General features: G+C 56.7%; 58 protein-coding genes and 1 other RNA gene (2 of these 59 running past the window's edge). 26 read left to right on the top strand and 33 right to left on the bottom strand.

The annotated features are described in order from the left end of the window. The 3 genes in view from ABU178_RS14230 to uxaC are tightly spaced (at most 4 nt apart) and all read right to left on the bottom strand, a layout consistent with a single transcriptional unit that may run on beyond the window. A protein-coding gene (locus tag ABU178_RS14230) for a UxaA family hydrolase (RefSeq protein ID WP_397216031.1) crosses the window boundary here: on the bottom strand, window positions 1-22 show its 5' end (the start). 1,469 nt of this gene lie to the left of the window's left edge; the window shows 22 of its 1,491 coding nt (coding positions 1-22); it begins with the start codon at window positions 20-22; its stop codon lies beyond the left edge, outside the window. Window positions 23-26: 4 nt separating this feature from the next. Continuing rightward, on the bottom strand, window positions 27-1,475 hold the full coding sequence (locus tag ABU178_RS14225; protein WP_397216029.1) for a tagaturonate reductase: 1,449 nt from the start codon (window positions 1,473-1,475) through the stop codon (window positions 27-29). A 1-nt stretch (window position 1,476) separates the two neighbouring features. Further along, window positions 1,477-2,892, bottom strand: a complete 1,416-nt coding sequence (uxaC, locus tag ABU178_RS14220; protein WP_397216027.1) for a glucuronate isomerase — start codon at window positions 2,890-2,892, stop codon at window positions 1,477-1,479. 396 nt (window positions 2,893-3,288) lie between these two features. Between uxaC and ABU178_RS14215 the strand changes: the two genes are divergently transcribed. From ABU178_RS14215 to ABU178_RS14170, 10 genes are all read left to right on the top strand, one after another. Then, window positions 3,289-4,593, top strand: coding sequence for an MFS transporter (locus ABU178_RS14215; RefSeq protein WP_397216025.1), 1,305 nt, complete (start codon window positions 3,289-3,291; stop codon window positions 4,591-4,593). 92 nt (window positions 4,594-4,685) lie between these two features. Beyond that, entirely contained in the window at window positions 4,686-5,459 is a 774-nt protein-coding gene (gene exuR / locus ABU178_RS14210; protein ID WP_397216023.1) for a transcriptional regulator ExuR, read from the top strand. A gap of 324 nt (window positions 5,460-5,783) precedes the next feature. Then, window positions 5,784-6,458 (top strand): DedA family protein, encoded by a 675-nt coding sequence (locus tag ABU178_RS14205; protein WP_397216021.1) that lies wholly within the window; start codon window positions 5,784-5,786, stop codon window positions 6,456-6,458. Further along, a complete protein-coding gene (mzrA, locus tag ABU178_RS14200) occupies window positions 6,458-6,838 on the top strand; it encodes an EnvZ/OmpR regulon moderator MzrA (protein ID WP_397216020.1) in 381 nt (126 codons plus the stop codon). The genes ABU178_RS14205 and mzrA overlap by 1 nt, the downstream gene beginning before the upstream one ends. 171 nt (window positions 6,839-7,009) lie before the next feature. Further along, entirely contained in the window at window positions 7,010-7,393 is a 384-nt protein-coding gene (locus ABU178_RS14195; RefSeq protein ID WP_397216018.1) for a DUF1090 domain-containing protein, read from the top strand. A gap of 37 nt (window positions 7,394-7,430) precedes the next feature. Further along, on the top strand, window positions 7,431-7,736 hold the full coding sequence (locus tag ABU178_RS14190) for a YqjD family protein (RefSeq protein WP_397216016.1): 306 nt from the start codon (window positions 7,431-7,433) through the stop codon (window positions 7,734-7,736). Window positions 7,737-7,738: 2 nt separating this feature from the next. Next, window positions 7,739-8,137 carry a phage holin family protein gene (locus ABU178_RS14185; protein WP_397216014.1) on the top strand — a complete coding sequence of 133 codons (399 nt, stop codon included), beginning with the start codon at window positions 7,739-7,741 and terminating at the stop codon, window positions 8,135-8,137. Then, window positions 8,134-8,418: a YqjK-like family protein gene (locus tag ABU178_RS14180; protein ID WP_397216012.1), complete on the top strand. Its 285-nt coding sequence runs from the start codon at window positions 8,134-8,136 to the stop codon at window positions 8,416-8,418. Before ABU178_RS14185 ends, ABU178_RS14180 begins: the two co-directional genes overlap by 4 nt. A gap of 206 nt (window positions 8,419-8,624) precedes the next feature. Next, window positions 8,625-9,038, top strand: coding sequence for a DoxX family protein (locus ABU178_RS14175; protein ID WP_397216010.1), 414 nt, complete (start codon window positions 8,625-8,627; stop codon window positions 9,036-9,038). Between the two features lie 94 nt (window positions 9,039-9,132). After that, window positions 9,133-10,119, top strand: coding sequence for a glutathione S-transferase family protein (locus ABU178_RS14170; RefSeq protein ID WP_397216009.1), 987 nt, complete (start codon window positions 9,133-9,135; stop codon window positions 10,117-10,119). Between the two features lie 61 nt (window positions 10,120-10,180). Here the strand turns inward: ABU178_RS14170 and rnpB are convergent. Then, window positions 10,181-10,559, bottom strand: an RNA gene (rnpB, locus tag ABU178_RS14165) — RNase P RNA component class A. Between the two features lie 33 nt (window positions 10,560-10,592). Beyond that, window positions 10,593-11,456, bottom strand: a complete 864-nt coding sequence (rsmI, locus tag ABU178_RS14160) for a 16S rRNA (cytidine(1402)-2'-O)-methyltransferase (RefSeq protein ID WP_397216007.1) — start codon at window positions 11,454-11,456, stop codon at window positions 10,593-10,595. A gap of 62 nt (window positions 11,457-11,518) precedes the next feature. On the opposite strand from rsmI, the gene ABU178_RS14155 reads away from it, so the two are divergent. From ABU178_RS14155 to dolP, 4 genes are read left to right on the top strand one after another with little or no spacing between them, the layout of a single operon-like run. Beyond that, complete coding sequence (locus tag ABU178_RS14155; RefSeq protein ID WP_397216005.1) at window positions 11,519-13,543, top strand: penicillin-binding protein activator; 2,025 nt, start codon at window positions 11,519-11,521, stop codon at window positions 13,541-13,543. Further along, on the top strand, window positions 13,501-13,896 hold the full coding sequence (locus ABU178_RS14150; protein ID WP_397216003.1) for a YraN family protein: 396 nt from the start codon (window positions 13,501-13,503) through the stop codon (window positions 13,894-13,896). The genes ABU178_RS14155 and ABU178_RS14150 overlap by 43 nt, the downstream gene beginning before the upstream one ends. Window positions 13,897-13,910: 14 nt before the next feature. Further along, window positions 13,911-14,498 (top strand): DnaA initiator-associating protein DiaA, encoded by a 588-nt coding sequence (diaA, locus tag ABU178_RS14145; RefSeq protein ID WP_397216001.1) that lies wholly within the window; start codon window positions 13,911-13,913, stop codon window positions 14,496-14,498. Window positions 14,499-14,512: 14 nt separating this feature from the next. Continuing rightward, window positions 14,513-15,085, top strand: a complete 573-nt coding sequence (dolP, locus tag ABU178_RS14140) for a division/outer membrane stress-associated lipid-binding lipoprotein (RefSeq protein WP_397215999.1) — start codon at window positions 14,513-14,515, stop codon at window positions 15,083-15,085. A 29-nt stretch (window positions 15,086-15,114) separates the two neighbouring features. Here the strand turns inward: dolP and ABU178_RS14135 are convergent, their stop codons facing one another. Further along, a complete protein-coding gene (locus ABU178_RS14135) occupies window positions 15,115-15,819 on the bottom strand; it encodes a pirin family protein (protein WP_397215997.1) in 705 nt (234 codons plus the stop codon). 132 nt (window positions 15,820-15,951) lie between these two features. Between ABU178_RS14135 and ABU178_RS14130 the strand changes: the two genes are divergently transcribed. Next, window positions 15,952-16,851 carry a LysR family transcriptional regulator gene (locus ABU178_RS14130; RefSeq protein WP_397215996.1) on the top strand — a complete coding sequence of 300 codons (900 nt, stop codon included), beginning with the start codon at window positions 15,952-15,954 and terminating at the stop codon, window positions 16,849-16,851. Between the two features lie 75 nt (window positions 16,852-16,926). On the opposite strand, the gene ABU178_RS14125 is transcribed toward ABU178_RS14130, so the two are convergent. From ABU178_RS14125 to pmbA, 10 genes are all read right to left on the bottom strand, one after another. After that, complete coding sequence (locus tag ABU178_RS14125) at window positions 16,927-18,843, bottom strand: BglG family transcription antiterminator (RefSeq protein ID WP_397215994.1); 1,917 nt, start codon at window positions 18,841-18,843, stop codon at window positions 16,927-16,929. A 68-nt stretch (window positions 18,844-18,911) separates the two neighbouring features. Further along, on the bottom strand, window positions 18,912-19,652 hold the full coding sequence (dagF, locus tag ABU178_RS14120) for a 2-dehydro-3-deoxy-phosphogluconate aldolase (RefSeq protein WP_397215992.1): 741 nt from the start codon (window positions 19,650-19,652) through the stop codon (window positions 18,912-18,914). Further along, window positions 19,649-20,770, bottom strand: coding sequence for a DgaE family pyridoxal phosphate-dependent ammonia lyase (locus tag ABU178_RS14115; protein ID WP_397215990.1), 1,122 nt, complete (start codon window positions 20,768-20,770; stop codon window positions 19,649-19,651). The genes dagF and ABU178_RS14115 overlap by 4 nt, the downstream gene beginning before the upstream one ends. Beyond that, the gene (locus ABU178_RS14110; RefSeq protein ID WP_397215988.1) at window positions 20,754-21,887 is read right to left on the bottom strand and encodes an amidohydrolase/deacetylase family metallohydrolase; all 1,134 of its coding nucleotides are present in this window, start codon (window positions 21,885-21,887) and stop codon (window positions 20,754-20,756) included. Before ABU178_RS14110 ends, ABU178_RS14115 begins: the two co-directional genes overlap by 17 nt. A gap of 43 nt (window positions 21,888-21,930) precedes the next feature. Beyond that, the gene (locus ABU178_RS14105) at window positions 21,931-22,572 is read right to left on the bottom strand and encodes a DUF4310 family protein (protein ID WP_397215986.1); all 642 of its coding nucleotides are present in this window, start codon (window positions 22,570-22,572) and stop codon (window positions 21,931-21,933) included. 12 nt (window positions 22,573-22,584) lie between these two features. Continuing rightward, window positions 22,585-23,361: a DUF4311 domain-containing protein gene (locus ABU178_RS14100; RefSeq protein WP_397215984.1), complete on the bottom strand. Its 777-nt coding sequence runs from the start codon at window positions 23,359-23,361 to the stop codon at window positions 22,585-22,587. Between the two features lie 30 nt (window positions 23,362-23,391). Beyond that, a complete protein-coding gene (locus tag ABU178_RS14095; RefSeq protein ID WP_397215982.1) occupies window positions 23,392-23,691 on the bottom strand; it encodes a DUF4312 family protein in 300 nt (99 codons plus the stop codon). A 2-nt stretch (window positions 23,692-23,693) separates the two neighbouring features. Next, complete coding sequence (locus ABU178_RS14090) at window positions 23,694-24,050, bottom strand: SFCGS family glycine-rich protein (protein ID WP_009087404.1); 357 nt, start codon at window positions 24,048-24,050, stop codon at window positions 23,694-23,696. Between the two features lie 49 nt (window positions 24,051-24,099). Then, entirely contained in the window at window positions 24,100-24,432 is a 333-nt protein-coding gene (locus tag ABU178_RS14085; RefSeq protein ID WP_397215980.1) for a glycine dehydrogenase, read from the bottom strand. A 347-nt stretch (window positions 24,433-24,779) separates the two neighbouring features. Then, the gene (pmbA, locus tag ABU178_RS14080) at window positions 24,780-26,120 is read right to left on the bottom strand and encodes a metalloprotease PmbA (protein ID WP_397215979.1); all 1,341 of its coding nucleotides are present in this window, start codon (window positions 26,118-26,120) and stop codon (window positions 24,780-24,782) included. 114 nt (window positions 26,121-26,234) lie between these two features. On the opposite strand from pmbA, the gene yjgA reads away from it, so the two are divergent. Then, window positions 26,235-26,777, top strand: coding sequence for a ribosome biogenesis factor YjgA (gene yjgA, locus ABU178_RS14075; RefSeq protein WP_397215977.1), 543 nt, complete (start codon window positions 26,235-26,237; stop codon window positions 26,775-26,777). A 57-nt stretch (window positions 26,778-26,834) separates the two neighbouring features. Here yjgA and mpl read toward each other — a convergent pair whose 3' ends face one another. Then, entirely contained in the window at window positions 26,835-28,190 is a 1,356-nt protein-coding gene (gene mpl, locus ABU178_RS14070) for a UDP-N-acetylmuramate:L-alanyl-gamma-D-glutamyl-meso-diaminopimelate ligase (RefSeq protein WP_397215975.1), read from the bottom strand. Between the two features lie 166 nt (window positions 28,191-28,356). Between mpl and fbp the strand changes: the two genes are divergently transcribed. Further along, entirely contained in the window at window positions 28,357-29,364 is a 1,008-nt protein-coding gene (gene fbp / locus ABU178_RS14065) for a class 1 fructose-bisphosphatase (protein WP_397215973.1), read from the top strand. Between the two features lie 44 nt (window positions 29,365-29,408). On the opposite strand, the gene ABU178_RS14060 is transcribed toward fbp, so the two are convergent. After that, on the bottom strand, window positions 29,409-30,968 hold the full coding sequence (locus ABU178_RS14060; protein ID WP_397216669.1) for a methyl-accepting chemotaxis protein: 1,560 nt from the start codon (window positions 30,966-30,968) through the stop codon (window positions 29,409-29,411). A 227-nt stretch (window positions 30,969-31,195) separates the two neighbouring features. Here ABU178_RS14060 and ABU178_RS14055 point away from each other — a divergent pair, with 227 nt between their 5' ends. Together ABU178_RS14055 and ppa are read left to right on the top strand one after the other, a co-directional pair. After that, a complete protein-coding gene (locus ABU178_RS14055) occupies window positions 31,196-31,645 on the top strand; it encodes a DUF441 domain-containing protein (protein ID WP_397215972.1) in 450 nt (149 codons plus the stop codon). Window positions 31,646-31,746: 101 nt separating this feature from the next. After that, window positions 31,747-32,277, top strand: a complete 531-nt coding sequence (ppa, locus tag ABU178_RS14050) for an inorganic diphosphatase (protein WP_397215970.1) — start codon at window positions 31,747-31,749, stop codon at window positions 32,275-32,277. Between the two features lie 52 nt (window positions 32,278-32,329). Here the strand turns inward: ppa and ABU178_RS14045 are convergent, their stop codons facing one another. The 3 genes from ABU178_RS14045 to tamA are packed head-to-tail and all read right to left on the bottom strand — an operon-like array spanning window position 32,330 to window position 38,192. Beyond that, window positions 32,330-32,683, bottom strand: coding sequence for a gamma-glutamylcyclotransferase (locus ABU178_RS14045; RefSeq protein WP_397215969.1), 354 nt, complete (start codon window positions 32,681-32,683; stop codon window positions 32,330-32,332). A gap of 2 nt (window positions 32,684-32,685) precedes the next feature. Continuing rightward, complete coding sequence (tamB, locus tag ABU178_RS14040) at window positions 32,686-36,456, bottom strand: autotransporter assembly complex protein TamB (protein WP_397215967.1); 3,771 nt, start codon at window positions 36,454-36,456, stop codon at window positions 32,686-32,688. Next, window positions 36,453-38,192 carry an autotransporter assembly complex protein TamA gene (gene tamA / locus ABU178_RS14035; protein WP_449590198.1) on the bottom strand — a complete coding sequence of 580 codons (1,740 nt, stop codon included), beginning with the start codon at window positions 38,190-38,192 and terminating at the stop codon, window positions 36,453-36,455. The genes tamB and tamA overlap by 4 nt, the downstream gene beginning before the upstream one ends. Window positions 38,193-38,680: 488 nt before the next feature. On the opposite strand from tamA, the gene ABU178_RS14030 reads away from it, so the two are divergent. Next, complete coding sequence (locus ABU178_RS14030) at window positions 38,681-40,009, top strand: hemolysin family protein (RefSeq protein ID WP_397215965.1); 1,329 nt, start codon at window positions 38,681-38,683, stop codon at window positions 40,007-40,009. Window positions 40,010-40,047: 38 nt separating this feature from the next. Here ABU178_RS14030 and ABU178_RS14025 read toward each other — a convergent pair whose 3' ends face one another. Then, entirely contained in the window at window positions 40,048-40,254 is a 207-nt protein-coding gene (locus ABU178_RS14025) for a DUF1107 domain-containing protein (RefSeq protein ID WP_397215963.1), read from the bottom strand. A 313-nt stretch (window positions 40,255-40,567) separates the two neighbouring features. On the opposite strand from ABU178_RS14025, the gene ABU178_RS14020 reads away from it, so the two are divergent. After that, the gene (locus tag ABU178_RS14020; protein ID WP_397215961.1) at window positions 40,568-41,125 is read left to right on the top strand and encodes a YtfJ family protein; all 558 of its coding nucleotides are present in this window, start codon (window positions 40,568-40,570) and stop codon (window positions 41,123-41,125) included. A gap of 37 nt (window positions 41,126-41,162) precedes the next feature. On the opposite strand, the gene cysQ is transcribed toward ABU178_RS14020, so the two are convergent. Further along, on the bottom strand, window positions 41,163-41,909 hold the full coding sequence (gene cysQ / locus ABU178_RS14015; protein ID WP_397215959.1) for a 3'(2'),5'-bisphosphate nucleotidase CysQ: 747 nt from the start codon (window positions 41,907-41,909) through the stop codon (window positions 41,163-41,165). Window positions 41,910-42,204: 295 nt separating this feature from the next. Between cysQ and ABU178_RS14010 the strand changes: the two genes are divergently transcribed. Continuing rightward, entirely contained in the window at window positions 42,205-44,148 is a 1,944-nt protein-coding gene (locus tag ABU178_RS14010) for a bifunctional 2',3'-cyclic-nucleotide 2'-phosphodiesterase/3'-nucleotidase (RefSeq protein ID WP_397215957.1), read from the top strand. A gap of 35 nt (window positions 44,149-44,183) precedes the next feature. Here ABU178_RS14010 and fklB read toward each other — a convergent pair whose 3' ends face one another. Beyond that, window positions 44,184-44,804, bottom strand: a complete 621-nt coding sequence (gene fklB / locus ABU178_RS14005; protein ID WP_397215955.1) for an FKBP-type peptidyl-prolyl cis-trans isomerase — start codon at window positions 44,802-44,804, stop codon at window positions 44,184-44,186. 219 nt (window positions 44,805-45,023) lie between these two features. Here fklB and ABU178_RS14000 point away from each other — a divergent pair, with 219 nt between their 5' ends. Continuing rightward, the gene (locus tag ABU178_RS14000; protein ID WP_397215953.1) at window positions 45,024-45,665 is read left to right on the top strand and encodes an OapA family protein; all 642 of its coding nucleotides are present in this window, start codon (window positions 45,024-45,026) and stop codon (window positions 45,663-45,665) included. 50 nt (window positions 45,666-45,715) lie between these two features. Here the strand turns inward: ABU178_RS14000 and rplI are convergent, their stop codons facing one another. Genes rplI through rpsF form a run of 4 tightly spaced genes read right to left on the bottom strand, consistent with a single transcriptional unit; the run spans window position 45,716 to window position 47,156 of the window. Continuing rightward, window positions 45,716-46,165, bottom strand: a complete 450-nt coding sequence (rplI, locus tag ABU178_RS13995) for a 50S ribosomal protein L9 (protein WP_397215951.1) — start codon at window positions 46,163-46,165, stop codon at window positions 45,716-45,718. Window positions 46,166-46,204: 39 nt separating this feature from the next. Next, window positions 46,205-46,432, bottom strand: coding sequence for a 30S ribosomal protein S18 (rpsR, locus tag ABU178_RS13990; RefSeq protein WP_005974788.1), 228 nt, complete (start codon window positions 46,430-46,432; stop codon window positions 46,205-46,207). A gap of 4 nt (window positions 46,433-46,436) precedes the next feature. After that, window positions 46,437-46,754, bottom strand: a complete 318-nt coding sequence (priB, locus tag ABU178_RS13985) for a primosomal replication protein N (protein WP_397215949.1) — start codon at window positions 46,752-46,754, stop codon at window positions 46,437-46,439. 6 nt (window positions 46,755-46,760) lie between these two features. Continuing rightward, window positions 46,761-47,156, bottom strand: coding sequence for a 30S ribosomal protein S6 (rpsF, locus tag ABU178_RS13980; RefSeq protein WP_397215947.1), 396 nt, complete (start codon window positions 47,154-47,156; stop codon window positions 46,761-46,763). A gap of 379 nt (window positions 47,157-47,535) precedes the next feature. Here rpsF and ABU178_RS13975 point away from each other — a divergent pair, with 379 nt between their 5' ends. Beyond that, on the top strand, window positions 47,536-47,742 hold the full coding sequence (locus tag ABU178_RS13975; protein WP_397215945.1) for a hypothetical protein: 207 nt from the start codon (window positions 47,536-47,538) through the stop codon (window positions 47,740-47,742). Between the two features lie 48 nt (window positions 47,743-47,790). Here ABU178_RS13975 and yjfP read toward each other — a convergent pair whose 3' ends face one another. Then, a complete protein-coding gene (yjfP, locus tag ABU178_RS13970) occupies window positions 47,791-48,540 on the bottom strand; it encodes an esterase (protein WP_397215943.1) in 750 nt (249 codons plus the stop codon). A 158-nt stretch (window positions 48,541-48,698) separates the two neighbouring features. Here yjfP and ABU178_RS13965 point away from each other — a divergent pair, with 158 nt between their 5' ends. Together ABU178_RS13965 and bsmA are read left to right on the top strand one after the other, a co-directional pair. Further along, the gene (locus ABU178_RS13965) at window positions 48,699-50,630 is read left to right on the top strand and encodes a methyl-accepting chemotaxis protein (protein ID WP_397215941.1); all 1,932 of its coding nucleotides are present in this window, start codon (window positions 48,699-48,701) and stop codon (window positions 50,628-50,630) included. Between the two features lie 58 nt (window positions 50,631-50,688). Next, entirely contained in the window at window positions 50,689-51,012 is a 324-nt protein-coding gene (gene bsmA, locus ABU178_RS13960; protein WP_397215939.1) for a biofilm peroxide resistance protein BsmA, read from the top strand. Here the strand turns inward: bsmA and ABU178_RS13955 are convergent. The 4 genes from ABU178_RS13955 to nsrR all read right to left on the bottom strand — a co-directional run. Beyond that, window positions 50,986-52,611, bottom strand: coding sequence for an isovaleryl-CoA dehydrogenase (locus ABU178_RS13955; protein ID WP_397215937.1), 1,626 nt, complete (start codon window positions 52,609-52,611; stop codon window positions 50,986-50,988). The genes bsmA and ABU178_RS13955 overlap by 27 nt on opposite strands. Before the next feature lie 95 nt (window positions 52,612-52,706). Next, complete coding sequence (gene rlmB, locus ABU178_RS13950) at window positions 52,707-53,441, bottom strand: 23S rRNA (guanosine(2251)-2'-O)-methyltransferase RlmB (protein ID WP_397215935.1); 735 nt, start codon at window positions 53,439-53,441, stop codon at window positions 52,707-52,709. An 87-nt stretch (window positions 53,442-53,528) separates the two neighbouring features. Then, window positions 53,529-55,967: a ribonuclease R gene (rnr, locus tag ABU178_RS13945; RefSeq protein ID WP_397215933.1), complete on the bottom strand. Its 2,439-nt coding sequence runs from the start codon at window positions 55,965-55,967 to the stop codon at window positions 53,529-53,531. Between the two features lie 16 nt (window positions 55,968-55,983). Further along, window positions 55,984-56,067: the 3' end of a nitric oxide-sensing transcriptional repressor NsrR gene (nsrR, locus tag ABU178_RS13940; protein WP_397215932.1), read on the bottom strand. It continues 360 nt past the right edge of the window; 84 of the gene's 444 nt are visible here — the last part of the coding sequence; its start codon lies beyond the right edge, outside the window; it ends in the stop codon at window positions 55,984-55,986.

Genomic DNA, 56,067 nt, shown 5'->3' with positions numbered 1-56,067 from the left:
CAATTTTAATCGCGTCTTGCATAGCGTTATCTCAGTTGGCTCAGCGCCTCACGCATCCCGTGAGCGATGATGTTTTGCAGGTGTTGGGTGACCGCGGCGACCAGTCCCGATCGCCCGGTTAAATCTTCGCCCCAGTGGTTTACGTCGCTCAGCACGGCGCGCACCAACTGTTGCGGCGTCTGACGATCCGCGGTTACCGCCTGCCACAGCTCGCTGTAGCGCTGTAACCAGTGCGCATCGTCCTGCAACGGATAAGTCTCACCGTGCCGTTCGCCGCGGTAAAAGGCGATGAGCGCAGCTAAAGCGAACGTCAGGCGCGTCGGCCAGACGCCGTTTAACTGCTGTGACTTCAGCAGCTGCGGCAACAAACGGGTACGGAATTTGGTCATGCCGTTCAGGGCGATCGAGAGTAGCGCATGGCGGATATAGGGATTGCGGAAGCGGCGCTCTACCGCGTCCGCGAAGCGATGCAGCTCATCCGCAGGCAGATCGAGTGTGGGGATCACCTCCTCGCGCAGCAGACGGTCAACAAACGCGGCGATTTGCGCGTCGTCCATCGCCTCGCCCACGCTCTCCAGCCCGGCCAGAAACGCGACCGGCACCATTGCGCTATGCGCGCCATTAAGTATCGCCACCTTCTGCTCTTTCCACGGGCGAATATCCTCTGTCAGCCGGATATGCGGGGCCAGCGCGTCCAGTTTCAGCGCCTGCGCCAGAATCGGCGGCCCCTGGATAACAAACTGATAGTAGGTTTCGCCCGTGACCAGAAAAGCGTCCTGGTAGCCCAGCTGCGCCTCGATTTCCGCGCTCTCCTGCGGATAACCGGTCACGATGCGATCGACCAGGGTGTTATAGAATGCGCAATGCTCGCTGACCCAGGCGCTGAACGCTGAGGGCAGCTGCCACTGTTGCGCATAGCGCAGCACCAGCGCACGTAACGCATCTCCGTTATGGTCGATCAACTCGCAGGGCACAATCAGCCAGCCTTTATCCGTCGCGCCATTAAAGTGACGAAAGCGCGCCCACAGCAGTTGCGTCAGCTTGCCGGGAAAAGAGGCAGCGGGAATCTCCTCCAGCCGATCCTCCGCTGCAAACGCGATACCCGCTTCGGTGGTATTGGAAAAAACAAAGCGAATATTGGCATCCTGCGCGAGCGCCATAAACGCATCAGGCTGCTGATAAGGCTGAATTTCACGATTGACGCTGACGATCAGACGGGGTTGGCTTACCGCTTCGCCATTTTCATCCAGCCCGCGGATCAGCGTGGTGTAAAGGCCATCCTGCTGGTTCAGGCTCTGTTCGACCGGACGGTTGCGTGGCCGTACCACCACCACGCCCGCATCGGTTCCCTGGTGTTCATTCAGCCAGTCAATTTGCCAGTCGATAAAGGCACGCAAAAAATTGCCTTCACCAAACTGGATGATGCGGTCGGTATAACGCGCGGCGGGAAAATCGCGACGATTCAGCCTTTGCATGCTATGCCCCCAGCTCAATGCCAAAGTAGTCACGGGCATTGTTGAAACAGATGTTTTGCACCATCTGCCCTAACAGCGCCTCATCGGCAGGCGCTTCGCCCTGCTCGACCCAGCGACCGATCATCTGGCACAGCAGACGACGGAAATACTCGTGACGGGTATAGGAGAGGAAGCTGCGGCTATCGGTCAGCATGCCGACAAAGCGACTCAGCAGCCCAATCTGCGCCAGCTGCGTCATCTGGCGCTGCATGCCATCGAGCTGATCGTTGAACCACCAGGCGGAACCAAACTGCATTTTGCCCGGCTCTCCTTCGCCCTGGAAATTCCCCGCCATGGTCGCCAGCACTTCGTTGTCGCGCGGGTTGAGGCAGTAAAGGATGGTTTTCGGCAGCGCATTGTTGCGGTTCTGCGCGTCCAGCAGGCGTCCCAGCGGCTCGGCCAGAGGACGATCGTTAATGGAGTCGAAGCCAACATCCGGTCCGAGAAGCTGATACTGGCGGCGGTTGTTATTACGCAGCGCGCCGATGTGATACTGCTGCACCCAGCCGCGGCGGGCATATTCGCTTCCCAGCCAGACCAGCACGGCGGTTTTGAACTGGGCAATCTCCTGCTCGTTGGGCAGCGTGCCCTGTAGACGGCGCGACAGAATGCCATCCAGCGTACTTTCGTCCGCCTCGGCGTAGAGCACTACATCCAGCGCATGATCGGAAACCTTGCAGCCGTGCGCGGCAAAATAGTCGAGGCGTTTCGTCAGCGCACGCAGCAGATCGTCAAAGCGCTGCACGCTGACATCAGCAACGCGCTCCAGCTGTTGCAGCCAGGGCTGAAAGGTCTCCGCCTCAATGTTAAAGGCTTTATCCGGACGCCAGCTGGGCAGCACTTTCACCGTAAAGCTTTTATCTTGCGCCAGCGTGCGGTGATGCTGTAAATCGTCGACGGGATCGTCCGTGGTGCCCACCATTTTGACGTTCATCTGCTGCATGATGCCGCGCGCGCTGAAGGCATCTTGCTCCAGCAGTTCGTTACAGCGATGCCAGATAGCGTCGGCGCTTTTTTCAGAAAGCAGCGTGTCGGTGATGCCGAATGGACGGCGCAGTTCAAGGTGCGTCCAGTGATAAAGCGGATTGCCAATGGTGTGCGGCACGGTGCGCGCCCAGGCGTCAAACTTTTCGCGATCGCTGGCGTTACCGGTGCAGAAGGATTCCGGCACGCCGTTTGCGCGCATAGCGCGCCATTTGTAGTGATCGCCCTTCAGCCATATGTCATACAGGTTTTTAAAACGGTAATTTTCCGCAATCTGCTGCGGCGGCAAATGGCAGTGGTAATCGAAAATAGGCTGCTCTTTAGCGTAATCGTGATACAGACGACGGGCAAATTCCGTATCCAGCAAAAAATCTTCGGTCATAAAACGCGACATACCTGCTTCCTCGTTATTAAGTGCCCTGAAGTTCTGGCTCAAAGTTATCATACCAATTTAGCCAGTGGCGAAATTCTTTGTGATCATCTTCACATAAATAAGCGTTTTTCAGCTCTGCTATGGACGATCCTCCTGCTGCCAGCGCGTTAATTCGCTGTCCTGACGACTGTTTTCAGTATCCCACAACGGAATAAAGGGTTTTGTGATGGCTCTCAACTTTTAAAGTTGTATAACAAGTTATCTTCATGCCCTCAACGTGGCGCGCCTGAGACGCTGCGCAGAAAACGAAACAGGGGTCGCTTTCGCAGGGCCTGCGGGCGTGAATAGATCACGAGTCGTCCCGCTCCAGATAACAATTGCGGCCAGGCCGCAGGCAAGACTGGAAGAGGTATATAAATGCGTAAGATCAAAGGGTTGCGCTGGTACATGATTGGGCTGGTGACGCTGGGAACCGTACTGGGTTACCTGACGCGAAATACCATTGCGGTAGCCGCGCCCACGCTGGAAACGCAACTGCATATCACCACTCAACAATATTCTTATATCGTGGCGGCGTATTCCGCCTGCTATACCGTTATGCAGCCTGTTGCCGGCTATGTACTGGATATGCTGGGCACGAAAATCGGCTATGCGGTGTTTGCCGTGTTATGGGCGATTTTCTGCGCCGCTACCGCGCTGGCGGGCAGCTGGGGCAGCTTTGCGCTGGCTCGCGGCGCCGTAGGCGCTGCAGAAGCAGCGATGATCCCCGCCGGGCTAAAGGCGAGCAGCGAATGGTTCCCGGCGAAAGAGCGTTCGGTCGCCGTGGGCTATTTCAACGTGGGATCGTCGATCGGCGCGATGCTGGCGCCACCGCTGGTGGTATGGGCTATTGTCGCCCACAGCTGGCAAATGGCCTTTGTTATCACCGGCGTGCTGAGCATGATCTGGGCGCTTTGCTGGCTGGTGTTTTATAAACATCCAAAACAGCAGGACAAGCTCAGCGATGAAGAGCGTCATTACATCATTTCTGGTCAGGAATCACAGCATCAGACCGGCAACAAAGAAAAGCTGTCAGCGCTGCAAATCATCCGCAACCGCCAGTTTTGGGGCATCGCGCTGCCGCGCTTTCTTGCCGAACCGGCCTGGGGTACGTTTAACGCCTGGATCCCGCTGTTTATGTTCAAGGTTTACGGCTTTAATCTGAAAGAGATTGCCATGTTTGCCTGGCTGCCGATGCTGTTTGCCGATTTAGGCTGCATCGTGGGCGGTTATCTGCCGCCACTGTTCCAACGCTGGTTCGGCGTCAATCTGATCGTTTCCCGTAAAATGGTGGTGACGCTGGGCGCGGTGCTGATGATCGGGCCAGGCACCATCGGTCTGTTTACCAGTCCGTACGTGGCGATTGCGCTGCTCTGCGTCGGCGGATTCGCCCATCAGGCTCTTTCCGGCGCGCTGATTACCCTTTCGTCTGATGTTTTTGGTCGCAACGAAGTGGCGACCGCCAACGGCCTGACCGGCATGGCAGCCTGGACCGCCAGCACCATGTTTGCGCTGGTGGTCGGCGCGCTGGCGGATACACTGGGCTTCAGCCCGCTGTTTGCCGCGCTGGCGGTGTTCGATCTGCTGGGCGCGCTGGTCATCTGGACGGTACTGAAAAACAAACCGGCCTCCGAGCTGGAAGAAGAAACGCTTGCGCCGCAAAACGTAACCGCACGCGGATAAGTCCGGACGGGCTGGCTGCGGCCAGCCCGTTTCCTCCTGCGCGCCAAGGTGGTATAACAGCTTTATTGTTTTCTTTCCTCTGGATCGCGCTCATGGACATCATTGAATCCCGCCGTCTCTATCAGCAGCTGGCAACTGAACTGAAACGCCGCATTGAAGCCGGTACCTATCCGGTCGGTGATAAGCTGCCTGCTGAGCGCCTGATCGCGGAAGAGATGCAGGTGAGCCGTACCGTGGTGCGCGAAGCGATCATCATGATGGAGGTGGAAGGCTATGTGGAGGTGCGCAAAGGCTCCGGCATTCATGTTGTCGCCAGCCAGCAGCAAAACCGCGTCGCTACTCCCAGCCAGCTGGAATTTGCCACCTTTGGCCCCTTCGAGCTGTTACAGGCACGCCAGTTAATCGAAAGCAACATCGCGGAATTTGCCGCAACCCAGGTAACGCGTCAGGACATCATGGATCTGATGGCAATTCAGGAAAAAGCGCGTCAGGAAGATCGCTTTCGTGATTCGCCATGGGATATGCACTTTCATGTCCGTATTGCCCAATCGACGCAAAACAGCGCGCTGGCCGCCATTGTCGAAAAAATGTGGCTGCATCGCCTGCATAACCCCTACTGGTTAAAACTGCACGAACATATCGATCAACGCTCAATTCTCAGCTGGTGCGATGACCACGATCGGATTCTGAAAGCGCTGATGCGCAAAGATCCTGCCGCCAGTAAACTGGCGATGTGGCAACATTTGGAAAATACTAAGCAGATGTTATTCAACGCGACGGCGGATGATTTTGAATTTAACGTGGACCGTTACATGTTTGCTGAAAATCCCGTTATCCTCCCGGACAGTTCTTCTGAGTCGCACTGATAGTGCGGAATATTTGCTCAGGAAAGTCATTTAGTCTGGAATTATGTCAGCCTGTGTAAAGCCTCTTTGGACTCTTCATGGCAAAGGGTAAAACTCCAGGGTGCAGACACATTCTCCTGTCTCATATCCATGATTTTTGTTACAGTTATCACCCTTTTTTTACCCTTTGCGACAGGGATTTAAAAGTCGCTGATTTAACAATCAATTCCGAAAGGATCTGGTAAATCCGGCTCAGGCTGCGCTCCTAAAATCCATAATGAAACGCCGGTCTGCGCTTCAGTCCACCCGGTGGGCCTATTTAACAATGATGTTCAGGAACGATGGATGGATATTTTACAAGCGTTGCTGCACGCCCTGTGGCAACAGGATTATGAAACGCTGGCCGATCCAACGCTGGTCTGGGCGATTTATGGCGTGCTGTTTATGATTCTCTTTCTGGAAAATGGCTTGCTGCCCGCCGCCTTTCTGCCGGGCGACAGTCTGTTGATTCTGGTGGGCGTGCTGATAGCGAAAGGCACAATGACTTTCCCGCTGACGATTGTGATTCTGACCACCGGCGCCAGCCTGGGCTGCTGGGTCAGCTATATTCAGGGACGCTGGCTTGGCAATACGCCGACAGTGCAAAACTGGCTTTCCCACCTTCCTGCTCAGTACCACCAGCGCGCGCACAGCCTGTTCCATCGTCACGGACTTTCCGCCCTGCTGATTGGCCGTTTCATCGCCTTTGTGCGCACGCTGCTGCCGACCATCGCCGGTCTCTCCGGCCTGAGTAACGCGCGCTTTCAGTTCTTCAACTGGATAAGCGCGCTGCTGTGGGTGGTGATTCTTACCGTGCTGGGCTTCGCGCTAGGCAAAACGCCGATCTTCCGCCGTTACGAAGATGAACTGATGTTCTGTTTGATGATGCTGCCGCTGGTGCTGCTGGTTTTTGGGCTGGTCGGCTCGCTGGTGGTGTTGTGGCGTAAACGGCAGGCTAATCAGAACGGGAAGCCGCAGTGATGACGTTACCCCAATGGTTACCCAAACGGCTGTTGCCCTGGCTGGCTGGCGGCGTGCTGTTGCTGCTCGTCATTACGCTGACGCCAACCATGCTGCGTCATGAGACGGCGGTTAAAATTCGCGTTGCTCATGCCGGCACGCCGTTGCCTGATGGATTTTATCTCTATCAACAGCTCACGGCGCAGGGCATCCGCATCAAAAGCATTACGCCAGCCGGCAATGCGCTGATTATTCATTTCGACTCCGAAGAACAGGGCCTCGCCGCGCAAAAAGTGTTGCGCCGCTTGCTGCCGGACGGTTATGTCGTGGCGCAGATGGATTCCGCAAATCGTCAGGAATGGCTTAACGCGCCAGGTTCTGCCCGTCACTCCCTCAGTTAGCGTCAGGCCGCCGTTCAGCTGGTACTGAACGGCGCGAACGTCTGTTCTATCCCCGCGTCTTCTTTGAACTTTTTCTATGCGCTGTCTATGCTCTATGGATGGCTGCGTCACAAGACAAGCTGGGATGAGCGCCTGTCTGGTTTGCGACAGGTCTGCCAATAAGGAAATGTCATGAACCTGAAGAAGCATTGCATACTACTGGGTTTTGCTCTGGTTTCTCTTTCTGGATCAGCGCTGGCGGCAGAATCGCTGTGTCAGCAGAAAGAGCGCGATATTCAACACGAAATTAACGTGGCGCGACAACATGATAATCAGCGACGGGTTAACGGCCTGGAGCGGGCATTAACAGAGGCTCGCGCCGATTGCACCGACGGGAAGCTGAAAGCGGCACAGCAGGAAAGAATTAAAGCCCAGCAGCAGAAAGTTGCTGAGCGCGAGCACGAGCTAAAGGAAGAGCGGCAGAAAGGCGATGAAAAGGAGAAGATCGCAAAACGCGAACGGAAGCTTGAGGAAGCACGCCAGGAGCTGAAGAAGTTACAGGCGGAGCCCTATTAATTCAGATTCAACTTACTGATGTAAAAAGGAGTATTTCATGTCTAAAGACACATCATCGGAACATTTGCGCGCTGAACTGAAAAACCTGGCAGATACCCTGGAAGAGGTTCTCAGCAGCTCCACAGAAAAATCAAAAGGCGAGCTGGATAAGCTGCGTCAAAAAGCGCGCGTAGCGCTGGAGAATTCCCGTGAGCGTCTGGGCGAATCAGGTGAACGTCTGGCTCAGAGCACCCGTGAAGCGGCTGCAAAAGCTGACGATTATGTCCGTGAGAATCCCTGGCACGGCGTGGGCATCGGTGCTGCTATCGGTGTGGTTCTGGGCGTACTGATTTCGCGACGTTAATTATGGCCGATACTCAGCAAAGCCAGGGCCCAGGCAAAGGGGTCATAAATATTGGTCAGCGTATCGTTACTACGCTGGTCAGTATGGTTGAAACGCGCGTGCGACTGGCGGTGGTCGAGCTGGAAGCAGAAAAAGCCAACCTGATTCAGATGTTGATCATGATTGGCCTCACGATGCTGTTTACTGCGTTCGGATTGATGAGCCTGATGGTGCTGGTTATCTGGGCAGTGGATGCGCAATATCGTCTGATGGCGATTGGCATTACCACTGCGGTGCTGTTTGTGCTGGCGTTGATTTTTGGTCTCTGGACGCTGAAAAAATCGCGTCAGTCCACCTTGTTGCACCACACGCGTAAAGAGCTGGAGACGGATCGCAAGATTATGGAGGAACGCCATCCATGAGCCGACGGCAGCGTGAAGCGCGCATACATGACCTTCTCAATGAAGTGCAGCAGCAGCGCCTGGATCTCAGCGCGGCGAAGCGCGACTGGCTGCTGGGTACAGCACAGTACGATCGTGGCTGGCTCACGCTGTTAAGTCTGCGTCGCTATCTGGCTATCGGCAGCAGCGCGCTGGCGATCTGGTCGGTACGCAATCCCAACTTCCTGATGCGTTGGGCCAAGCGTGGCTTTGGGTTCTGGAGCACCTGGCGTTTGATTAAGTCTACGCTCTCCACGCGTTAAGTTTCTCTCTCAAGCCGGTCCGTCTGGTCCGGCTTTCGCTTCGTCAATATTCCTGAATAACTTCGACAGTTTATCTTGCTTACAACCTTCTCAGACCGCGCTTATTATCTTTAGCCATCAGCCCAAAGAACTGCAGAAGCGCATCTCGATGGGGTTTATTGAGCCCGGCGATTACGCCGCCTACAGAGAAACGGTTGGAGTTAACCATGAAAAAATTCGAAAGTACTGGTCTGTTGCTGGCACGCATCCTGATGCCAATCCTCTTTATCAGCGCGGGCTGGGGCAAAATCAATGGCTACAGCGGCACACAGCAGTATATGGAATCAATGGGCGTGCCGGGCTTTTTCCTGCCGCTGGTTATCCTGCTGGAATTTGGCGGCGGTCTGGCCATCCTGTTCGGTTTCCTGACCCGTTTTACCGCGCTGTTTACCGCAGTCTTTACCGTACTGACCGCTTTTATGTTCCACAGCAACTTTGCTGAAGGCGTGAACCAGATGATGTTTATGAAGAACCTGTCGATTGCCGGCGGCTTCCTGGTTCTGGGTCTGGTGGGTCCGGGCGCTTATAGCATTGATCGCCTGCTGAGCAAAAAGTCGCTGGCGGCCACCGTAGCCCGTTAATTAAAGGGTGCGATGCGCAATACAGCATCCTGTAAAATCACAGATATACTCATCAGGGCGAGGATTTTCCTCGCCCCATTTTTTTGGAGGCCATATGGGGCAATTGATTGAGGGTGTCTGGCATGATACCTGGTACGACACAAAATCGACCGGCGGCCGCTTTAAACGTTCCGAGTCAGTCTGGCGTAACTGGATTACCGCTGACGGCAGCGCCGGTCCCGGCGGAAAAGCCGGATTCGCGGCGGAGCGCGATCGCTATCATCTTTACGTCTCGCTGGCCTGCCCGTGGGCGCATCGCACGCTGCTGATGCGAAAACTGAAAGGTCTGGAGGAGATGATCCCGGTCTCGGTAGTGCACCCATTGATGCTGGAAAACGGCTGGACCTTTGACGACGATTTTTCCGGCGCTACCGGCGACAGGCTCTACCAGAACGAATTTCTTTATCAACTCTATCTGCATGCGGATGCGCACTACAGCGGACGCGTCACTGTTCCGGTGTTATGGGACAAAAAGCAGAACACCATCGTCAGCAATGAATCAGCCGATATTATGCGCATGTTTAACAGCGCTTTTGACGCGCTGGGCGCGCGTGCCGGCGATTACTATCCGCTGGCGCTGCGTGAAAAAATCGATGAGCTGAACGGCTGGATTTACGACACGGTAAATAACGGCGTTTATAAAGCGGGTTTTGCCACCTCGCAGGCGGCCTATGATGAAGCGGTAACTGCGCTGTTTCATTCCCTGTCGCGTCTGGAACAGATTCTGGGCCAGCATCGTTATCTTACCGGCAATCAACTGACCGAAGCGGATTTACGCCTCTGGACGACGCTGGTGCGTTTCGATCCTGTGTACGTTACCCACTTTAAATGCGACCGTCATCGTATCGGCGACTATCTGAATCTGAACGGTTTTCTGCGGGATATTTATCAGATGCCCGGCATTGCCGAGACGGTAAATCTGGCGCAGATTCGTCATCATTATTACTGCAGCCATAAAACCATCAATCCGAACGGCGTGATTTCACTCGGCCCTGCATTTGACTGGGATGAGCCGCACGGTCGTGATGAGCGCTTTCGTTAAATAAACAGACTGCTATATACGACCGAAAGCAAAAACCCCGCCGAAGCGGGGTTTTTAAAGAAGTCGAAGCTGACCGTTAAGCCGGGTTCTGTCGTGGACAGTCATTCATCTAGGCCAGCAATCGCTCACTGGCTCAAGCGGCCTACCCGGGTTCAGTACGGGCCGTACCTTGTGAACCCCTATTTGGCCTTGCTCCGGGTGGAGTTTACCGTGCCACGAACTGTTGCCAGCCGTGCGGTGCGCTCTTACCGCACCCTTTCACCCTTACCTGATCCCATTACTGGGCCATCGGCGGTTTGCTCTCTGTTGCACTGGTCGTAGGCTTGCGCCCCCCAGGCGTTACCTGGCACCCTGCCCTATGGAGCCCGGACTTTCCTCCCCTCTGCCCGTCTCCCCCCAAAAGAGGACGACGACAAAGCGGCGACTGTCTGGTCAGCTTCGGCGCGGGATAATAGGGCATTCAACGCCGTTTGTCACGCCTCTTGCTGATCAAGCGCAAAACGGTAGAGCGCATTTTTCTTCACGCCGTGAATCTCTGCGGTCAGCGCCGCCGCTTTTTTTAACGGTAGCTCTTTTTGCAGCAACGCCAGCGTACGCAGCGCCTCAGCGGGCAACGCCTCTTCATCCGCTTTGTGCCCTTCCACAATCAGCACCATTTCGCCTTTGCGTCGATTCTCATCCTCTTTCACCCAAGCCAACAGCTCGCCGACCGGCGCGCCATAAATCGATTCCCAGGTTTTGGTGATTTCACGCGCCAGCACCACATAGCGATCCGCGCCCAGCTCGCTCGCCATATCTTGCAAACTGTCGAGCAGGCGATGGGTCGATTCATAGAAAATCAGTGTGCGCGGCTCATCAACCAAAGCACGCAGCGTATCGCAGCGCGCTTTGCTTTTCGCAGGCAGAAATCCTTCGTAACAGAATCGATCGGACGGCAATCCCGCTGCGCTTAATGCTGTAATGGCGGCGCAAGCGCCGGGCAACGGCACCACGCGAACGCCCGCCTCGCGACAGCGGCGCACCAGATGATAGCCGGGATCGTTGATCAGCGGCGTGCCGGCATCGGAGACCAGCGCGATGCTCTGCCCTTCCTGCAGCTTCGCCAGCAGCTGCTCGGCTTTTTGCTGTTCATTGTGGTCGTGAAGTGCGAAGAGTCGCGCATTGATGGCGAAATGTTGTAGCAACAGCCCGGTATGACGTGTATCTTCCGCTGCGACCAGATCGACGCTTGAGAGCACCGTCAGCGCCCGCTGGGTGATATCGCCCAGATTACCGATCGGTGTAGGTACGATATAGAGCGTGCTGGCAGAAATCTCTGTCCGATCGAGTTGTTTCATTGTTTCATCCGAATTGCCGATTTAATATTGAGCATCTTGAAAAAAACATCACTGGATACAGTATGCTTCCTTCAAAATTTGTTCGTCATAAAGCAGGACGCTTCGTCCCTGTTCTTCTCGCTGGGCTGATTTTAGCCGCCTGTACCGGTCAGGGCCCACAAACTTCAAACGTGAACATTCAGGGACCTGCCACCGGCACGTCCGACTATTATCTGCAGCAGGTGCAGCAAAGCAGCGATGATAGCAAGACCGACTGGCAATTACTTGCTATCCGTGCCCTGATGAAGGAAGGAAAGTACCCGCAGGCCAGCCAGCAGCTGAGCCAGCTGCCGCAGCAGCTCTCCTCAACCCAGAAGCAGGAGCTGCAATTGCTGAATGCCCAGCTGCGTCTGAGCAATCAGGATTACAACGGCGCGCAACAGCTGTTGGGCAAGGTGGATGCCGACGCGCTGTCGAAAGATCAGCAGGCTCGCTACTATGGGCTGCAAATCGCCGCGATGCAAAGCCGCCCTTCGCTGCCGCTGCTGCGTGCTTATATCGCCCAGGAGCCGCTGTTGCAGGGGGACGATCACCAGAAAAATATCGATGCGACCTGGCAGGCGCTGCTGCAAATGCCACAGGATCAGGTCAATAACCTGGTGATCAATGCAGATGAAAATACGCTGCAGGGCTGGCTCGATCTGCTGGGCGTTTACCGCGCCAATAGCAGCGCGCCTGAGACGCTGAAATCAGCGATCAAGGACTGGCAAACGCGCTATCCGCAAAACCCCGCCGCGAAATCGCTGCCCACCGCGCTTAGCCAGATACAGAATTACACTCAGGCCTCGACCAGCACCATTGCGCTGCTACTGCCCACCAGCGGCCAGGCGCAGGTTTTTGCCAGCGCCATTCAGCGCGGTTTTAACGATGCGAAAAACGGCGTGCTGAATCCTGCGCCGCCGCCCGCCGCGCCTCAGCCTGACGCTGCCGCTGCGCCGTCGCCGGATCAGCAGCTTGCCGATAGCGGGAATGCGAACTCGGTGGTCAGCCCGGCTGCTGCTGCCAGTACGCCGCCCGTTCAGCCAGAAACGCAGCCCGCCGTAGACAACGCCAGCGCCGCGCCAGCCGCTACGGCGCAGGTCAAAGTCTACGACACCAGCTCGCAGCCAATTCAGCAGGTGATGCAGCAGGCGCAGCAGGATGGCGCCACGCTGGTGGTCGGCCCGCTGTTGAAAAGCAACGTCGAGCAGGTGGCGAACAGCCAGACGCCGCTTAATGTTCTGGCGCTCAACGAGCCGGGGCAGATCCAGAACCATCCGAATCTTTGTTATTTTGCGCTTTCTCCTGAAGACGAAGCGCGTGATGCCGCGCACCATATTTGGGAACAGGGCAAACGTCAGCCGCTGCTGCTGGTGCCGCGCAACTCGTTGGGCGACCGCGTAAGCAAAGCCTTTGCGCAGGAGTGGCAGACACTGGGCGGCGCTACGGTGTTGCAGCAGCAGTTTGGTTCAGTCGATGAACTCAAGCAGGGCATCAACAGCGGCGCAGGCATCTCGCTGAGCGGCACGCCGCTGACGGTGCAACCGGCAGAGCCGCAGGGCATATCGGTTGCTGGTCTGACGATTCCGGCTCCGCAGGAGAGCACGCCGGTTTCCGCCGCCCCGCAAGGCAACCCGGATGCGGTGTATATCGTCTCAACGCAGGATGAGCTTCAGCTGATCAAGCCGATGATCGCCATGCGCACCGGCAGCCGCAGCGGCATTGCGCTTTATGCCAGCTCGCGCAGCTTCCAGGCTGGCGCCGGCCCGGACTTCCGCCTGGAGATGGATGGCCTGCAGTTCAGCGATATTCCGCTGCTCTCCGGCGCCAATCCGGCGCTGATGCAGCAGGCGGCAAGGACGTTTAACAATGATTATTCGCTGGTTCGTCTCTATGCGATGGGCATTGACGCCTGGACGCTGGCGAATCACTTTAATCAGATGCGCCAGATGCCGGGTTTCGCCATTGATGGCAATACCGGCAAGCTGAGCGCGAATCAGGACTGCGTGATCAACAGGAAGTTGGCATGGAACCAGTATCAACAGGGACAAATCGTTCCGGTTCCCTGAACCGGCAGCGGATCGGCGCTGAGCAGGAGCTTCTGGCCCGCCGTTATCTGGAGCGGGCCGGCCTGAAATGGGTAGCCGGCAACGTGCGCTTTCGCGGCGGTGAGATTGACCTCATTATGCGCGACGCCGAATGTTGGGTCTTTGTCGAGGTTCGCTATCGCCGCGATGCGCGCTTTGGCGGCGCGCTCGCCAGCGTGACGCGGCAGAAACAGCAAAAATTGCTGCGCGCCGCCGCGCTCTGGCTGGTGACGCGCGGCGGCAGTTTCGATACGGTAGACTGCCGTTTTGACATCATCGCCATTACCGGTGAACAACTGGAGTGGCTGCCCGATGCCTTTAATGCAGACGTTTAGAACCAGGTGGTAGTGTGCAGGACAGAATCAAAGCATGGTTTACAGAGAGTATTCAAACCCAGATTGCAGCGGCGGAAGCGCTGCCTGATGCCATTTCACGCGCCGCGATGACACTGGTGCAATCTCTGTTGAACGGCAACAAAATCCTCAGCTGCGGCAATGGCGCCTCGGCCGCCAACGCGCAGCATTTTGCTGCCAGCATGATTAACCGTTTCGAGACCGAGCGTCCCAGCCTGCCCGCGCTGTCGCTCAGCGCCGATAACGTCATGCTGACGGCCATCAGCAACGATCGTCTGCATGATGAAATCTACGCCAAGCAGGTGCGCGCCATCGGACAGGCAGGCGACGTGCTGCTGGCGATTTCAACCCGCGGCAACACGCGCGACATCATCAAAGCGGTTGAAGCTGCCGTCACGCGCGACATGACCATCGTTGCCCTTACGGGCCACGATGGCGGCGAGCTTGCCGGATTACTGGGTCCGCACGATGTCGAGATCAGAATCCCTTCGCACCGCAGCGCGCGTATTCACGAGATGCATATGCTGACGCTGAATTGCCTGTGCGATCTGATTGATAACACCTTGTTTCCCCACCAGGAATAACTGAAGGAGCAAAAATGAAAGCATTGAATGCTATAGCCTGCGTTTTCGCTGTGCTGATGTTACAGGGTTGTGCCGCCGTGGTTGTGGGCAGCGCAGCGGTCGCGACCAAAAGCGCCACCGATCCGCGTACCGTGGGCACCCAGGTTGATGACGGCACGCTGGAGCTGCGCGTCAGCAACGCGCTGGCGAAAGATCAGCAGATCAAAAACGATGCGCATATCGTGGCAACCGCTTATCAGGGCAAAGTTATGCTGACCGGCCAGGCACCGAGCAGCGACGTGGCCAGCCGCGCGAAACAGATCGCTGTCGGCGTGGACGGCGCTACCGAGGTGTATAACGAAATCCGCGTGGGAGCCAAAGTGAGCCTTGGCACTTCCTCCTCCGATACCTGGATCACCACCAAAATTCGTTCGCAGCTGCTGGGCAGCGATCAGGTGAAATCCTCTAACGTGAAGGTCACGACGGAAAACGGCGAGGTATTCCTGCTGGGATTGGTTACGCCGCAGGAAGCGCAGGCGGCGGCGGATCTCGCCAGCCGGGTTAGCGGCGTGAAGCATGTCACCACCGCTTTTACCATTCTGAAATAAGCGTAGCGGGCGGCTCTGGCCGCCCTTTTTTATACCGGAATATCCACCACCAGCGCACGCAGCGGCGTTTTTGCCGTCAACCGCACTTGCCGCTCATCTTTAAGAAACGCCCCGTCGCCGCATCCCAGCTTCTCCTGATGTTCGCTGCTGCTCACCGCCTCCAGCGAACCGTGTATTGATTGCAGGTAAGCGCGCGGTCCCTTTAACGTCAGCGTATGGCTTTCGCCCGGCGCCAGCATCACCTGATGGATCCAGACCTGTTGACGCAGTTGCAGGCTGCCCTGTGCGCCGTCGGGCGATGCCAGCAGCAGACTGGTCTGGTTATCCCCCAGCGCGATCTTTTGCAGCAGCGGATTCTCCTGAGTTGGGCAGGCTGCCAGCCAGAGCTGCATGCGGGTTAATGGGCGATCTTTACTGAGATTGATTTCGCTATAGCTGACGCCCTGCTGGGTCGAGAGCAGCAGCGCTTCACCGTTACGGGCGATAATATGATTCCCTTCGCTGTCACGGTACTCCGCTTCGCCCTGAAGAATAATGTTCAAAATATCGACATTCGGATAAGTGCGCGGCTGAAACGCCGCGCCCGGCGCCAACACTTCCTGGTTCAGGACGCGCAGAGAGGCATATCCCATCAGTTCAGGATCGAAATAGTGGCCAAAAGAGAAACTGTAGCGCGCCTGCAACCAGCCAAAATCGGCCTGGCCACATGCCTGCGCGCTGCGTGTCGTAATCATTGCTTTACCTCCACATAGCTGACGGCTGACTTCGGCCGCAGTCTCATAGTTATTAATGGTAAAGAGCTGGACGCCGGATTGTTAGCCAGTTAATCTGCCGGGCATGTTCAAATTTCCTGAAAGAGAAATCACATGGCAAAAGAGCGCGCCTTAACCCTTGAAGCCTTACGTGTAATGGACGCTATCGATCGGCGCGGCAGTTTTGCCGCCGCGGCTGATGAACTGGGTCGCGTACCTTCCGCGCTCAGCTATACGATGCAAAAACTGGAAGAGGAACTGGACGTGGTCCTGTTCGATCGCTCCGGCCATCGTACCAAGTTTACCAACGTTGGCCGCATGCTTCTGGAACGCGGACGCGTTTTGCTGGAGGCAGCGGACAAGCTGACGACCGATGCCGAAGCGCTGGCGCGCGGTTGGGAGACGCATTTAACCATCGTGACCGAAGCGCTGGTGCCCACCGAGCGGCTATTTCCGCTGGTGGGGAAGTTGGCGGAGAAAGCCAATACGCAGATTTCCCTGGTGACCGAAGTGCTGGCAGGCGCCTGGGAGCGACTGGAACAGGGACGGGCGGATATCGTGATTGCCCCCGATATGCATTTTCGCGCTTCTACCGAGATTAATACGCGCAAGCTTTACAGCATGATGAGCGTGTATGTCGCCAGCCCGGACCACCCGATTCATAACGAGCCTGAACCCTTGTCGGAGGTGACGCGCGTGAAGTATCGCGGCATCGCCGTTGCCGATACTGCCCGCGAGCGTCCGGTGCTGACGGTTCAGCTGCTGGACAAGCAGCAGCGCCTGACGGTGAGTTCGATGCATGATAAACGTCTCGCCCTGCTCGCCGGGATGGGCGTCGCAACGATGCCTTATCCACTGATAGAGAAAGATATTGCCGAAGGGCGGCTGCGCGTCGTGAGCGCCGAGTATACGCATGAGGTAGACATTATCATGGCCTGGCGTCGCGATAGCATGGGCGAAGCGAAAGCCTGGTGTCTGCGGGAGATTCCGCGCCTACTGGCTAAAAAATCATAGTTCGGGGTGCGGTCTGCTGATCGGAAACGCGCCGGCGTTTCGGGGCGGGTGTGCGGTCCGCCAGCCGCCCCTTCTCTATAATCGACTCAGGCAATCTATTGCCACCGCCTTGAAACTGGCGAAATCTTTGCTGTCGCGCAAACGCATCATCGCCCTTTCACGCATAAAGGTGACAAACAGATCGTAAATCGCCATCGCCTCTTCATATTCGCTTTTGCTGATCGCCAGAAGAAAAATCACGTATGCCGTATCGTCTCCCCAGGGAATGCCTTGCGGCGCCAGCACGGTATACACCACCGTTTTCCTTGCCAGCAGGCCCAGCGAGTGCGGCAGCGCGATCCCCTCTCCCAGCATGGTGCTGACAATCGCCTCGCGCTCCTCCACGGAAGGATAAAACGCGGCATCAACATAGCCTTCTTTCTCAAGCCGATCGCACAGGTGGCGAAACAACTGTGATTGCGACATCGGCTGGTTCACAATCAGAAAGTGCTGAGCGTCGAAATACTTTTCCAGCATATAGGGCCGCGTACGATCCACCAGTACCAGCTTGCCAATCTGCTCCAGCTGAAATTTGCCAGGAAATGGCGACATCACCACCACCGGCTTCTCTTTCTCCGTCAAACGCGTGGTGGAGATAACAAAATCTTCATCGATACGCGTACGCGCCTCATAGTCGCGTTGCGACAACCGCGCCGTCACCTGCAGCTGCGGATATTTACGCAGCAGCATCGCTTCAATCATACGTAATGTGGAGTTGCCGCTGTCGCAAACCAGCAGTACCCGAGGATGACGCTGATAGCCCACGTCATAGTGACGCTCCAGCCCTACGCCGATATGCAGTACCAGAAAACCGATCTCGTTTTCGCTGATGACGTAAGGGGTATATTTTCCCCAACTGGTTACGGCAGCCAGCGTCACGTCATAAGCCATCGGATAGTGCTGCTTGATGTTGGCCAGTAGCGGATTGGGAATATGAATCTGGTAACGCACGCGGGTGATCATGGTTTTGATATGCGTCAGCAGGTCGGCGCGCAGCTGCTCATCTTCCTGCAAATTGTAGTTGTAGTGCGTGTTGATATAGCTGAGCAGATACTTTACCAGCGCATCGGCATCATCCGCATTAATCGCGCTGGGGGCGATCTCCTGAATACGTCGCGCGGCAATGTTCACGCCTAACCAGTTCTCCTCGGCAGAAGAGATCGGTTTGCCCACCAGCGGCCGCAGCAGGTTCACCAACTGCCGGGCCGCCTCGCGCACCTCAGCATCCACTTCCCCTTCCCCTTCCCCCGGATCGTTAAGAGGATAGCCTTCGCTGATACGCCGCACGGCGACCGCGCAATAAATACGTAAATAGCGCTCGCCCTCATCGCTCAGGCGAATATTGTGACGGGCGAAACAGTGCTGCAACAGCGGCTGTAGCGTGTGCAAAATGCCGCTGTTAAGCGCTTCGATAGTCAGTAATGGACTGTCGGCGTTCTCTTGATCAATCTGCCACAGCAGGTCGGTCAGCGCCGTACGAATCGCCACCTCGCCACCGAACAGCTTCATGCCATAGCGCGGCTTGGTTTCAATAGTCAGATGATAACGACCCAGCCATTCGCGCACCTCGGCCATATCATTTTGCAGCGTGGCGCGGCTGACAAACCACTCTTCCGCCAGATCCTCCAGCTTGAGTGAGAAGGCTGAAGTCAGAAAGCGCGTCAGCAGATAACGCACCCGCTCCGGCGAGGTGCGGGGTACGCGCAGCGGTAAAGGCGACTGCGCCTGCAAATGATGAAAACGCACCGCATCCTCAATCCGCAGCTGATACCCTTCGCCACGGTTTAGCACGAACTGCGCGCCATGTTCCGCCAGCAACGCGTTCAGCGCCGTGATATCGGCGCGTACGGTGCGGGTTGAAACGGCAAAACGACGCGCCAGCTCATCCTGCGGCAGGGTTTCGTTTTGCAGTGCGTCAAAAAGTGGCGCAAGGCGTTGATTGGGAAATCTCACGGTGCGTTACCTGTTGCGGTTAATGATTGGCCTTCCCGGATAAATGCTCCGGACCCGTGGCCCGTCAGTTATACCAGCAGGGTTTTCGTTATTGCCAGTAGCTGACGCACATCTTCCACGCGCGTATCGCCACTGGCCTTATCGATAATCGAGCTGTAAATATGAGGAATAATTTTACTGACGCCCGACTCCAGCGCGATCCTGACGATGGTCGCGTAGTTATCCAGATCGATGCCGCCGGTCGGCTCCAGCCAGAAATCATGCCGCGCGCAGGCCTCTGCTACCGCGCGATATTCATCAACGGATTGCAGGCCGCCCATCGGGAAATATTTCACCGAGCTACCGCCCATGTCTTTCAACAGCGCAATGGCGCTGTCGACAGGCACGATGGCATCGGCGCCCTGCGAGCTGAGCGGCCCGGTGGAGATTTTGACTTTGCCTGGCGTGCCGGTGGGCGAAATCAGACCATTGACCACCGTTTGCGACTGTCCCAGCAGCGCGCGGCTGGTGGCGACGCCGGTAAAGACCTGGTTGACGTGCTGCGGCTGAATGGCGGCGGCGATTTCGCTCACCATCGCGGACTGATTGGGATCGCCCGCTCCCAGCCCCACGGAGAGAGCATTATCGATCAGCTGCGCATAGTCGCGCATATCGGCAATCGCCGCTTCGCTGCTGGCATAGTTTTTCGACAGCACGCCAACCAGTACGTGGCCTTCCGCCGCCTGCCAGACGGCGCGCGCATTGGCTTTTGATCCCGCCAGCACATTGAGGCAAAGGCGATCCTGATAAAAATTTGGCGTCAGCGTCATGCGTTTTTTTCTCCGTTTAACAGCGCCTGAACAGAAGTGAAAATGGTATGGAGTTGCTCAGGCGTCACGCTGCGCACGTCCACCTCGATAATGCCCTCATTGGCTTTGTAGCCGCGAAAATAGATGGCGATAGCGCCGTTTTTCAGCGCCTGCACCAGATCGCCGGTGCGCTGGCCGATTGCCGCCTCGTCAAATTTGATCTCGGTACGGGCGATATCGCGTCCGGCTGCATCCCACACCACGCGCGCGCTGACCCCATGCAGGGTGTTCAGGCTGTTGATAAAGGGCGTCATCTTCTCCACCATCTGCGCGCCGCTGATTTTCGCCTGCGTCAGATAGTTTTCGATCGCCTGCGTCAGGCCAAGAATTCCCTCTTTGCCCACTTTCATGGCGCGACCAATGCCGCCTGACTGGCGTTTCACCCACGCCACATGCTGCTGCTTGCCAATCACCAGCCCGCTGGTCGGCCCCTCAATCGCCTTCGCGCCGCTGTAGATAACCAGATCGGCACCGGCCTGGTAGTAACACTGCAAATCTTCTTCCGCGGCGGCATCAACAATCAGCGGCACGCCGTGCTGACGCGCAACCGCCGCGGCCTGCTCTACGCTGAGGTGGCTTTTCTGCACGCAGTGATGCGATTTCACATAGAGGATGGCGGCCGTCTGCGGCGTAATGGCGGCCGCCAGCTGTTCCGGCGAACATTCGTTGCTGTAGCCCGCCTCAACCAGACGCCCGCCGCCCAGCGTCACCATGGTGCCTACCGGTGCGCCAAAATTGACGTTATGCCCTTTCGGCAGCACGATATCGTGCGGCACACTGAGCGGCGCGGCATGCAGATTTTCCAGCAGCCAGTGGTTATCTTTCACGATGGTGGCCGCCACGCACTGCGCAATGCCTGCCGAGGCGCAGGAAACCACCAGCGCATCTTCCACTCCGAGCAGACCGGCAATATAAGCGCCGGTTTTGTTCACCAGATCCTTTATTTCGAAGTAGTGATTAAGACCATATCCGACGGTTTCCACCACGTCGGCGGCGGGCGTTGAAACGCCCAGAATGGTCATGCGGCCCGACGCGTTGATGACCTGTTTCAGGCCATATTTTTCATAAAGCGAAGACATGATTGGTTTTCCCTTCATCGGTCAGATGCCACTGGCCCGCCACCATGGCGGCCAGCGGCACCAACTGTTTCTCACCCTCGACCCGTTCGCCTTCAGAATCAGCGAATGAGCAAGGTTCTTCTTTGATGGTAAAAAGAGTCAGGTCGGCGTCGCAGCCCACCTCAAGACGCCCTTTCTGCGCCAAACGCAGGCCGTCGGCAGCTTTCCAGGTGACGCAGTCGATAATCTGCGGCAGCGTCATACCCACGCTGAAGAACTTCGACATAACGTGCGCCAGATGATGCACCGGCCCGTTAAGGCGGTTGCGGCAGTAGATATCTGAGCTGATGGTGTCGGGCAGAATGCTCTGCGCGATGGCCGCACGCGCCACTTCAAAGCTGAAGCTGGCGCTGCCGTGGCCGACATCCAGCCGCACGCCGCGCAGCAAGGCCTGCTTCACCGCCGCGCGCAGTTCGCCCTGCGGCGTCAGAATGCGGTTGGGCTTGCCGTTATAGCAGTGAGTAATGATGTCGCCGGAGGTGAGCAGATCGGCAATCTCATCCAGGTTGGGCGGGTTGTTGCCGATGTGCACCATCAGCGGCAGCCCGCCCACTGCTTTTTGAATCGATTTGGCTTTAACCAAAGGTTGAATGCCGTTCTGCCCGACCACGCTGCTGCTCATACGCGCCTTCAGGCCAACAATAAAGTCGGGCCGACGCGCCACCGCTTTTTCCACCGCATCCGCGTCGATTTGCGTCATATCGGCCAGTTCGTTCTGGGTGACGATGCCGGTGCGGGCAATATTGATCAGCGCATAAACCTGCGTCGTGGCGGGGCGCGTCAGCCGGTAAAAATCATCGATATGATCGGCGCCGGTACTGCCCGCATCGATGACGGTGGTAACGCCGGTGCTGACGCCGATGCGATCTGCCTCGTCATGGTAGATCGGCGATTTGGGGTAGCAATGAACATGAGAATCGATCCAACCCGCGCTCAGATAGAACCGCCCGGCCAGATCCTGTTCGCTTTTTGCCTCGCCCTGCACGCTGCCCAGCGCAGCGATTTTGCCGTCGCGCACAGCGATATCCACCAGCCGCTCATCGGCAAGCCGCGCACGACGAATAATCAGATCGAACATAAAGGCTCCTTAAGCGCGGCCCTTTTTCCGGGCCGCGGGCAAATCAGATCGCGACCGGATAAATGGCGCCGAGGATCATCGCGCCGAGAATGGCACCGCCGGTAATCGGCTTATTCCACAGATAAAACAGCAGAGCGCCTGCCAGCGAACCCAGTCCAATCGGAATGGAAGCCGCCATCGCAGAGAGGATAATCAGCGGCCCCAGGAAGCGGCCTGAGGCGTTGCCTGCTCCCATCATCACGTCCGCGCCGTAGGTGGAATCGCTCTGGTTGATAGTGAACTTACGCGCCAGGATAATGATGTAACCGATAGCCACGCCGATAATCAGGCCGGTCGCCAGCGATGCGGCAAAATTAGCCACCGGAAAGACGATACCGGCGCCGAGCAGCAGCGCCGGAACGCCGAGACCGACGCCGGTCTGGATCGCGCCGCCGATATCGAGAATGCCCACCAGCGAACCTTCAATGATGCGCGCAAAAAGGAAGCTGGCGCCGAAGGCCGCTACCGCGCCATACACCCCGGTTTCCATGCCGGAGCGCAGCATCGAGACGAAGGCGACTTCGTTAAAGGCGCCAATGCCGTAGAGGTAATACATATGGGTTCCGGCAAAAACGCCGGATGAAAGCAGGCCGACAAAAATGGGAAATGACCAGTCGGCATACCAGAAGCTTTTGGTTTCGTTCATGGTAAGCGCCTCTTATTTGCCGCTCAGGGAGTTATGGATCGTATCGAGCCAGCCGGGAATGCCGAGCTGGAAGGATTGCAGCATTTTCATGTCGAAGCCGCGGAAGAAACCGCTCAGGACAAACAGCAGTACGATTGCGGTCATCATCACTTTGGTGACACGATGCCAGCCGCTCTCCTCTACTCCTTTACCGATCAGAATGCCCAGCACCAGACCCGGCACGGCGTTACCCATGATCAGCTGCGCCAGGCCGCCAAAGATGGTGGCCCAGAAACCCGATCTTTTCCCGGCGTCGATAGCCGCCAGCCAGAAAATCACCGGCATTACCGTGTTCACCAGCAGGTTTGCGGCAGGCACTAACACTTTTACCGCTGTTACCTGCAACGCGGCCGGTACTGCGGAAGCGGTTGAGTTAAGAAAAGCGACAACAATCATGCCGATAAGGCCACAAGCGATCGCCATCTTTTTCGGGTCGTGCAGCGTTTCCGCCAGGTTGCGGTTTTTTACCATCAGCGCAGCCGCGCCCCAGTTAGGGATGATGCGGTGATCGACATCCTGCGTGAAGGAGCCTGCCGCAACGGAAGAAGCCCAGGCATTGAAAAAGAAGCCGAGACCAAAGGAGAAGTGCGAGGCGGGATCGCCCTCACAGGAGTTGAGCTCGCCAAGCGTACGAAACGCGCCCATGCCCTGGGTAGTGGGCGCGTGAAACATGCGAGCCGCACCGGCTCCCACACCCACACCCACTAATCCTCCGATGATTAATGACTTAAACAAAATTATTAAAAACATATTTTTACCTTTGTTTTTCGTCTGTTGTTATTAAGTGGCCGTGGTAAAGGTCACTTTTTCGCTGTCGATTACGCTGACGCTGACGGTAATTTCCAGCTCAACGCTGTAGCTCCGTCGTTGGCGCGCCAGAAAGAAAAAGAGAAATTTTTCCGTCCGAACGCTCTCCTGCGCGCGCAGCACCTGCACATCCTGAGGTTCAATGCGCAGCAGGATTTTTTGAGTGGATCGCAACACCTGGCTTTGTACCTGGCTCAGCGCATCGGCGAACGCTTTTGCTTTGCTGTCGCCTTTGCCTTGTACCCTGACCTGGGTGATGTATTGCTCTTTCATACTCAACTGCCGTGCTTCTTGTTCCAGGCCTGTACCAGCCTTTCGCCCAGCTCTTCTTTATCCATAAAGCCAAAGCCCAGCACCGTGGCGCCTTCGTTAATCGCCGTCACGCCTTCGTCGATGGAGCGCATACCGTGCTTCGCCTTGTAGCCATATTTGTTCTGCGCGGTGATGGCGCCAGCGCCGCCGCTGCCGCAAAAGGAGATGCCGAAATCGGCATTTTCCGCCTTCATCACGTCGCCCAGCTTCATATCTGCCGCCACGCCCGGCACCACGACGGCGCGCCCGCCCGCTTTCTCTATGCCCGCGGCAACTTTCTGCCCTTTACCTAAACGATCGCCAATCACTACGGTTACCATGGGGTTTTCCTCGATTTTGATAAAACTTAAGTAAAATTTTCTCGTTGGATCAGTTTGCGCGCGCCACTTCGATATGGACGGAGAGTAGCCACGCCTCCTCTTTAGGCAGGTTGCCAAACAGATCCACTATCTGCTGCGCCAGCCGCATCGTTTCCGGGGAAATATCCTCAAACAGCGATTCATCCACCTCCGGCAGCAGCTCGCCGGTTAACGAGCGCGACGCCATGGCGCGCACATGCGAAAACAGCATTTGTTCCTGTACGGCATCAGGATGAATATCATGGCGCGCATAGACTGCTTTGATTTGCGCCATTGCCTTTTCCGTCAGAGCCTGAATGTTATCCGGTGTTGTCTGGTTAACCGGAACTGTATGACTACTCACCTTGCTACTCCTGTTTTACACCGGACAAATGTGCTTAATTCGCGTCGAAAATAAATTACGCTTTTGTCGGCGGTATGTGGAGAGGCAACATTTCCAGATAAAAGTGGAAATCGAGCGGAAAGTTGTGCGTCAGATCGCAGGATGCACGAAGTATGCGAAGTCACCTTTCAGGTGATTTTTTATTGCAAAATCAAAGAAAAAATCAGGAGAGCGATGCGCAAAAAAGCGTATTGTGCAGCAGCAAAAAAGGTTTAGCTGCCAGAAGATAAGAAAAAGCAATGACCAGGCTGCCTGGATAACAGACAAAAAAAGGCAGCCACCTGGGCTGCCTGTTTACATCTGATGCTTTACTGACCGGCGATTTTCATTTCCGGCAGCAGCACGGAACCGCACTGAATATTGCTGCGCGTTTCAATATCGTCGCCCAGCGTCACCATGTTACGCCACATATCTTTCAGGTTGCCGGCAATGGTGATCTCACTGACCGGGTACTGGATTTCGCCATTTTCAACCCAGAATCCTGCCGCACCGCGCGAGTAATCGCCGGTAATGGCGCTGACGCCCTGCCCCATCAGTTCGGTAACGACCAGACCTGTACCCATCTGCTTCAGCAGATCGTCAAAGCTGTGTCCCTGCCCGGCGATGCGCCAGTTGTGAATGCCGCCAGCGTGTCCGGTGCTTTGCAGGCCCAGCTTGCGCGCCGCATAGCTGGTCATCAGCCAGGTTTGCAGCACGCCATCTTTAATGATGGCGCGCTCCTGGGTGCGCACGCCTTCGCTGTCAAACGGCGTGGAGGCCAGACCTTTTAACAGATGCGGCTTCTCTTCAATCGTCAGCCACTCCGGCAGGATCTGCTGACCCAGCGCATCGAGCAGGAAGGTTGATTTACGGTAAACGCTGCTGCCGCTGATCGCGCCAACCAGATGACCAAACAGGCCGGTCGCCACCTCTGGCGCGAAGATTACCGGCGCTTTCATGGTAGAGAGCTTGCGCGGCGCCAGGCGTGACAGCGTGCGGCGCGCGCATTCGGCGCCGACCCACTCCGGGCTTTGCAGATCGTCAATGGCGCGACCAATGGTATAGGCGTAATCACGCTCCATATTGCCATCCTGCTCGGCGATGACGCAGCTTGAGATAGAGTGGCGGCTGGAGCAGTAGCTTTGCAGCATTCCGTGGGTGTTGCCAAATACCTTGATGCCGACGTGGCTGTTAAAGCTGCCGCCTTCGGTGTTGGTAATGCGCTTGTCCGCCTGCAGCGAAGCCTGCTCGGCACGGGCCGCCAGCTCAATAGCGCGATCGGCGTCGATCTCCCAGGGATGATAAAGATCGAGATCGGGCGCCTCAAATGCCAGCAGCTCCGCATCGGCCATCCCGGCAAAGGGATCCGGCGAGGTGTAGCGGGCGATATCGATCGCCGCCTGTACGGTACGCCTGATGGCGTCTGGCGTAAGGTCGGTGGAGGAGGCGCTGCCCTTACGGTTTTGGTGATAAACGGTGATGCCCAGCGCGCCATCGCTGTTGAATTCAACGTTTTCCACTTCGCCATAGCGGGTGCTGACGCCGATGCCGGTGGTTTTACTGACTGCCACTTCTGCACCGTCGGTGCTGGCTTTGGCCAGCTCAAGCGCCTGCGCGACTGCCTGCTCCAACACTTTACGTTGTTCTGCAACCTGAGTAGATACGTTCATCGACCTGCCGTCTAATCTTAGGAATGAATGCTCTGAGTCTATCAGACTCAGAGAACAATTTCGCAGTCGTCCGATAAACTGGTAGGATTAGCCTCTTTTTTTGGGAGCCAAGAGATGACTAAACAGCCCGAAGACTGGCTCGACGATGTGCCGGATAATCAGGAAGAAGAAGACGAAGAGATTATCTGGGTCAGTAAGAGCGAAATCAAACGCGACGCCGAAGAGCTGAAACGCCTTGGGTTGGAGCTGGTTGAGCTGGGGAAAAACTCGCTGGATCGCATTCCGCTCGACGAACAATTGCGCGCAGAGATCGAACTGGCGCAGCGAATTAAAAAAGAGGGTCGCCGCCGTCAGCTGCAGCTGATCGGCAAGCTGTTGCGCGCCCGTGACGTGGAGCCGATCCGTCTTGCGCTCGACAAGCTGAAAAATCGTCATAATCAGCAGGTTGCGCTTTTCCACAAGCTGGAGTCGTTGCGCGACCGTCTGATTGAGCAGGGCGACGATGCGATGGCGGAGGTGATTGCGCTTTATCCGCAGGCGGATCGCCAGCAGCTACGCAGCATGATCCGTAACGCGCAGAAAGAGAAAGCGGGCAACAAGCCGCCAAAAACCTCACGTCAGATTTTCCAGTATTTGCGGGAGCTGGCGGAGGCCTGAGGGAATAGCAAGAGAGGTGAAACGCGCCAGCGCGTTTCACCTCCCCGGCCTGATGTCTCAGGCCCCCAACCTCTCCAGTAACTTCTGATGAATGCCGCCAAAGCCGCCGTTGCTCATCACCAGAATCGAATCGCCCGGCTGGGCAACTTTTGCCACCATCTCCACCAGCGTATCGATATCAGCGCTCCAGTGGGCAGGCTGCATACAGGCTTCAGCAACATCAGAAACTTGCCACGGGATATGGTGCGGCTGGAAAAGAAACACTTCGTCGGCACGCGCCAGTGAAGGCGCCAACTCGTTTTTATTCACGCCCATCTTCATGGTGTTGGAACGCGGTTCCAGCACCGCCAGAATGCGGGCAGTGCCGCCCACCTTGCTGCGTAAGGCGGAAAGCGTGGCGAGAATCGCAGTGGGATGATGCGCGAAATCATCATACAACTTAATGTTATTCACGGTTCCGCGCAGCTCCAGACGGCGTCTGGCATTGATGAAATCGTTCAGCGCCGTACCGGCATCCTCCGGCTTCACGCCAACGTGACGGGCTGCCGCTATCGCCATCAGGCCATTATGCATATTATGCTCGCCTACCAGCGCCCAGCTCACCTCGGCCGCCTTTTCGCCATCAAGCCATGCTTCCCAGCGTGAGGCGTCCGGCGTCAGCTTTTTCGCCTGCCAGCGACCGCCGTCGCCCACGCTCTCATGCTCGCTCCAGCAGCCCATCGCCATCACCTGCTTCAGATTACTGTCGTGCTCCGGCAGCAGAATTTTCCCCTGCCCAGGCACGATGCGCACCAAATGATGGAACTGCTTCTGAATAGCGCGCAGATCGTCAAAAATATCGGCGTGGTCGAACTCCAGATTATTGAGGATCAGCGTGCGCGGCGCGTAATGAACAAACTTGGAACGCTTATCAAAAAACGCACAGTCGTACTCATCAGCTTCAATCACGAAGAATGGACTTTTTCCTAATTTTGCCGATACGTCGAAATTTCCCGGAACGCCGCCGATAACAAAGCCCGGTTCAAGGCCGCAGGCCTCAAGAATCCACGCCGCCATGCCTGCCGTGGTGGTTTTTCCGTGCGTGCCCGCCACCGCCAGCACCCAACGATCGCGCAGAACAAAATCATGCAGCCATTGCGGGCCGGAAAGATAAGGAATGTTGCGTTCCAGTACGACTTCCACACAGGGATTGCCGCGCGTCATGGCATTGCCGATGATCACCAGATCCGGTGCGGGATCGAGCTGACTGGCATCATAACCTTCAGTTAATTCAATGCCTTGCTGCTCGAGCAGCGTGCTCATCGGCGGGTAAACATTGGCATCCGAGCCGGTAACTTCGTGGCCCAGCGAGCGTGCCAGCATCGCCAGTCCGCCCATAAATGTGCCGCAAATCCCAAGGATGTGAATACGCATAAAGAGATCCATTACTCAAAAGTTCGGCGCACAGTGTAACCCCGCGCGCAGACGGAAGAAACGGATTAGGCCTATGGTTTTTGAAGTTCATTCGGCTAAACTGCGTACCATACGTTGGCGGTTTGTTAACGAGCTGCCAGTCCATCGTTGATTCAGGGAATGTGTTATGAAAACGTTAGGCGAATTTATCGTCGAGAAGCAACACGACTTTCCTCACGCTACAGGTGAGCTGACGGCGTTGATTTCAGCCATTAAACTGGGCGCCAAAATTATCCATCGCGATATCAACAAAGCGGGCCTGGTAGATATCCTTGGCGCCAGCGGCGTAGAGAATATTCAGGGTGAACAGCAGATGAAACTGGATCTGTTCGCCAACGAGAAGTTAAAGGCTGCGCTAAAAGCACGCGGCATTGTCGCCGGTATCGCTTCAGAAGAAGAAGATGAATTTGTGATCTTCGAAGGCGTGGAAAACGGTAAATATGTCGTGCTGATGGATCCGCTTGATGGCTCTTCTAACATCGATGTTAACGTGTCGGTGGGAACGATTTTCTCTATTTATCGTCGTGTGACGCCGCCCGGTACGCCGGTTACCGAAGCTGACTTTATGCAGCCGGGCAGTCAACAGGTTGCCGCCGGTTACGTGGTTTACGGTTCCTCAACCATGCTGGTTTATACCACCGGTTGCGGTGTACACGCCTTTACCTACGATCCTTCGCTTGGCGTATTCTGCCTGAGCCAGGAGCGCATGACCTTCCCGGAGAAGGGCTACACCTATTCTATCAACGAAGGCAACTATATTCGTTTCCCGCAGGGCGTGAAGAAATATATCAAGTTCTGCCAGGAAGAGGACATGGCGACCCATCGTCCTTATACCTCACGCTATATCGGTTCGCTGGTGGCTGATTTCCACCGCAACCTGTTGAAAGGCGGCATTTACCTTTATCCCAGCACTGCCAGCCACCCTAAAGGCAAGCTGCGTTTGCTGTATGAGTGCAACCCGATGGCGTTCCTGGCCGAACAGGCGGGCGGCAAAGCGAGCGATGGCGAGAAACGTATTCTCGATATTCAGCCGGAAACCCTGCATGAGCGCTGCCCGTTCTTTGTAGGCAACGAAGATATGGTCAATGACGTAGAACGCTTTATTCGCGAATATCCTGATAACCATCAGGGCTAAGCGGCGAGAAAGAACAGGGGCGCGAGCGATCGCGCCCTTTTTTGTTACGCCGCGCTGACACGAAACAGTGACATGGTTTCCTGTAACTGACGCGACTGCATTTCCAGCGACTGCGTCGCCGCCGTTGCCTGTTCTACCAGCGTCGCATTCTGCTGCGCCACTTCATCCATCTGCGTCACCGCCTGATTAACCTGTTCGATACCACGGCTCTGCTCGCCGGTGGCGATGGAGATCTCTTTCATTAATGCCGTGACGCGCATCACCTCAGTGGAGATTTCATCCATGGTCTCGCCAGCGCGTGTCGCCATTTCACTGCCCTCTTTCACCCGCGTTTGCGATTCGGCGATCAGCGCGCGAATCTCTTTCGCCGCATTGGCGCTGCGCTGGGCCAGATTGCGCACTTCGCTGGCGACCACCGCGAACCCGCGCCCTTGCTCACCGGCACGCGCCGCCTCGACCGAGGCGTTCAACGCCAGAATATTGGTCTGGAAGGCGATGCCGTCAATCACGCTGAGAATGTCGCCGATACGATTTGAGCTGCTGGTGATCTCCTGCATTTTCTCCATCACATAGCTCACGACTTCCGCGCCGCGATCGGCGGTGTCGGAAACGCTGTTCGCCAGCTGATGTGCCTGCTGCGCGCTGGCGGCATTCAGACGCACCGTCGCGGTGAGCTGCTCCATGCTGGCGGCAGTCTGTTCCAGCGAAGCTGCCGACTCCTCAGTACGCTGCGACAGGTTGATATTGCCGGCGGCCAATTCGCGGCTGCCGATATCAATTTGCAGGCTCGCCTCGCGTACCTGGCTCACCGAGTCGCGCAACGCCTGCTGCATACCAGCCAGCGCCTGGTTCACCCGGCCAAACTCATTGTTGCCTGCGGGCGGCAGCGGCTGTGACAGATCGCCGGTCGCCACCTGCTCAAGATGCCAGATCGCTTTGTCGAGCGGCTTCAGCATCATGCGCTGTAGGATCTGCCAGGCAAGCGCAATCAGCAGCACGGTAAGCACGCCGGCCACGGCAATCAGGATTTTCATTAATGATTCATTGCGCGCCGCCTGCGCCAGCTGGTCATCCGACCCCCTGTTGGCGTACTGGCTGAAATCGTTAACCGCTTTGGCGTAATTGTCGGCGAGCTGAGAAAGATTGCCCTCCAGCACGGTGTAATACTCATCGGTGTACTGCTTCTGCAACGCCTCCATCATCGGCGTGATGCCTTGTTTGACATACGCGCCGTAACTCGCCGCCACCGCATCCGCCAGCGCTTTGCCTCTGGCCGTCACCGTACCGGCATCGATAAAGCGTTTTAGCTGCTGCTGCGACGCCGCGACGTCAGCCGAGGCCTGTTTCGCCACTGCGGTGCCGTCGTCCAGCAGGCCAATTTCGATTTTTCGTACCGCCAGCGCCGCCGTTGCCCTGGCGCGCATCAAATTGCTGTTGCTTTGATAAAGATTGTTAAGCTCAATGCCCTGAACACGGTTGATCACATCCAGCGATCGGTTCCCTTTGTTAATCGCCACAATTCCCATAAAGCTCACTGCCAGTAGCAGCAGCGTCATACATCCCAGCAGTACCAATAATCCTGTGCGTATTGAGAGATTTTTCAGCATGATATTTTCCGTTAGCGTGAAAAAGGCAAAAATCCAGTATCCCTGAAACGGTCAAGTTATCGGCAGCTACAGCACAAACTTTACCCGTCAGTAATTTCTGACAGTTTAACGTTGCGTCTGGCGGAGGGATTGTTGATAAATGAAGGCGATAGCCGTTATTGCTGCGCTATTGTTCGCCGCGTTAGCCTGTTGTTGACGCGTAATTTTTCGTACAGGGAAATATTATGGCTGCCTACGCCTCCACGCTGATCCTCGTCGCACTTGCCGTACTGAGTTATTTCGTCCACAACAACGCCGTCACTATTTCCATCGTGGTCCTGCTGCTGATTAAAATTACCCCGCTGGCCCAGTTCTTTCCCTATGTAGAAAAACAGGGCATTACCGTGGGGGTGATTCTGCTGACGATTGCGGTGATGGCACCGCTGGCCAGCGGCTCGATGCCCGCCTCGGCCCTGCTGAAATCGTTCACCGACTGGAAATCGCTGCTGGCGATTGCGGTGGGAATATTTGTCACCTGGCTGGGAGGACGCGGCGTGAATCTGATGAACGCGCAGCCCTCGGTGATTGGCGGCCTGCTGGTCGGCACCATTATTGGCGTCGCGCTGTTTCGCGGCATCCCGGTCGGCCCGCTGATCGCAGCCGGCATCGTATCGCTGTTTGTGACGCAAAAATAGCGGCCCTGGAGCAGTCCGAAAGGCCAAAAAGGGGGCATACTTTCAGAGTCAGTTGGCTATAATAGCCGTCACTCAACACACGACTAGTGAAGGAATAACAGATGAGTTTGAACCAGGTGCCTGCAGGTAAAGAGCTGCCGGAAGATATCTACGTCATCATTGAGATCCCGGCCAATGCCGATCCAATTAAATATGAAGTGGATAAAGAGTCTGGCGCCCTGTTTGTAGACCGCTTTATGTCTACCGCCATGTTCTATCCGTGCAACTACGGCTACATCAACAACACCCTCTCTCTGGATGGCGATCCGGTTGATGTGCTGGTGCCGACCCCGTACCCGCTGCAGCCGGGTTCCGTGGTTCGCTGTCGTCCGGTTGGCGTGCTGAAAATGACCGACGAGTCTGGCGAAGACGCTAAAGTCGTTGCCGTACCGCACACCAAACTCTCTAAAGAGTACGATCACATCAACGATGTGAACGACCTGCCGGAACTGCTGCGTGCGCAGATCACCCATTTCTTTGAGCATTATAAAGATCTGGAAAAAGGCAAATGGGTGAAAGTAGACGGCTGGGAAAATGCCGAAGCCGCGAAAGCCGAGATCGTCGCCTCTTTCGAGCGCGCGCAGAAGAAGTAATTCTTGCCGCTATGCGCATAAAAAAACACCGTCCACTGGACGGTGTTTTTATTTATACTTCCGACGCCTCATCGCGCCGCAGCCAGTCTCCGCTGAGAATACGCTGGCGTCCTGCCACAGAACGTTGATAGACGTAAAGCCAGGCGCTGCCGTAAGGGGTTTGTATCAGCTGGCGCTTATATTCGCCCCCTTTGGTACGCAGCGCATCCAGTTCAGCCAGGGTTGAAGCATCGATGCGGTAAACCTCACAGTAAACCGCACCCTCGCCCGCGATCACGCCGGGATAGTGCCCCAGATTATAAAGCGAGAATCCCTCGATCTGATGGTCTCCTAACCATTGCGCATTGGTCATCCAGTGACTGTTTCCCTGTTTGCGCCGTAAACTGCCGTAGACAATTATTCGCATTGCTAAAACTCGAACTGATAGAGCACATCGAGAGCCTGGTCCACGCCGGACACAGCTTCCAAATAGAGTTTGGGCATCAGGCGATAACGCAAGGTTAAGGTCGCCAGTGAATCAAATATGCCAACACCATATTTTACTTGTAGACCCGGCAACACATAGCCGCTGACCTGCACCTGTTGCGTGTCGCCAACACCGGCAGTATCCAGGGCCAGATTACTGACGCCAAAGGTCTCGCCGATTTTACCCACAACCTGCCCACTTTGTGCAACCCCCAGACCAACCAATGCTGAAGTTAATGCGTTGCTGTCGCCATTGTTGTCCAGTCCCTGACCGCGCAACAGGTAAGAGAGCGCCTCCTGCTGCGACATCGCCGGATCGGAGAAAATCTCGACCTTCGGCTCGTCAGCCAGCCCGGTGACGCGCAGCCCCGCCGTGACGTCATCTTCCGTGGCGTCCGGGTTGCGGATCGCCTCCAGGTTGACGTAAGGCTGGTCCGGCGGACCGGCAAACTGCAGCTCGCCTTTGCGCACGATCAGATCCTGTCCGTAGGCTTTGAAGCTGCCGGAAGGAATGTTGATCTGACCATTCAGGCCCAGCCCGGTTTTATCCTGCACCAGCTTGAGATCGCCGTTGAGTTTCGCTTTCAGGCCAAAGGCCGAAAGACGCACATCGTTGCCGACGTGGATCACCAGGTTGCTGTTGATCGGAATACCGGCGGTTTTCGGCGCGATCGGCTTGAGATTTTCATCCAGCATCACCTCGTCGGACGAGACGCCCACCGCGCTCTCCGGCACCTCCTGCACGATAATGCGCGCCCAGGGAATCTCCACGCGCCCGTCGAGATTAAAGGCGGCTGGCGTCGCTTCAAACACCAGGTCGGGCGAGACGTCCATCCGCACCATCGGCGGCACGGTGACGCGCACTTTGCTGCCCTGCGCCGCCACGCGCGCGCGCCAGTTATCGAGCTGGCTCCAGTCGGCATTGCCGCTCAGGTTGATGCTGCCCTGCGCCGTCTGGATCGCGCCGTTCAGCGTCGAGCTCATGCCGTTAAACACCATGTTGAGGTTGGCGGCGGTAAGATCGACCGGCATAAAGCTGCCGTCCACATCCACGCCCTGTAGCCCCAGCTGGCCGAATACCTGCGGCTGCTGCAGGCTGCCGCCGAGACGCAGCGCGCTGTTCAGGTTGCCCTTGATGCTTTCTCCCTGCATCAGCGCCGGATTAATCAGCGCCAGCGAGATGTTGCGGATATTGACGTTGCCGCCCAGCGTGCGGCGGTTTGCCGGATCGTTGATCTGCACGTTGCCGTCCAGCTGACCGTTATTGGCGATACGGATCAGCCAGTCGAGCCGGGCCTGGCCGTTTTGCAGCGCGGCGTTGAGGTTAAGGGTGCTGAAAGCGATCGGCAGCGGATTGCCCTGCACATCCTGCGTCACCTTGACGCCATTGCCCTTCAGCGTCACTTTGCCGGTGGGCAGCTTGCCGTCGGCGGTCCAGTTGACATCGGCGTCGCCGCTGAACACGCCGCTCAGCTGCGTCTCATCGGTCAGGAAAGGCTTCACCATCGCCAGATCGAAACGGTTGAGCACCACGCGGGCATGGCCGCTCGGACCCGCTTCTATCGGCTGCGGCACGCAAAGCTCGGCGTTGGGGTTCTGCCAGCAGTGCGCGCCGATCGTGGCGGTCTGTTTCGTGTTGAGATAGTCGATGCTCATCGCCCGCGTCAGCCGCCAGACCCCGACCGGCGTATCAAAGCGGGTATCATTCAGATTTCCCTGCCAGCGCTGCGTTTTGCGGTCGAAACTGCCGTTCAGCGCCAGCTGGCCGGAAACCGGATCGCCCTGCACGTTCAGCTTCAGCTGATGCTTTTTCTCGTTGCCGTCGGCGTTGAGCGTCAGCAGGTTAATGCTCAGCGCATCCTGTTTCAGCTGTTCAACACGCAGCTGAAGCTTGCCAGCGATCTCATCGCTGGAACGCACATCACTGTTCAGCGTCACGCGGCGAATTTGCAACTGCTGCCAGCGCAGGCCGGTGGCGGTTAAATCGGCCAGCAGCTGAGGCGCCTGCAGCGTGCCGCGCGCTTTAAGCGTGCCTTTGGCGACGCCGCCCAGACCCGGCAACGCGTTGTCGAGATGCGGCGCGTCGATGGTGGCATCCAGGTTCAGGGTGTCGCCCAGCGCGCCTTTCACATCAATCAGGTTGCGTCCCAGCGCCAGCTGCAGGCCGGGAATATTCCACTGGTTGTAGCTGTTGCCGTAAAGCGAGCCTTGCGCCGTGACGGCGTTCTGCTTCACGTTCCCTTTTAGTTGCAGCTCCGGCACGCGCACCTGCCAGCTGCCGCCGTAGAGGCTGCCGCGCGTGGTGATTTTACCGTCCAGCTTCGCTGGCCAGTCCGGGTACTGTTGCGCGGTATTGATGCCCGACAGCGTCAGCTCGCTGCGCCAGCTGATCGCTTTGCTCCAGTCCAGCAGCGCGGTGAGATCAATATTGCCCTGCAATGCGGCGACGCGCAGCTTATCCAGACTGAACTGTTCAACGTTGCCTTTGCCATCCAGCGCCAGGGTCGCGGGCGGCACCGACTCCCCTTTCACCGCGGTGCGCAGCGACATCACGTAGTCGGTCGCCTTGCCGTTGAAGCGGAAGTCGAGGTTGTCCGCCTGATAAGCGACCGGGCCGGTCAGCGGCCAGCGCAGCTGCGGGCTGGTGAGCGTCATTGAGAGCGGCAGTTCCGCCACAGCGGGCTGAGCGGCGGCATCCAGCTGCGCCCGTACCGGACCGGAGAGATTAAGCGCCAGCTTTAATTCTTCACGCATCGCCCCGCTCAGGTTCATCTTAATCTTCTCGCCGCGGATCGGATCAAGATTAAGCGATCCGTTCAGGGCGAAGTTTACCGGCCAGTTATCCGCCAGCGTCGCCTCGCCGCTGGCATTGAGCAGGCCCTGCGGCGAATCGATATCCAGCGTTTGCAGCTGAAGCTGGCGATCCTGAGTTTTTGCCTTCAACAGCAGGCGGTTAATGGCGATATCGGTATCGCCGGTGATGCGCAGCTGCTCGCCCAGCACCTCCTGCACGTTGATATCCAGCGGCAGACGGAAATCAGGCAGCACCGGTAACAGCGGTTTGGCAAACATCGCCTGCAAAGTTTCGCCCAGCGGCTTCTCATTCGGCTGCGGCTGCTGCACTTTTGGCTGCACCACCTCTTCGTTCGCCACCTGCGCCGCTTTCGGCAGCGCCACCAGTAAGCTCTGAATGTGGGTCGGGGTTAAGGTCAGCGCGCGATCCTGCCACTGCAAACCGCTGGTAAAGTCGAGCAGCGAGATGGCGGTATCGTCCACCTTCACATTGATGTTATGCAGGCCAAGATGGCGCAGCGTGATGGGATAAGGTGTAGAGAGATCGCCGCTGCCGCTCTCCTCTTCAGGCGGCGCTTCGCTGGCAGGTGCCATCTTGCTGCTGTCGACCACCACGCTGAGATCCCTCAGCGAGATGTCGTCCACGCAGACGGCGGAGTGCGTCAGGCAGCCAAGCTGCACCGCCAGGTGGAACTCGCCGGCACTGACGCTGACGCCAGGCATATCATAGCGCAGGCCGCTGAGCGTCAGGTTACGCCAGCCGCCCTCGACCTGTTTGATTGAGAGACCGGGCACCCAGCGCGCCGCGCCGTTCAGCAACAGATGCAGACCCGGCGTGGTGCCGACCAGAAACGCCACGCTGCCCAGCAGCAGCAGCAGAAAAATCAAAATACCAATCAGGACCTTTTTCCACAGCTTCATAGTTCAGGCCCCAGACCAATGTAAAATTGCAACCCATGCTCCTCGTCATCGCCAATCGGACGGGCAATGTCCAGCTTAATCGGGCCAACCGGCGACGCCCAGCGCACACCGAAACCGGCACCGGTTTTGAAATTGCTTTGCTTGATGTCGTTGACCGCTTCACCCGAATCGACAAACACCGCGCCCCACCATTTGCCAGTAACGTTGTACTGATATTCCAGCGAACCGGTCGCCATTTTCGAGGCGCCGGTGAGCTTGCCCTCTTCATCACGCGGCGAAATATCTTTGTACTTGTAACCGCGAATGCTGCGATCGCCGCCAGCGAAGAAGCGCAGATCCGGCGGCACCCGCTCGAAATCATTGGTTTCGATCCAGCCCAGATTGCCACGCGCAACAAAGCGGTGCTTATCAGCCAGCGTGCGGATCCAGACGTTTTGCGCCTGCAGAATCAGAAAGTCGACGTCGGAACCCCAGGTGGTATCGGAGATATCAACGGAATAACGCTGCGAGTCGCCCCAGTCAGGCATCAGGCCGCCGCGTGAACGGGTGCGGTTGATGCTGGCGCCCGGATAGATCAGCATCGTGGTGTTGGTCACGCTGCCCTGGGTAAAGTGATCGAGACTCCAGCGCAGGTTAAGCGCTTTCTGCCAGCCGCTGCTGTTTTCCCAGTAGCGCGATACCGCCAGGGTACTGGAATCCGCCTGGGTATCATTGAGATCGGTGCGCTTCAGGCCGCCCTGGAACAGGTAATATTGCTCCAGCGGACTTTTCAGCAGCGGAACTTTGTAGCTAAGATCGAGCTGCTGTTCCGGCGCGGAGATATAGGCGCTGGCGCTCAGGCTATGGCCGCGGTCGTTCACCCAGGGCTTTTTCCAGGTGGTTTTCAGACGCGGGCCGACGTCGGTTGAATAACCCACGCCGGTTTCAATGGTGTTTTCGGTGCGCGGCGACACCACCGCGCTCAGCGGCAGAACTTTGGTTTTACGGCCCTGCTCAAATTCCGGCGCCACCACCACGGTGTTAAACCAGCCGGTGGCGGAGAGGCGACGGTTCAGCTCCGCCAGATCGCGCGAGTTGTACTTATCGCCCTTTTCAAACGGCACCAGGTTTTTCAGGTACTCCTCGCGGATCTGCGAGCCTTCGAAACTGACGTCGCCAAAGCGGTAGCGCGGCCCGCTGTCATAGTCGATGTTCCAGAACGCTTCGCGCCGCTCAACCGAGACGCCGAGCTGGCTGGTTTTAAAGTCGCCGTCAAAGTAGCCGTTATGCAGCGCAAGGTTAGAGAAGCCGTTTTTGAATTTGTTATAGTCGCCGTGGTTCAGCTGCGTTCCGACTTTCGGCCGCCCCTGCTTTACCCAGGCTTGATAGTCGGGATCGTCTTTCGCCTCGCCGCGTACGATGATGGTGCTGCCGCCGATTTTCACCGGTTCGCCGGGTTTGACATGGGCAATCAGCACCGGGCGCCCGCCCTTCGACGGCGCAGCGCGCGCCTCAAAGTCGATATCAGGTTCGTAATAGCCCAGCGCGCGCAAACCTTCTTTGATCGCTTCCGATACCCGTGCGCGGAAGCGGCCATCGTTAGAGACTTCGTCACTACCAATCGTGGAGAGGCGCGCCCTGACGTTTTTCTGTAAATCCCCGGTTAAGCCTTCCAGCTGCAATCGCACGGTCGCGGCCTGAACAACAGGCGCGGCGACAAGAAGGCTGGCCATGCAATAGAGATGAAATCGTGGCACGCTTACTCCTGTTAATAATATCTGCCTCTGTTCCACAAAGGCGTTAATCATCTGTGAGTGATAAAAACGGCGCATGGCTCACCAACAGCATAGCCCTACTTCCGCGCTGACGGCCTTTATATAACGGACAGTCAGCTAAAACATGACCTATTGTCGATAAATGACCGGGTGGATACAACAGCGGAGCGGCGTAATGCAGACCTGAAGCGGCGCACTCAGATTAATCCTGGCAAACTATTTCCGACGAGCGCCCTGTCTGCGGCGGGCTGCGGCGTTTTGATCTCTGGCGGCCACATCGCTGCTGCTGCTATAATCAACCGCCACAGGCATATCGCCTGGCTTCGTTTTCTGCCCCGACATCACTCTTGTCGAATTGGCGCAGACATTTTTGGCACGGATAGCCTGTTTAACGGGTGAGCACAACATGTGCGCTCTTTCCCGCGCTGCCCAGGCCAAAAATGACAAGTGTATAAACCTACGGATGTTTTATGTTAGATAGCTTACTTGTCATCATATTGCTGATCGTCATCAGCGCCTTTTTCTCGCTCTCGGAAATCTCGCTTGCGGCTGCGCGCAAAATTAAGCTGAAGCTGCTGGCTGACAACGGCAATATCAACGCACAACGCGTGCTGAAGATGCAGGAGACGCCCGGCACCTTCTTTACTGTGGTGCAGATTGGTCTTAACGCCGTCGCCATTCTCGGCGGTATCGTCGGCGATGCGGCCTTTTCCCCTGCCTTCAGCACCCTGTTTCAGCGTTTTATGGACCCGGTGATGGCTGATAAGCTCAGCTTTATTTGCTCTTTTATCATCGTCACCAGCCTGTTTATCCTGTTTGCCGACCTGACGCCAAAACGCATCGGCATGATCGCGCCGGAGACCATCGCGCTGCGCATCATTAATCCGATGCGCTTCTGCCTGCTGATTTTTCGGCCGCTGGTCTGGCTGTTCAACGGCATGGCCAACAACTTTTTCCGCATCTTCAAGATCCCTATGGTGCGTAAAGATGACATCACCTCGGATGATATTTACGCGGTGGTGGAAGCGGGCGCGCTGGCGGGCGTGCTGCGTAAGCAGGAGCACGAGCTGATTGAAAACGTGTTTGAGCTGGAATCCCGTACCGTTCCCTCCTCCATGACCTCGCGCGAAAACATCATCTGGTTCGATCTGCATGAAGACGAAACCAGCCTGAAAACCAAGATTGCCGGGCATCCGCACTCAAAGTTTCTGGTGTGCGATGGCGATATCGACCATATCGTCGGCTATGTCGATTCCAAAGAGCTGCTGCTGCGCGTGCTGGGTAACCAGAGTATGGCGCTGAACAGCGGCGTGCAGATTCGCTCCGCGCTGATCGTGCCCGATACGCTGACGCTGTCAGAGGCGCTTGAAAGCTTCAAAACCGCCGGTGACGACTTCGCGGTGATCATGAATGAATATGCGCTGGTGGTAGGGATCATCACGCTGAACGATGTGATGACCACGCTGATGGGCGATCTGGTTGGTCAGGGGCTGGAAGAGCAGATCGTGGCGCGTGATGAGAACTCATGGCTGGTCGAGGGCGGCACGCCGATCGATGACGTGATGCGCGTGCTGGATATCGACGATTTCCCGCAGTCCGGCAACTACGAAACCATCGGCGGCTTTATGATGTATATGCTGCGAAAAATCCCGAAACGTACCGATTTCGTTAAGTTTGCAGGCTACAAGTTTGAAGTGGTGGATATCGACAGCTATCGCATCGACCAGCTATTGGTGACGCGCATTGATGAGCGCCCGCCGGCATTGAATGTGTCGAAATCTGCTGATAACGAAGAGTAAAGCAGGAAATGTTAAAGGGCGCCGTCGGCGCCCTTCTCTTAATGGTATTCCATTTGCAGACGCAGCACCTGGCGGTTGATTTCAGACATCACGCTCAGATGCTGTATGTCTTTGATGCGCGGGATAAGAACCTTGCCCTTATCAAATTCAAACGCGCCGACATCCTTAATATACAACCTTCCTTTAAACAGCGTTTTTACATATTTCGCAATTTGCATCGGGTTATATCGCTGGAAGATTTTCATTGTTTTAACTCCTGTACAGTTTCAATACGCTTCGCCGCCGCCAAAATTGGCACGAACTCCTGAAGCGCAAAGTGCTGGTAAACTATAGAACATCATTTCCTGCCGTTGTTCCGAAAAATGAATTTATTTACTGATTTGACATATCATTACCGAACTCTCTGTTAACCCGCTCACATAATTCAGGAGAAACCTTCATTGTTTCGTAATCTGTGGCATCGGTTGCAAAGCGGATTGCCCAAAGCGACAGGCGCATCATCCCTGCCTTATATTGCAGTAACATGACTAACTGGTCTGATCACTTAAGGAAGCCTTTATGCGAGTCAAAGGTTTTGTCGTTGCGCTGGCGCTTTTGTTGCCGGGCGCTGTCTCCGCCCATGTTTTTATTCAGGGAGAACGTGTGCCGGCGGTCGGTATCGCCGATAGCGGCGAGTTGCTCTATCAACAAGATAAGTTTAGCTATAAAAACTGGAACAGCGCCCGGCTGCCTGGAAAAGTGCGCGTCATTCAACATATTGCCGGTCGCTCTTCGTCGAAAGAGAAGAATGCCGCGTTGATTGAGGCGATCAAAGCGGCGGGCTTCCCGCGCGATCGCTATCAAACCACCACTATCGTGAATACGGATGATGAGATTCCGGGTACCGGCATGTTTGTGCGCAGCAGTATCAGAAACAATAAGCAGCACTATCCCTGGTCGCAGTTTATTGTCGATAATCAGGGCAACGCCAAAAAGGCCTGGCAGCTCGCCGATGGCGGTTCAGCCATTGTGGTGCTGGATAAAACCGGGCGTGTGCGCTTTGCCAAAGATGGCGCGCTGACGCAGGAAGAGGTGGTAAAGGTGGTAGCCCTGCTGAAGCAGCTTCTGCAGGCATAGAAGATATGACGGGAGAACGACGCCTCCCGTCCGCCGGTCAGTATATCGAGACGCGAAAGCCCGGATTAAGGAAAGATTCACGCGGCGCGTAGTCCAGTGTTTTGCCATTCCAGTCATGCACATGCGCGCCAGCGGCGATCGCCACGGCGTGACCTGCGCCGGTATCCCAGATGTTGGTGGGTCCGAAACGGGGATAGAGCTGCGCCTTACCCTCGGCCACCAGGCAGAATTTCAGAGAAGAGCCAATCGCCGTGGTTTGATGTTCACCCAGCTGATTCAGATACTCCTTCAGCTCATCATCCGATGCAGCATGAGAACGACTGATAACCACCAGCGGCGGACGCGCGTCAGCCGCCTGGATTTGCATTCTGTTGCCGTTCTCCTCTTTCCAGGCTTTGCCCTCAGCAGCGGCATAAATCACCCCCAGCGCTGGCGCATACACCACGCCCAGCACCGGCTTTCCCTGCTCGATCAGGGCGATATTCACCGTGAATTCGCCGTTGCGCTTGAGGAACTCTTTGGTGCCGTCGAGCGGATCCACCAGCCAGTAACGCTGCCACTGCTGACGCACCTCCCAGCCAGGCGGATCTTCTTCTGACAGTACCGGCACGTCGGGCGTTAACGCTTGCAGCCCCTGCAGAATGATGCGGTGCGCGGCAAGATCCGCGGCGGTGACCGGCGAATCATCAGATTTGTGAGAAACGTCAAGCGGTGCCTGGCCATCGTAAACTTCCATAATGGCGTCGCCCGCCGCGCGCGCCAGTTGGCAAATTTGCTCTAACATTTTTCACCTCTTCGTATGCTTATTTCGATGGCATTTTCCTTCGCATCAGCCAGATAAATTTTAGCAGCTCCGCCTCGGCTGCCGTTGCGCTGTGGTAAGAAAATGCATTTTGTTATTTATCAATACCATAGTTAGCCCCGGGTCGCTATCTTTGCGCACAGGCCTTTACTGGCAGGCGAGCAATGCCGGAGTGACATGCGGCTTTTACGATACGCATCACATTTTCATCTGACAAAACGTCAAATTTTTGCATTACTTTGAGAGCTTTACCGCTGAACTGATTCAGGAGAAACAGATGCTTAAGCCCGGCATGATGCTACTGGCGATTGGACTCTCCACCGCTGTGCAGGCAGCGACGATCGATCTTCGCGTTCTTGAGACCACCGATCTGCACAGCAATATGATGGATTTCGATTATTACAAAGATAAGCCCACCGAGAAATTTGGCCTGGTGCGCACCGCATCGCTGATTCATCAAGCACGTAATGAAGTGAAAAACAGCGTGCTGGTGGACAACGGCGATATTATTCAGGGTAGCCCACTCGGCGATTATATGGCGGCGAAAGCACTGAGCAAGGGCGAAATCCATCCGGTTTACAAAGCGCTGAATCAACTGCATTACAGCGTCGGCAACCTCGGTAATCATGAATTTAACTACGGTCTGCCTTATCTGCAAAAAGCGCTTGCGGGTGCCCGTTTCCCCTACGTTAACGCCAATATCATCGATGAGAAAACCGGCCAGCCACTGTTTACCCCTTATCTGATAAAAGAGACCCCAGTGATTGATCGTGACGGCAAGGCACATAGCCTGAAGATAGGTTATATCGGCTTTGTTCCGCCGCAGATCATGGTGTGGGATAAAGCTAACCTGCAAGGCAAAATACGGGTCAACGACATCACCGAAACGGCACGCCGCTACGTACCGGAAATGCGCGCCAAAGGCGCAGATGTGGTGGTTGCCATTCCCCATTCTGGTCTGAGCAGCGAGCCGTATCATGCGATGGCGGAAAATTCGGTTTACTACCTCAGCCAGGTGCCGGGTATCGACGCCATCCTGTTTGGACATGCACATGCCGTTTTTCCGTCTGACGATTTCGCCGCTATTAAAGGTGCGGATATCGCGCAAGGAACGTTGAATAAGATTCCGGCGGTAATGCCGGGCATGTGGGGCGATCATCTCGGCGTGGTGGATTTGGTGCTCAATAACGATAACGGCAGCTGGCGCACGGTTTCCAGCCAGGCGCAGGCGCGACCGATCTATGACCAGGCCACGAAAAAATCGCTGGCAGCGGAAGATGCCGATCTGGTGAAGGTGCTGGCGGACGATCATCTTGCCACGCGAGAGTTTGTGGCCAGGCCCATCGGAAAATCCGCCGGAGTGATGTACAGCTATCTCTCACTGATTCAGGACGATCCCACAGTACAGATCGTCAATAACGCCCAGCGTGATTACGTGGAGCGTTTTATTCAGGGCGATCCCGATCTCGGCAAGCTGCCGGTACTCTCTGCTGCCGCGCCGTTCAAAGCGGGCGGACGTAAAAACGATCCTGCCAGTTACGTTGAAGTGGAAAAAGGCGCACTCACCTTTCGCCATGCGGCGGATCTCTACCTCTATCCCAATACGCTGGTGGTCATGAAGATCAGCGGCGCGCAGGTCAAAGAGTGGCTTGAGTGCTCGGCGGCGCAGTTTAATCAGATCGATCCCCACAACCCGGCGCCGCAGGCATTGATTAATTGGGATTTCCGCACCTATAACTTCGATGTGATCGATGGGGTGAATTATCAGATCGATGTGACGCAGCCTGCCCGCTACGATAGCGAGTGTCAGCGCATCAACGATAGCGCGTCACGCATTAAAAACCTCACCTGGCAGGGCAAAGCGATTGATCCCCAAGCCACCTTCCTCGTGGCGACCAATAATTACCGCGCTTACGGCGGCAAGTTTGCCGGAACCGGCGAACGCTATGTGGCTTTCGCCTCACCCGACGAGAACCGCTCGGTGGTGGCCGCCTATATTAGCGCGCAAACCAAAGCGCATGGCGAAGTGCGGCCGCAGGCGGATAATAACTGGCGGCTGGCGCCGATTCAGAGCGACACGCCGTTGGATATTCGTTTTGAAACCGCGCCGGGGGAAAAAGCGACAAACTTTATTCAGCACTACGGACAATATCCGCTGAGCGCGAAAGGCAGCGACAAGGTAGGATTTGCCATCTGGCAGGTGGATTTACAGCAGAAGTGAGTATCAGGGCGGCTTTGCCGCCGCCCTGCGCGAACTTACAGGATTTCCAGCAGTTCGACTTCAAAAATCAGCGTGCTGAACGGCGGAATGGAGGCACCCGCGCCGCGCTCGCCGTACGCCAGGTTTTGCGGGATCACCAGTTCCCACTTGGAGCCAACCGGCATCAGGGTCAGCGCTTCAATCCAGCCAGGGATAACGCCGCTTACCGGGAATTCAGCCGGCTCGCCGCGCGCCACTGAGCTGTCAAACACCGTGCCGTCGATCAGCTTGCCGGTGTAATGGACGCGTACGTGATTCTGGCGAGACGGAATAGGGCCGTCGCCCTGTTTAATCACGCTGAACTGCAGACCGGTTTCAGTGCTGTTCACGCCTTCACGCTGGGCGTTTTGCTCAAGGAACTTCTGTCCCTCTGCCGCCATCGCCTGGGTGCGCTCACGACGCACGCCTTCGGCACGCTCGTGGACTTCACGCAGCGCGCGATGCACCACGTCAACCGGCACCGCCGGAGAGTTCCCTTCCAGCGCGTCGCGCAGGCCCGCGAGCAGCGCTTCCGGCTGCAGACCCTGCAGTCCTGATTCCTGCAACTGCTGGCCAACCTGTAAACCAATACCGTAACTTGCTTGTGCTTCGACGCTGTCGAAAGAAGGGGTCGTCATCTCTGTTCCTGTGATCTCGGATAAATTCGAACGGCCAGCATAACAGCGCCGGACGCCGCCGTAAAATCCCGTGCGCCGCAGATGACTTTTCGCAATGAAAGAGAAACAATAAGCGCGTCAAATATATCAATGTCGGCAACCCCTTCCTGCCCACATTGCCCATACTATAACGATGGTCAACCTTTGCGTTGCCCAACCGGACTGACTGAGAGAGAGAATATGGGCCAGATTGCCCCAAGACGGCGCAGGACGCGCGCATCACGTACTTCTACATGGCTCGAGCGCTGGCTGCCTGCGCGCCGAACGCGTAACGCGGCCAGCAAGGAGGAACACCGTATGTCTTCAGGCGCGCCATTTCGCCTTCCCAACTGGCTGCATCAGATCTGGCACCTGCCGGACAACGTAAGCTGGATGGATCCGCTGCCTCCCTTTCATCGTCGTGGCATTATCATTGCGCTGGTTGTGATACTGCTTGGTTTTCTCTGGCCCAGCTCAACGCCGCAGTATCCGGTTGAGCGTCCCCATCCTGTCGACGTGCCGACAGAAGCGCCGATGCAGGCGGAAATCTATAATCACCCGCCTTCGCAACCCGATTCGCAGGGCGCATGGCGCAGCTATGCTATCGCATCCGGCCAGACGCTGGCGCAGCTGTTCCGTGATAACAATCTGCCGGTGAATGATGTCTTTGCTATGGCGCGCGTGGAAGGAGACGGTAAACCGCTGAGTTCGCTGCAGAGCGGCCAGCAGGTTAAGATTCGCCAGAATGGACAAGGCGTGGTGACGGGCTTAACGGTAGAGAGCGACAGCGGCCCGGTGCTGTTTACCCGTCAGCCGGACGGCAGCTTTATCCGCGCCCAATAAACAAAAACGCCGGCACAAGGCCGGCGTTTCTGCAATCGTGCAGGCTGTGATTACTCAGCAACCACGGTCACGATCAGTTTTGCGAATACTTCGCTGTGAACCTGGAAGCTCACTTCGTGCTCACCGGTAACGCGCAGAACGCCGTTCGGCAGACGAACTTCGCTCTTAGCCACTTCAACGCCAGCTGCAGTTACAGCGTCAGCGATGTCGCGGGTACCGATGGAACCGAACAGTTTACCTTCGTCGCCTGATTTAGACGTGATGGTAACGTTGCCCAGTGCGTTGATTTTCTCAGCGCGTGCATTGGCAGCAGCCAGAACGTCAGCCAGTTTGGCTTCCAGTTCAGCACGACGGCCTTCGAAAAACTCAACGTTTTTCTTGGTAGCCGGTACAGCTTTACCCTGTGGAACCAGGAAGTTACGAGCGTAGCCCGCTTTAACATTAACCTGATCACCCAGGCTGCCCAGGTTTGCTACTTTATCAAGCAGAATAACTTGCATTACCTTATCCTCTTAAAGTCGTTAATGGACAGCAGCCGATTACTGATGACGATCAGTGTACGGCAGCAGAGACAGGTAACGCGCGCGCTTGATAGCACGAGCCAGCTGACGCTGGTATTTTGCGCGAGTACCGGTGATACGGCTCGGTACGATCTTACCGCTTTCAGTGATGTAGTTTTTCAGCGTAGCGATGTCTTTGTAATCGATCTCTACAACGCCTTCCGCGGTGAAACGGCAGAACTTGCGACGACGGAAATAACGTGCCATTTGGCTAGTCTCCAGAATCTATCAATTCAATCTGCTCGGCATGTAACACAATTTTACTCTGGCCGTTGCGTGCCTGATGGCAGCTGATAAAGCCTTCGAGTATGAGTTGCGTGCCGACCGTTATATGTTGAGTAATCACCTGATGGGCGCTGCCGCTGATAATCACCGGCATCCGACACCAGGCTTGCCGGTTAAATCCGGCCTCCTCCTGCACTGAGCGGTGCTCAAGCACAAACTGACAGTGAGGAATTCCTGACGGGCTGATTTTTCGAACTGGCGTCTTGCACACGGTGCCAGACAGGCGCAGCCGATTTGCCGTCACGATGGATTACTCTTCAGAATCCCCAGCATCTGAGTCATCGGTGGTTTCGTTAGCGAAATCTTCACGGCGCTCACGACGCTCGTCTTTCGCTTTCACCATCGGCGATGCTTCGGTTACCGCGTGCTTAACGCGCATAACCATGCTACGGATAACGGCGTCGTTGAAGCGGAAGTTCGTTTCCAGCTCGTCGATAACTTCCTGCGGCGCTTCAACGTTCAGCAGAACGTAGTGAGCTTTGTGCAGTTTGTTGATCGGGTAAGCCAGCTGACGGCGGCCCCAGTCTTCCAGACGGTGGATCGTGCCTTGCGCACCAGTGATAGCACCAGTGTAACGCTCGATCATGCCCGGAACCTGTTCGCTCTGGTCAGGATGGACCATAAATACGATTTCGTAATGACGCATCGGTTGCTCCTTACGGATTATTCAGCCTCCTGTCAGGGTCAACCGCGGCCCGTGGAAGCAAGGAACGTTATAGGTCGTGTCGCATAATTCGCGGACACAGCCTGTGAATGCGGCTGAAAAATTGACGCGTAATCATACTGACATGCCTGAGGAAACTCAAGCGCACATTTCATCAAATCGCGCGTATCGTGCCAGGGGAGGTGGCTTTTTGTGCTACCAGCGGGAATACAGCAGGTTAAGCGGGTTTGGACAAATTTTCTGAACAAGGCGTTCAGAAAGCTGCGCTGGCGCGGTGGTGGCGAAGAACTAAACTGTTTACAGGCGTAATGGTTTTGTTCGCTGTCGCCTGAGAGTGAATTCCCCGTAGCAGGAGTCGATCATGAAAACGTTCATTATCGCCACTTTACTGGGTCTCTTCCTGTCTCCACCCGCTCTTGCCAGCTCCGCTGACTGTGCGCAGCAGATGAGAAGTAACAGCAGCAATGCGGCTTCAGGTTATGTTTACGTCAACCGTCTGGATGCGCCTGGCGAAAGCCATATCAACGCAAACAGCAGCGCGGCTGAACGATTATCCGATCAGTTGTAATCTGGTTGACCTGGCGGGCTGGCAATATGTTGCCGGCCCGTTTTTATATCAGAGATGATGTTTAAAAAAACTCACCAGCGCCGTCAGCGCTGAGGGCGTAATTTTATGGCCGATATGCTTTTCAGAAAGCGAAGTGAGCTGCCCGTCCAGCGCCTGCTCGCGTAGCGCCGTCTCCAGCCGGACGGTTTCCGCAAAGGGCACCACCTCGTCCGCTTCGCCATGCCAGAGCAGCAGCGGTCGGTTCGCCAGCGCGGCCAGCTGCTGGCAGGGATCATATTCCGCCAGCGGCGCCATGCGGCGCGCGAACTCTTCTTTCTGTTCAGGCGTACGCGCCGCGAGCGGCGGAAACAGCGTGTGGCTGAGCTGCATAAAATAGCCGGATCCCATCATACAGGCGACGCTTTGAATCTGCGGATAGCGCGCCATCGCGCCAAGCACCGTCATGCCGCCCATCGACGCGCCAGCCAGCGCAAAGCGCTCCGGCGCAATCAGATCTTTTTCGCGCAGCGCGGCTTCAATTAACGGCACCTCATCAATATTGCGCTTGAGGATATCCCAGAAATGGCTCTGGCGCTTTTCCGTGTCGCCGTTGTAACGCGCGCCATGCATATCCGCATCGGGCAGCACCGCGCGAAAACCGGCCTGCGCCAGCGCCACGGCAAAATAGGAGTAAACCTCTTTGGAGGAGGTAAAGCCGTGATAAAAAACGACCGTAGGCAATCGGGTCTGGCGCAACCCTGCCGGTGTGGCGTGGATACATTCAATACCGGCCAGCAGTTCCGTGTTGAGCTCAATCATGTCGTCTCCTGTGCGATCTCAGCTTTCAGCCTGTCAATTGTAAGTGCTGCCGGTGAGATTGCGAGGCAGTTCACATTATTCCAGTGATTTCTCTTCTAAACCTTTTCGCCTCGCTGCCGTTGATCGTGTATCCCCCCAATCAACCCGAAGGTATTAGCATGAAGCGTCGTTCTCTCAGCGCCATGAGTCTCGGTATCAAGCTGTCTGTACTGACGTCTATCAGCGTGGCGATACTGTTGTTTATATTAACCCTGACGTTAAGCCATAACGCTGCGCGTCAGCTGGAACAATTAGCAGTCAATGATATGCAAAATCAGGTGGATGGCATTGGCGAAATGGCGACGATGTTCAACGCCGCCCTGTCTGAAGAAGTCTCCAATTACACGCAGCTTTTCCAAAGTTTTTTACCTAAGCGTTTCAGCCGCGATGAAAGCTCGCCTATCCAGGTCGGTGATTTTTCTACCCCAACCCTGCGCGCCGGGCTGAAAACCCTGAACCTCGATCAGGTCGCCGTTGACGATTTTTTTGACCGCACCGGTGCGGTTTCCACTATTTTCGTGCTCAGCGGCGATGATTACATTCGCATCTCAACTTCGCTGAAAAAAGAGGATGGCAGCCGTGCGATCGGCACTAAACTGGATCGCGCCTCCCAGGCCTGGAAAAATGTCAATCAGGGCGAGGTTTATCGCGGTCTGGCCTCGCTGTTCGGCCATCGCTACATTACACAATATCAGCCGGTAAAAGATGCGAGCGGCACGGTGATTGCCATTCTGTTCGTCGGCGTGCAGATCGATAAGCAGTACAGCCTGATGCGTGACAAAGTGCTGGCGCGCCATCTTGGCGACAGCGGCCATTTCTACGTGCTGAATGGCGCCAGTGGAAAAACCCAGGGGCAATTTTTGTTTGATCGCCAGCGCGAAGGCAAGCTGCCGCTCTGGGACGCCGCGCTACAGCAGCAGCTGTTGACTCAGCCGCGGGGTATTAAAGAAGTCGAGCTGGATGGCGAAAGCAAAATGCTCGCCTGGCAGCAGCTTCCTGGCTGGAACTGGGTGATTGTCGGCGAAGTCAGCCGCGCCAGTCTGCTGGCCTCGATTACTCACAGCCGCAACCTGTTTATGCTGATTGGCCTGGCGCTGGTGGTGCTGTTTGCCGTCGGCTTTGTCTGGTTCAGCCGCCGCGCCATCAGCAAGCCGCTGCAGCAGGTGATCCATCTGGCTGAGCAGTACGCTGCCGGTAATCTGCAGGCACATCTGGAGACGCGCCGTCAGGATGAGATCGGCCAGCTGATCGCTGCTATCAACGGCATCGGCGACGGGCTGGAAGATATCGTCGCGCAGGTGCGCGGCGCGGCGCAGGAGATCAGCGATGGCACCGACGCTATCGCTGCCAGCAGTCTCGATATCAGCGAGCAGATTGGCCGTCAGGCCAGCAGCGTGGAAGAGACTTCGGCCAGCATGGAGCAGTTTGGCGCGACGGTAGAGCAGACCGCCGCCAACGTGCGACAGGCGCTGACGCTGGTCGCCGAAGCGGCAGAAACCATCAACCACGGCGGTGCAACCGTCACGCGATCGGTAAACACCATGTCGGCCATCAAGGTCTCTTCACAGAGCATCGCCGATATTACGCATGTGATTGAGTCCATCGCCTTTCAGACCAATATTCTGGCGCTTAACGCCGCAGTAGAAGCCGCACGCGCTGGCGAGCATGGCAAAGGTTTTGCGGTGGTGGCTGCCGAGGTGCGGGCGTTGGCCCAGCGCAGCGCGCAGGCGGCGAAGGAGATCGATACGCTGATTGAAAACTCTATCAATAAAGTCTCGGAAGGCCATACGCTCTCCGAGCAGACGCGCGACGCCATGGAGAATATCGTACAGCGCATCGACCAGGTGAAGCAGCTGATGGGCGAGATTAACGTCGCCTCTCAGGAACAGGCAGCGGGTATTGGTCAGGTGAACATCGCCATGCATCAGATCAGCCAGGCGACCCATCACAACAGCAGTCTGGTGACGCAATCGGAAACGACGGCACAAACGCTTAGCCAGAAAGGCCATCATCTGACGCATCTGGTGAGTATTTTTAGCCTGAAAAACTAATGCCGGAACGGGGATGGATTAAACTTTAGACTTGTCCATCCCCAGCAGAGGAAGAGTGATGCGTTACATAATGATTGCATTTTTACTGATGCTGAGCGGCTGCTCGACCCTGAAAACCACGCCGCAACCGCCGCCGCCGCCCGGCTCACAGGCGCAGGAGGTAAGCCGTGCGCAGAGTACGGGCCTGCCGAAAATGGGTAATATCAGCGTCAGCGTACGCGGCTCCCCGGATGATGCGGAGCGAGAACTCGCCGCGAAAGCTAACCAGGCGGGCGCAGCTTACTATCAGGTCCTGATGGTCGATGAGACCGTGATGCCCGGCTTATGGTACGCCACCGCGATCCTTTATGGTCGTTCACCCGCCACCGGCGCGCAGCAGTAAACGTTCAATAACCACCGGCTCCAGCGTACCGGGGCCGCGATTATCAAGCCACTGCCGACACCAGGCATCCGCCAGCGGTGGCTCCGCATACTTCAACAGTTGAGCCGCAGTCGCCAGCATCAGCAAACTTTGCGTCACGTCCCGCGCCTGCGCCTCATCCGCCGCGCTGAGGCGCAGCCTGAGCTGATGCCAGCGCGCATCAAAGTGGCGATTGCAGCCTTTCACCGCGTCGAATTCATGATTGAGCATCTCCTGCATGCCTGGGTGTTTTGCCAGTACGCGCAGCACATCCAGACACATCACGTTGCCGGAGCCTTCCCAGATACTGTTAACCGGCATCTCGCGGTAAAGCCGCGGCAGCTCGCTCTCCTCGCAGTAGCCGATCCCGCCTAATATCTCCATTGACTCGGCGACAAACGGCATGCCCGCTTTGCAAGTAACATATTTTGCCGCCGGGGTGAACAGGCGGGCGAACGCGCGTTCCGCTTCCCGCTGCGGCGTTGACCAGGCGCGCGCCAGCCGCATCAGCAGTGCCGTTTGCCCTTCCAGCTGCAATGCCTGCGCCCCGAGCACCTGACGCATCAACGGCTGATCGACCAGATTTTTACCCAGCACCTGGCGCTGATGCGCATGGTAAAGCGCGATGGAAAAGGCACGCCGCATCTGGCCGTGGCTGCCGAGCGCGCAGTCGAAGCGCGTCATGCCGCCCATTTTCAGGATTAGCCGTATGCCGTCCCCCTCTTCCCCCAGCAGCCAGCCGGTGGCGTCGGTAAATTCCGCTTCACTGCTGGCATTAGAGCGATTGCCCAGCTTCTCCTTCAGCCTTTCCAGGTGAATGGCGTTACGGCTGCCGTCGGGCAACAGGCGGGGCAAAAAGAAGCAGCTCAGTCCCCCTTTGGCCTGCGCCAGAATCAGATGCGCGTCGCTTTGCGGCACCGAGAAAAACCATTTATGGCCGGTAATGCGGTAAGCCTCGCCCGGTCCCGCCTGGGCGATGGGATCGGCGCGCGTAGTATTACTGAGCACATCGGTGCCGCCCTGCTTTTCCGTCATCCCCATGCCGATCAGCAGGCCGCGCTTTTGATCGCCCGCTTGCAGGTGCGCATCGTAGCGGTCGGAGAGCAGCGGCTCGCGCCAGCCCTGAAAACAGGCAGGCAGCGCGGCCTGCAAAAGAGGAATGGCGCCGTGAGTCATCGTCACCGGGCAGAGCGTTCCCGCCTCGACCTGGGCATGCAGGATAAAACGCGCAGCGCGCGCCACCATGGCATTTTCCTGTACGTCGGGCTGCCAGCTGAGGTTATGTAAGCGATTGGCGCAGAGTCCCTGCATCAGCAGATGCCAGGCGGGATGAAAGCGCACCTCATCGAGCCGTTCGCCGCGCGGGTCGTAGCGCAGCAATTCTGGCGGGGAAGCGTTGGCGAGACGGCCCAGCTCCAGCGATTCGGCGCTGCCGAGCTGTAGCCCTACGGATGCCAGCAGCTCACGATCCCACTCCGCGCCTTCACGGGCGACGGCCTCACAGAGCGGCGTGTCGGAGAGGAAAAGATTGCTGTTGCTGAGCGGATGAGGCTGATTGAAAACGGTATGGGTCCAGGTCATATCCCCTCCTCGGTTTGCTTCCCTAATTATGGGAGCGACGAGCAGATATGCCTGGCACTGAGGCAGTTTTGTGCTGGCGATCACGCCAGCAACATTCAGGCGTTACGCTGACGTACCGCTTCGAACAGGCAGATGCCGGTAGCGACCGAGACGTTGAGCGAGGAGACGCTGCCTGCCATCGGGATGCTGATCAGCTCATCGCAATGCTCACGTGTCAGACGACGCATGCCTTCGCCTTCAGCGCCCATCACCAGCGCCATTGCGCCACGCATCTTGCTTTGATAAAGCGTGTGATCCGCTTCGCCCGCCGTGCCGACGATCCAGACGTTGTACTCCTGCAACAGACGCATGGTGCGCGCCAGATTGGTCACGCGGATCAGAGGAACATTTTCCGCCGCCCCGCTGGCAACTTTTTTAGCCGTTGCGTTCAGTGCCGCCGAGCGATCTTTCGGGACGATCACGGCATGCACGCCCGCCGCATCAGCGCTGCGCAAACAGGCACCAAGATTATGCGGATCGGTTACGCCATCCAGGATCAATAAAAACGGCTGCTCCAGCTCCGCCAGCAGATCCGGCAGATCGCCTTCCTGATACTGACGTCCGGGCTTCACGCGCGCCACAATGCCCTGATGCACCGCGCCTTCCACTTTGCTATCCAGCCACTGACGGTTCGCCACCTGAATCACAATGCCCTGTGCTTCCAGCGCAGCAACCAGCGGTTGCAGACGGCGATCGTCGCGTCCTTTCAAAATAAAAACTTCCTGAAAACGTTGCGGATCGCGTTCCAGCAGCGCCTGCACGGCATGGATACCAAATATTATTTCACTCATCAATCTGCTCAGTGGTTTTGGGAATTAAATAGGGTTTGGCGCTATTCCTCTCTCCGGGGAGAGAGGAATAAAACGGCGCGTCAGAAATCAGGCCGTGCTGGCATTTTTCTTCGCGCCGCGTTTCGCTTTGGTAGCGGCGGCGATTTTACGGGTTTTTTCCGACGGATTTTTACTTTTTTTCTCTTTCTTCGCTTTGCTGTCGCCTTTCTTACCGCCACGGAAGGCCGCATCCGCTTCGAAGTTTACGCTTTTGCCCATTTCACGACGGCGTTTCGGCGGCGCTTTGCCGTCGCGCTTCGCTTTTTCGCGTGCGGTTTTACCTGCGCCGCGCGGCTGACGCTGGCTGGAGATCAGGGCGAAATCGATCTTACGCTCATCCATATGCACCGCTTCAACACGGACCTCCACCTCATCGCCAAGACGATAGGTGCGCCCGCCCGATTCGCCAATCAGACGCTGCCCCACTGCATCGAAACGGTAGTAGTCATTATCGAGGGTGGAGACGTGCACCAGTCCGTCGATAAAGAGATCGTTGAGGCGCACAAAGAAGCCGAAGCCGGTGACGCTGGCGATCACGCCGTTAAACACGCTGCCGACATGATCCTGCATAAAGTCGCACTTCAGCCAGTCCGCCACATCACGCGTTGCCTCATCGGCGCGGCGCTCGGTCATGGAACAGTGCTGACCCAGCTGCAACATCTGCGGCATATCGTAGTGATAACCGCCGGTTGACGTGGTGTTGCCTTTCACCTCGCCCTGCTCTTTCGCCAGCAGATATTTGATGGCGCGATGCAGTAGCAGGTCGGGATAGCGACGAATCGGCGAGGTAAAGTGCGCATAGGACGCCAGCGCCAGGCCGAAGTGGCCACGGTTTTCCGGATCGTAAACCGCCTGTTTCATCGAGCGCAGCAGCATGGTTTGCAGCATCTCGGCATCGGGACGATCGGCGATCTGCGACAGCAGCCCAGCATAGTCGACCGGCTGCGGCTTGGTGCCGCCGGTCAGGCTGAGTCCCAGCTCGTTCAGCACGGTACGGAAACTGGTGATGCTGTCATCGCTCGGACGATCGTGATCGCGGAACAGCGCCGGCTCCTCGTTTTTCTCCACGAAGCGGGCCGAGGCGATATTCGCCAGAATCATGCACTCTTCGATCAGCTTATGCGCATCATTACGTACCGTGCGCTCGACACGATCGATACGGCGTTCAGCATTAAAAATGAATTTCGCCTCTTCGGTTTCAAACGAAATGCCGCCACGCTGCTCGCGCGCCTCTTCCAGCGCCTTATACATCAGGTGTAGCTCTTCAAGGTGTTTGACCAGCGGCGCATACTGTTCACGCAGCTCTTCGTTGCCCTGCAGAATATTCCACACTTTGGTATAGGTCAGACGCGCATGGGAGTTCATCACCGCTTCGTAATGTTTGAAGCCGGTCAGCTTGCCCTTCGACGACACCGTCATCTCGCACACCATGCAGAGGCGATCCACCTGCGGATTGAGTGAACAGAGTCCGTTGGAGAGCACCTCCGGCAACATCGGCACCACCTGCGACGGGAAATAAACCGAGGTGCCGCGCTGATGCGCTTCGTTGTCCAGCGGCGTGCCGGGGCGCACGTAGTAGCTGACGTCGGCAATCGCTACCCACAAGCGCCAGCCGCCGCCGCGTTTTTTCTCGCAGAAAACGGCATCGTCGAAATCACGCGCGTCTTCGCCATCAATGGTCACCAGCGGCAGATTGCGCAGGTCCACGCGTCCTTTTTTCGCCGCTTCCGGCACCTCTTCGCTCAGCGAAGCGATCTGCTGCTCCACTTCCACCGGCCAGACGTGCGGGATCTCATGGGTGCGCAGCGCCATATCCACGGCCATGCTGGTGCCCATGTTGTCGCCCAGCACTTCGGTGACTTTGCCGATCGCTTTGGTACGGCGCGTCGGGCGCTGCGTCAGTTCCACCACCACTACAAAGCCCATGCGCGCATTCATCGTCTCTTCCGGCGGAACGAGAATATCGAAGCTCAAACGGCTGTCGTCCGGCACCACGAAACCCACGCCCGCGTCGGTAAAGTAGCGGCCAACGATCTGGTTGTTGCGCGGTTCAAGCACGCGCACCACGCGCGCTTCGCGACGGCCTTTACGATCGGCGCCCAGCGGTTGCGCCAGGATGATATCGCCGTGCATGCACATTTTCATCTGCTCGGCGGAGAGGTAGAGATCATCTTTTTGGCCTTCCACGCGCAGGAAGCCATAGCCATCACGATGACCAATCACTTTGCCGCGCAGCAGATCCAGCCTTTCCGGCAGCGCATAGCATTGACGGCGCGTAAAAACCAACTGACCATCACGCTCCATGGCGCGCAGGCGACGACGCAGCGCTTCCAGATGTTCTTCGCCGCTCAGGTTCAGCTCCTGCGCCAGATCGTCACGGCTGGCTGGTTTTTCGCGTTTTTCTAAGTGAGCGAGAATAAATTCCCGGCTCGGAATCGGGTTTTCGTATTTTTCAGCTTCTCTTTCCTGAAAAGGATCTTTTGACATAGCGGTTCCTCCGATGTCATTTATGGGTCATTGCCACCGGCGGTTCGGACAATAAAATGTGATACAAAGGTTCGTTACCTTTCACTAAGTCTGCCAGCGT

It is taken from the genome of Pantoea osteomyelitidis, assembly GCF_044342975.1.
GTDB lineage: Bacteria > Pseudomonadota > Gammaproteobacteria > Enterobacterales > Enterobacteriaceae > Pantoea > Pantoea osteomyelitidis.
Note: the sequence above shows the minus strand (reverse complement) of the source record. Positions and strands in the feature narration are given on the sequence as shown.

Coding starts and splice junctions, on each gene's coding strand:
- ABU178_RS14045 (WP_397215969.1), bottom strand. CDS start 32,683: ATGCGAATAATTGTCTACGGCAGTTTACGGCGCAAACAGGGAAACAGT.
- rsmI (WP_397216007.1), bottom strand. CDS start 11,456: ATGAAACAACTCGATCGGACAGAGATTTCTGCCAGCACGCTCTATATC.
- fklB (WP_397215955.1), bottom strand. CDS start 44,804: ATGACGACCCCTTCTTTCGACAGCGTCGAAGCACAAGCAAGTTACGGT.
- ABU178_RS14205 (WP_397216021.1), top strand. CDS start 5,784: ATGGATATTTTACAAGCGTTGCTGCACGCCCTGTGGCAACAGGATTAT.
- mpl (WP_397215975.1), bottom strand. CDS start 28,190: ATGCGTATTCACATCCTTGGGATTTGCGGCACATTTATGGGCGGACTG.
- dagF (WP_397215992.1), bottom strand. CDS start 19,652: ATGACGCTGACGCCAAATTTTTATCAGGATCGCCTTTGCCTCAATGTG.
- ABU178_RS14170 (WP_397216009.1), top strand. CDS start 9,133: ATGGGGCAATTGATTGAGGGTGTCTGGCATGATACCTGGTACGACACA.
- ABU178_RS14115 (WP_397215990.1), bottom strand. CDS start 20,770: ATGTCTTCGCTTTATGAAAAATATGGCCTGAAACAGGTCATCAACGCG.
- ABU178_RS14110 (WP_397215988.1), bottom strand. CDS start 21,887: ATGTTCGATCTGATTATTCGTCGTGCGCGGCTTGCCGATGAGCGGCTG.
- fbp (WP_397215973.1), top strand. CDS start 28,357: ATGAAAACGTTAGGCGAATTTATCGTCGAGAAGCAACACGACTTTCCT.
- ABU178_RS13975 (WP_397215945.1), top strand. CDS start 47,536: ATGAAAACGTTCATTATCGCCACTTTACTGGGTCTCTTCCTGTCTCCA.
- ABU178_RS14225 (WP_397216029.1), bottom strand. CDS start 1,475: ATGCAAAGGCTGAATCGTCGCGATTTTCCCGCCGCGCGTTATACCGAC.
- ABU178_RS14020 (WP_397215961.1), top strand. CDS start 40,568: ATGCGAGTCAAAGGTTTTGTCGTTGCGCTGGCGCTTTTGTTGCCGGGC.
- rlmB (WP_397215935.1), bottom strand. CDS start 53,441: ATGAGTGAAATAATATTTGGTATCCATGCCGTGCAGGCGCTGCTGGAA.
- yjfP (WP_397215943.1), bottom strand. CDS start 48,540: ATGATTGAGCTCAACACGGAACTGCTGGCCGGTATTGAATGTATCCAC.
- ABU178_RS13955 (WP_397215937.1), bottom strand. CDS start 52,611: ATGACCTGGACCCATACCGTTTTCAATCAGCCTCATCCGCTCAGCAAC.
- ABU178_RS14195 (WP_397216018.1), top strand. CDS start 7,010: ATGAACCTGAAGAAGCATTGCATACTACTGGGTTTTGCTCTGGTTTCT.
- ABU178_RS14105 (WP_397215986.1), bottom strand. CDS start 22,572: ATGAACGAAACCAAAAGCTTCTGGTATGCCGACTGGTCATTTCCCATT.
- ABU178_RS14095 (WP_397215982.1), bottom strand. CDS start 23,691: ATGAAAGAGCAATACATCACCCAGGTCAGGGTACAAGGCAAAGGCGAC.
- ABU178_RS14185 (WP_397216014.1), top strand. CDS start 7,739: ATGGCCGATACTCAGCAAAGCCAGGGCCCAGGCAAAGGGGTCATAAAT.
- mzrA (WP_397216020.1), top strand. CDS start 6,458: ATGACGTTACCCCAATGGTTACCCAAACGGCTGTTGCCCTGGCTGGCT.
- cysQ (WP_397215959.1), bottom strand. CDS start 41,909: ATGTTAGAGCAAATTTGCCAACTGGCGCGCGCGGCGGGCGACGCCATT.
- ABU178_RS14135 (WP_397215997.1), bottom strand. CDS start 15,819: ATGATTACGACACGCAGCGCGCAGGCATGTGGCCAGGCCGATTTTGGC.
- ABU178_RS14190 (WP_397216016.1), top strand. CDS start 7,431: ATGTCTAAAGACACATCATCGGAACATTTGCGCGCTGAACTGAAAAAC.
- ABU178_RS14155 (WP_397216005.1), top strand. CDS start 11,519: ATGCTTCCTTCAAAATTTGTTCGTCATAAAGCAGGACGCTTCGTCCCT.
- ABU178_RS14180 (WP_397216012.1), top strand. CDS start 8,134: ATGAGCCGACGGCAGCGTGAAGCGCGCATACATGACCTTCTCAATGAA.
- ABU178_RS14010 (WP_397215957.1), top strand. CDS start 42,205: ATGCTTAAGCCCGGCATGATGCTACTGGCGATTGGACTCTCCACCGCT.
- ABU178_RS13965 (WP_397215941.1), top strand. CDS start 48,699: ATGAAGCGTCGTTCTCTCAGCGCCATGAGTCTCGGTATCAAGCTGTCT.
- ABU178_RS14090 (WP_009087404.1), bottom strand. CDS start 24,050: ATGGTAACCGTAGTGATTGGCGATCGTTTAGGTAAAGGGCAGAAAGTT.
- rnr (WP_397215933.1), bottom strand. CDS start 55,967: ATGTCAAAAGATCCTTTTCAGGAAAGAGAAGCTGAAAAATACGAAAAC.
- ABU178_RS14030 (WP_397215965.1), top strand. CDS start 38,681: ATGTTAGATAGCTTACTTGTCATCATATTGCTGATCGTCATCAGCGCC.
- ABU178_RS14025 (WP_397215963.1), bottom strand. CDS start 40,254: ATGAAAATCTTCCAGCGATATAACCCGATGCAAATTGCGAAATATGTA.
- pmbA (WP_397215979.1), bottom strand. CDS start 26,120: ATGAACGTATCTACTCAGGTTGCAGAACAACGTAAAGTGTTGGAGCAG.
- ABU178_RS14215 (WP_397216025.1), top strand. CDS start 3,289: ATGCGTAAGATCAAAGGGTTGCGCTGGTACATGATTGGGCTGGTGACG.
- rpsR (WP_005974788.1), bottom strand. CDS start 46,432: ATGGCACGTTATTTCCGTCGTCGCAAGTTCTGCCGTTTCACCGCGGAA.
- ABU178_RS14175 (WP_397216010.1), top strand. CDS start 8,625: ATGAAAAAATTCGAAAGTACTGGTCTGTTGCTGGCACGCATCCTGATG.
- uxaC (WP_397216027.1), bottom strand. CDS start 2,892: ATGTCGCGTTTTATGACCGAAGATTTTTTGCTGGATACGGAATTTGCC.
- exuR (WP_397216023.1), top strand. CDS start 4,686: ATGGACATCATTGAATCCCGCCGTCTCTATCAGCAGCTGGCAACTGAA.
- tamB (WP_397215967.1), bottom strand. CDS start 36,456: ATGAAGCTGTGGAAAAAGGTCCTGATTGGTATTTTGATTTTTCTGCTG.
- ABU178_RS14100 (WP_397215984.1), bottom strand. CDS start 23,361: ATGTTTTTAATAATTTTGTTTAAGTCATTAATCATCGGAGGATTAGTG.
- bsmA (WP_397215939.1), top strand. CDS start 50,689: ATGCGTTACATAATGATTGCATTTTTACTGATGCTGAGCGGCTGCTCG.
- ABU178_RS14150 (WP_397216003.1), top strand. CDS start 13,501: ATGGAACCAGTATCAACAGGGACAAATCGTTCCGGTTCCCTGAACCGG.
- dolP (WP_397215999.1), top strand. CDS start 14,513: ATGAAAGCATTGAATGCTATAGCCTGCGTTTTCGCTGTGCTGATGTTA.
- yjgA (WP_397215977.1), top strand. CDS start 26,235: ATGACTAAACAGCCCGAAGACTGGCTCGACGATGTGCCGGATAATCAG.
- ABU178_RS14055 (WP_397215972.1), top strand. CDS start 31,196: ATGGCTGCCTACGCCTCCACGCTGATCCTCGTCGCACTTGCCGTACTG.
- rpsF (WP_397215947.1), bottom strand. CDS start 47,156: ATGCGTCATTACGAAATCGTATTTATGGTCCATCCTGACCAGAGCGAA.
- rplI (WP_397215951.1), bottom strand. CDS start 46,165: ATGCAAGTTATTCTGCTTGATAAAGTAGCAAACCTGGGCAGCCTGGGT.
- ABU178_RS14130 (WP_397215996.1), top strand. CDS start 15,952: ATGGCAAAAGAGCGCGCCTTAACCCTTGAAGCCTTACGTGTAATGGAC.
- ppa (WP_397215970.1), top strand. CDS start 31,747: ATGAGTTTGAACCAGGTGCCTGCAGGTAAAGAGCTGCCGGAAGATATC.
- ABU178_RS14000 (WP_397215953.1), top strand. CDS start 45,024: ATGGGCCAGATTGCCCCAAGACGGCGCAGGACGCGCGCATCACGTACT.